We start from the raw sequence: 54412 nt of genomic DNA on the forward strand, positions 1-54412 counted from the left end.
CAGCGCTTCTTCGGCGTCACCGCGCCTTCCGTCCATCAGATGGTGCTCACCCTCGAGCGCGCCGGATTGATCCGCAAGCAACCGGGCCTCGCGCGCAGCATCGAACTGCTCATCGAACCCGACAGCCTACCCAGGCTACAACCCATCGAAACCGTCAAATCCTCTGTGCAGAGGTACCAGGGCGGAGCAAGGAGCGAAGCGACGCGCGCAGACCCTAGGATCCATGCCGTGACTTGTGAGCGTTGCGACGGTGCAGAATTCTGACAAGCCGCATTCCTCGGCCAGCGTCACGGCATGGATCCTCGGGTCAAGCCGGTCAACCCCGAGGATTGACGCGTTGGCGGAACTGGAGAACCAAGTCCTGAGAACCGTGATCCTTCGCGATCTCTCACCAAAGGAGACAGAAACATGAGCGCAACAATCAAGCTGGGCATCGTCGGCGGCGCGGGCTGGCTGGGCGGGGCCATTGCGGGCGCGGCTGTTTCGACTGGCGTGGTGCGGGCGGAAGACCTTACGCTGTCCTACAGGAGCGCCAAGCCCGACCGCTTCCCGGGAGCCTTCTGGACAGACGACAACCAGGCGCTCGCCGACCGCTCCGATGTCATCATCCTTTCGGTGCGGCCGCAGGACTGGCCGTCGCTCGAGCTCGACGCCAAGGGCAAGCTGGTCGTCTCGGTGATGGCCGGCATCCGGCTTGGCGAGATCGGCGAGAAGCACGACACGCGCCGTGTCGTGCGCACGCTGCCCAACGCGGCGGCCGAGGTCGCGAAATCCTACACGCCGTGGATCGCGAGCGGCGACGCCACCGCGGACGACCGGACCATCGTCCGCGCGATCTTCGATGCCTGCGGCGTCGAAGACGAGGTGGCGACCGAGCGCGACATCGACTATCTCACCGGCCTGACCGGATCGGGCCCCGCCTTCCCTGCCCTCCTGGCTAACGCAATGATGCGCGACGCGATTGCCTTCGGCCTGGCGCCGGATGTCGCGCGCCGCGCCGTCAACACGGTGCTGACCGGAACCGGCCGGCTACTGGAGCTCAAGGACACGTCGCCGGCCGACACGGTGGAAGCCTTCCTCGGCTATCGCGGCACCACCGCCGCCGCGATCGAGACGATGCGCGAGTCCGGCTTCGACGAGACCGTCGCCGAGGGGTTGGCCGCGGCGTTCCTGAAGTCGATCGCGATGGGCAAGGCGTGAGCGGCGCCGGGAAGCGCCGCCAAGTCACTGACTTGGCTTGTTACTGGGGTCGTCCGCCTTGTTGACGTAGGTGATCGCGAAGGGACCCTCACCGTGGACCTGGACGATGGTGCGGCTCGTCGTCCATGCGTAATGATTCATCTGCGCAGGCGCGACACCAAATCCGCCCCGAGTAAGGTGGATGCCCTTGGCCTTGTCGAGCTTGTCGCCCATTCCGATGTGAAAGTCGCCGGAGATCACCGTCACATATTCCGAGGTAGGATGGTTATGCGCCGCGATCGCGTAGTTCTTGGGCATGTCCAACCGGAGAACAAACATGCCCTGCTTCGAAGGGTCTCCCGCGATGACAGCGATTTTGGCGCCGGCGGGAAGGAAGGACGGCGCCGGACCCCATTTGATGGCGCCGGCATTCACCGGCGCCGGCATGTCTTCGGCCAGCAGCGGGCTCGAACTGACCAGCAAGAGCAGCATTGCGGCAGTGGATTTCAACATCTTGTCCTCCTTGGTTGTGCCCTGACACGGCAAGCGTGAGGGAATGCTGAAATTACCACGAATCCTGCGGCGTGGCGTTGGAGACTGCGTGGGTGCATTCGTGGAATCTACGGCTAATCTTTGAGACCGGATCTGTGTGCCTGGCGGCAACGATCCGGGAACTCGCGTTAGCGGGCGGCGGCCATCCGTCCGCCGATTCGAACCGTCGCTCAGGTGGGAGCGCTGCATTGAACCAAATGCATTCATCCTCAACAGCCTGCCCAGAAATTCTTGCAATATTGAGTAAAATTTGCCAAGCCTCGCGCTTAAATTGTATTAGGACATCCTTATTCTCCTCACGTTAAAGAATTGATCGCTGAAATATGATTTTTCTCTGTACTCTATGGCGAATCCTTGGAACGATAACCTGAATTACAAGTTGATCCGGCAGCGATCGGTTGAACACGTATCGACCGATTCAAGCAAGGCTTGCACCAAGAGGAGGGTTTGGTCCGATGACCACCATCGTCAACGCAGTAGGCGTTCCTCTTCCCTATAGTGGATCTTCCACTCACTGGTACTCGGCGGCAGGGGCCGGATCGGACATGTACGGCACCTCCGGAAACGACACCTTCTACGGAGCATCCGGTGTCAATGTCACCATGCACGGCGGCTACGGCGACGACATCTATTACCTCTATGCGGCGGGCAACAAGGTGGCGGAGGCCGGCAGCCAAGGCATCGACACGATCAGCACGTGGATGAACTACACACTCCCTGACAATGTCGAGAATCTCTTCGTCACCCACGCCAACAACTATGCTTTCGGAAATGGGTTGGACAACATCATCACCGCCAAGGCCGACCACCAGACGCTGGACGGCGGCAAGGGCAATGATGTTCTGATCGACGGCGGCGGCGGCTACGACACTTTCATCATCGCGAACGGCAACGGAAGCGACCTGATCGCCAATTTTGTCGCGACCGACACCGTCCGTCTCGATGGCTATGGGTTCATGTCGTTCGACGCCATCCACGCGAACATGATCCAGGCGGGACCGAACGTGATCTTGAATCTCGGAACCGGCGAGATCCTCGAGTTCAAGGATACGACCATCGACAAATTCCAGCCCAGCCAGTTCGAGTTGCCGATCAACAAGGTCGGAATGACGCTGTCCTTCAACGACGATTTCAATACGCTGAGCCTGCACAATAGCCAGGGCGGCACGTGGGACACCAATTTCTGGTGGGGCGCGCCGAACGGCAGCACCTTGACCCAGAACAACGAGCTGCAGTGGTATATCGACGCCAATTACGTTCCGACGAGCTCGGTCCACCCATTCAGCGTCAACAACGGCGTGCTCACCATCACTGCCGCGCAGACGCCGGCGGACATCAAGCCGCTGATCAACAATTACGAATACACGTCAGGACTCCTGACGACGCACGATACCTTCTCGCAGACCTACGGCTATTTCGAGATGCGGGCCGACCTGCCCGAGCACGCCGGCGCCTGGCCGGCCTTCTGGCTGCTGCCGGAAGACGGCTCATGGCCGCCGGAGCTGGACACGGTGGAAATGTATGGCCAGAACCCGAACTCGCTTCTGATGACCGCGCACTCGAACGCGACGGGAACGCACACCACGGTCTCGTCTACGGTGAACGTCATGGATACTGCAGGTTTCCACACCTACGGCGTGCTGTGGACGCCGGACAAGCTTATCTGGACCTATGACGGCGTGCAGGTCGCGGAAGCGGCGACACCGTCAGACATGAACAAGCCCATGTACATGCTGGTCGATCTTGCGATCGGCGGTCAGGCCGGCGCGCCGCCCGATCATCTCGCCACGCCGGCCCAGATGAAGATCGACTACATCCACGCCTATACGCTGGACGCTGTGCAGGCGAACCCCCTGATCATGACCAGCAGCACCAGCCCCAGCACCAGCAGCAGCAGCACCACCACCACGCACAGCATTGCCACGCACAGCTTCGCCGACAGCATGCTGCACCACGGTTCCGAGTTTGGGGGTCACTCGTAAGATTCTGGCGACCGGTTCGATGTCTCGGGATCATGCAGCGGCAGCGGAGATGACCGGGCCGTCGGGCCTGCGCGCGGTCTTCCTGCGCGCCATCGCCGATGTCGGCATCTTTTCGCTGCTGATCAACATTCTGCTTCTGGTGATCCCGCTCTACCTGCTGCAGGTCTATGACCGCGTGCTGCCCTCCTCCAGCGTCGAGACGCTTGTCTATTTGTCGGCCATCGCGGTGCTCGCGCTCGCCTTCCTCGGCTTGCTCGACGCGGTGCGCGCCATCTACACGCAGCGCGTCGCGGCCACCCTCGACAGGAAGGTTGGCGCGAGGACATTCGCCCTTTCGCTGGCGCCCAAATATGCCGGCGGCCTGTCGCCGCTGCGCGACCTCGCCTCGGTCTGCGCCTTCGTCAGGTCGCGCGGCGTGGCGGTGCTGTTCGACCTGCCCTTCGCTCCGGTCTTCCTCGCGCTCCTCTATCTCATCCATCCGGTGCTGTTCTGGGTGACGCTCGCCGGCACGGTGCTGCTCGCTGCGCTGGTCGCGGCCAACCAGCTCGCCATCGGCAGGAACGATGCGCTGTCCTCGGAACGCTCGGCGCTCGCCAGCCACGCCGAGCAGGTCTTTGCCCGCAATGCCGAAACGCTGCGCGCCATGGGCATGGTGGAGAACGCCGCGCGGGTCTGGGGACGGCATGTCGGGGCGGCGCTCACCCTCTATGACCGCTCATCGAGCGCCAATGCGATCTTCAGCGGCGCCTCGCGGACGCTGCGCATGATGCTGCAGCTCGCGATCCTTGGCGCCGGCGCCTGGCTGGTGCTTGAAGGGCAGATGACGGCCGGCATGATCTTCGCCTCCTCGCTGGTGTCGTCGCGCGCGCTGCAGCCGCTCGACCAGCTGATCGTCTCCTGGCGGCAGATCGTCGATGCCAGGCGCGCCTGGAAGCGGCTGGACAAGGCGCTTGCGGCACATCCGGCGGAAGCGCGGAAGCTGGCGCTGCCCGATCCGTCGGGCGCGATTTCGGTGCAGGACGTTTTCTTCATGGCGCCGAATGCCCAGCCCGGCACCGAACCCATCCTCAAGCGGCTGAACTTCGCGGTCCGCGCCGGCGAAGCCATAGCGATCGTCGGCCCGAGCGGGGCCGGCAAATCGACGCTGGCACGATTGCTCGTCGGTGCCGTGCAGCCGACCGGCGGCTCCGTCAGGATCGATGGCGCCGACCTTAGGACCTGGGACGAAAAACAGCTCGGAAAACATATCGGCTATCTGTCGCAGGAGGTGGAGCTCTTTCCCGGATCGATCGGCGACAATGTCGCCCGCTTCGACGCGCAGGCAGAGGATGCCGCGATCGTCGAGGCCGCTCGCTGCGCTGAGGCTCATGAGCTGATCCTCACGCTGCGCGACGGCTACCAGACGATGATCGGCCCCTCGGACAGGACGCTGTCGGGCGGCGAGCGCCAGAGGATCGGGCTGGCGCGCGCCTTCTACGGCAACCCGCGCATCCTCGTGCTCGACGAGCCCAGCTCCCATCTCGACGGCAGCGGCGAAACGGCGCTCGAAGCGGTGCTTGTGGCGGCGCGGGCGGCCGGCGTCACGACGATCGTGATCACGCATCGCCCGTCCATCGCAACGGCCTGCGATCGCGTGATGCTTTTGCGCGGCGGCGTCATCGAGGCCTTCGGCCCGAGCGCCGAGGTGCTGCGGCAGCCTGTGGTCAGCAAGGGCACTCCCGCGCAGCAGGGCACGGTAGTGACCGGGTCGTTCGTCCCGACGATCCGCACGCACGGCATCCGCTTCGGGTCCTAGACGATGACGACCGCGAGCCTTGCCTGGAATGGCCATCCGCGCACCGACATAAGGCGTGTCGCCCTCACCGGCTACGCGGCCGTAGCGCTGCTGATGGGCGGCTTCGGCTATTGGGCGGCCAGCGCGCCGCTCTCCGGCGCGGTGATCGCGCAAGGCACGATCTCGGCGACAGGCGGGAACATTCTTATCCAGCAGCCCGAAGGCGGCATCATCCAGCAGTTGCTGGTCCATGAAGGCGACCGCGTGCAGCAGGGTCAGGACCTGGTCATCCTCGACAAGACAGCCGCGCAAGCCGAGCTCAACCGGCTGACCAGACAGTCGATCGCGCTCAAGGCGAGCATGGCGCGGCTGGAGGCCGAACGCGACGGGCTGGACAGGCTGGCGCCGATCACCGAGGCGGCACCGGCGCCGTTCCAGCAGGATTTCCAGAATCTCATCCGCGAGCAGCAGAAGGAGTTCGATGCCAGGCTCGCCCGGTTCCGGTCGGAGCAATCGATCATGGCGCAGCGGGTCGCCATGCATCGCGAGTCGGTCGTGGGGCTGAATGCCCAGAAGCAGGCGATCCAGCAGCAGTCCGATGTCGTGAAGAAGGAGCTCGGCATCAAGACCGGCCTGCTCGACAAGGGTCTGACCAACCGCACCGAATATTCGCAGCTTCTGCGCAGTGAGGCCGACCTCGTCGGCCAGGCCGGCGCGCTGGAGGCAAATCTTGCCGCAGCCAACACGCAGATCGTCGAAGCCCAGGTGCAGATCGAGCGCCTGACGACGCAGCGCGTCGAAGAAGCGCTGACCAAGCTCGACGAGGTCCGCACCAACCTCGCCGACATCGAGGAGCAAATCGGGGCGGCCGAAGCTGTGCTTCGACGCACCACGATCAAGGCGCCGGCGGCGGGCATCGTGGTGTCTTCGACCTACAATTCGAAGGGCAGCGTGATTGCGCCGGGCGAGAAGATCATGGAGATCCTGCCCACGGCATCGGGCCTCAACGTCGATGCAAGGCTGCGGCCGAAGGACATCGACCAAGTGCGCGTCGGCCAGAAGGCGAAACTCAGGCTGTCGGCGCTCAACACGCGCCTGACGCCCGAAGTGTCGGCCACCGTGACGCAGATCTCCGCCGACCGGCTGGTCGATCAAACCACGCACGAACCCTATTTCCGCGCCAAGCTGAAGATCGCCGACGCCCTGCCGCCCGGCGTCAAGCCCGAGCAGCTCTATCCCGGAACGCCGGTCGAGGCCTTCATCAACACTGGCAACCGGACATTCTTCCAGTATCTCGCCCGGCCGATGATGGATTCCTTCGCGCGGGCATTCGCGGAGAGGTAGCAGCCGGCTCGACAGCCGCTGGCTGTAGCCGTTCCTGCGGACGCGCAACTCCGAGCCCGCTCAACCGGCGCGATAAAGAAGTACGGTAAAAGGAGATAGTCCCTAAGCCTTATTCGGTGCTTGGCCTGCCGAGAGTGCTTTTCTATCCTTCGTCTTTGGTGCGGCATCAGGCCGCCCGCGCGGCGTGCAGCACGGATTTACGGAGAATACAGTCGCGGCGACGGTCGCGCGGCCGGTGGGGTTCAGTGATGAATCATGTGCAGGGCACCCAGACAACATGCCTCCACCGTGACTTCACCTTTATTGAACGATGGTTTTTGCGTCTGCTTCATGGAATGCGAGGCAGGGGACGCGCCCTGTTGTGCCTCATTTCGTTATCCGTCGTTTTGCTGCTGGGATTCCCGGCAAAAAGTCAGTCGACGGCTGACGATAAACTTGCCCCGAGAGACACGATCGAACTACGCGTTTGGCACTGGACTGCGCTGCGCAACGGCGTTGTGGAGGGGTTGCAACTCAACCGAACCTTCAGCATCGACTCGACCGGCAAGCTTGATCTTCCAAACATCGGGAGCATTGCCGCCGCGGGCCTGCGAACTGACGAGTTGGCAAAGCTGATTGCCGATCGGCTGCAAGCCAGGAGCGGCCTGCCTGAGCGGCCGGATACGATCGTCCAACGCATACAGCAGCCGACCGTGGAAACGACGGGTTCGGTAGAGCCCACAGGCAATCAAACAACACCCGAACCGTCGGCCCTTGTCGCAGCCAACGGCAGTTCGTCACCCGCGGCTCCGGAACGCGCCGATATCGAGAAGGAACCGGGCGCGGCACAACCGAGCGGGCCTGCGCCCCCCACATCCGGAGAGCAGAAAGTCAGGGTACCACAGGCACCCGACCAATCTGCGCAAACATTGCCAGGGGAGCATGAGGAGGCGCTGCGTCGAGAATTGGCGGCATCACGAGCGGCGCTAGACGTTATGCAGCGCAACGCGGGCGACGCGAGCGCGCGGGCACGCGCAGCAGCTGACAGCGCGGCTAAGCAGGGAGAAGCGCTAAAAGAGCAACAGCGAGTAGCCGAAGCGCTGGCGCGCGATTTGCAAGCAGCGCGGCGCGTTATCGAAGGCTTGAAGGCCAAAGCCATCCTCTGGGACGGCGAGAAAACCGCTCTGCTTGGAGCGCAGCACTCCATGGAAGCCTCTCAGGCTGGTGCCAAGCGAGCGCTTGATGCGGAGCGGCACAGGGTTGAACTTCTGGAACAAGAACTCACCAAATCCCATCAAACCATCGACGCTCTTAAGACAGGCGCAAATCTGGCTGCGGTCGGGCGGGCCGACGCCATCAAGGGCCGACAGGTCGCCGAGGCCGCGTTGACGCAAGCTGGCGACGCACTCACGCAGGAGCGCGAACGAGCAGATTCCGCCATACGTGACCTCGACAGCGTGCGCAAGGAACGCGACGCCTCAAAGCAGGTCTCGATAGAGTTGAGTGCGGCTTTGGAGCAAGAGCGTGAAAGGGCTACCGGTCTAGCCCGCAGCCTCAGTGCCGCGCGTGGAACAACGGACATCGTCAAGGCTCATGGCGGGCGCCGCACCGTGGGCCTGAAGCGCGCGCCAAAAGTACGTATCCCTGCAAGTCCACTTGCAAGTGCGGCAGGACGCTCGGGGGCCCAACATGCACGCAAACCGGGATCCCCGGACAAACAGAGATCCAAGATCCAAAATCCGCCGCAACCTGATCCGATGGCGACTGAGATTATAGTTCTTCCCGCCGAGTTGCTCCCAACGCAACCACCGGAGCTCGACCCGAGCGAGTGAAGGGGGTGAGCCAAAGCCATGCCGCAGGAGGAGTTTGGCAATGAAGACGTACGCCGCAGCCGCGTTGACGATCGGGATCGCAATCGGGCCTGCCTCGGCTCTTGACGTAAGCGTAGGCGGCCAGGTCGGCGGTCTCGGGGTCGATGCTGGATTGAGCGCCGGTCCGCAAGGCGCCTCTGTGGGGGTGGGCACGAGCGCCGACGGTGTAGGCGCCGCAGGTGTCAGTACCAGCGGCAACCTAGGCGACGTAAGCGGAGGCGTGTCATCGACAGGCATCGGCGTGGGCGACGATCCTTCCGCCGAGAGCAGATCGGCAACCGCCCCCGAGAGCCCGGCCGCAGTCACGACAGCCACTGCTTTGGCCAAGACCACGAGACAAGCCATTATTCTGCCACGCGCCCTTAGGCCTTCCAAAGCAGCTAGCGGCGAGTTCCGGAGGGTCACCAAGGGGTATCCGTTTGGGTTTCTGGCCCCATTGAAAGCAAGACCCGGCACGCCAGCGGCTGTGGTGCGCGCCTGCCGCGCGGCGATCATGAGCGCAGCGATGCCCCATGGCGCTGTGCGTGTTTACGCGGCAAGCGCGGGTCCCTTGCGTCAACGTCGAGGCGGACTTACGGCGCCGATCGAGGTGCGCATAGCCTACAAAAGACGAGGCGGAATTGAAGTCCGGCAGGCGCGCGTCGGCTGTCGACTCGATACGGCGGGGATGGTCACCGCAGTGGTGATATAGCACCAAGCAACCCTGCACTATCAGCGGCGAGGCCGCGCACGGACCCTATTTCCGCGCCAAGCTGAAGATCGCCGACCCCCTGCCGCCCGGCGTGAAGGCGGAGCAACTTTATCCGGGAACGCCGGTCGAGGCGTTCATCAACACCGGCGACCGGACGTTCTCCAATATCTCGCCCGGCCGATGATGGATTCCTTCGCGCGGGCGTTTGCGGAGAGGTAGCAGTTCACGCTTCGGGCGGCCGATGCACGGCTAATACGTCGCGAATATTCTCTTCAGTTCGCGGTGGTCGTGCGTTCTTGCAAGGCCGAGGCCGAGCAGAATTCGCGCTTTCTGTGGCGTCAGGTTGTCCGCTGCAAATATCCCGATGGAGCGATGCCTAGTGCTGTCCAGCGCGCACCCGCTTCCGACGCGGGATGACTGCAAGGCCACCACGCCTTTCGAGATCACCTCCTCGAGTGCCGCTACTTCTGCCGGGGTGCCCATACCCGGCGCAAAGCCGGCAAGCACGATGCCTCTGGCACCGGCAGCCGCGAATGCGCGTATCGCCGTTCCGTCCGAGCCCGCGTAGCTGTAGGCTACATCGACGCGCGGCATCGCCGCGATGTCCGCGACCGAAAACTCACTGTCTAGTGTATGCAATCGTTCCGTTCGGCGATAATAGCAAACCATCTCGCCGTCCGCTTGACCGAGCATGCCGAAATCCGGGGACTGGAAGGCATGCAGGCGGAAAGTCGACCGCTTGCTCACGTCACGCGCTGCATGGATCTCGTCGTTCAGCACGACCAGAACGCCGCGGCCGATTGAATTGGGCGACACCGCAACCCTGATCGCGCTGACGAGGTTCGCCTGCGCGTCCGACGAAATGCCATTGAGCGGCCGCTGCGACCCGACGACAACCAAGGGAATTTTCAGCTTGAGGGTCAGCGAGAGGCAATAGGCGGTTTCCTCCAGCGTGGCGGTGCCGTGGCCGATAACGATGCCCGCGAGCTCTGGATTGTCTTCGGCGAGCTTGGTGCAAAGCGTCGCCAGATCCCGCCAATCGTCCGCGGTCACTGCCGTGCTCTCGACAGTCTTGAAGCGAACCGGTGTAACTCGCGCCAACCCGCCCAATGGCGGCAGCGCTGCGATGATGTCGTCGGCGTGGAGCCTGTGGTCGTTGTTTCCGTAATCCAGGATGTCGAATGCATCCTTGCCAATTGAGGCGATCGTGCCGCCGGTTCCGATGAATGCGACTTCGGGTACTGATATCATGTGCTGCCGGTCGTTCCATCGGAAGAGCCGCCTAGGGCACCCTGCTGCGCCAGGAGGCGATATTTCTGGATCACTGTTTGATAGCGCAAAGGATCAGCGAAAAGCGAGACCTCGAAGAGTTCCTCGGCCTCTTGCCGCGACAGAAGCGACATTTCTACCGCCGCATCCTTGACCGGCAGGCCCCGCTCGGCGGCAAAGTGCGCCACCGATCCGGCGTTCGGATAGTCGAAGACCGCCGCGATTGCCGTGGATAGTGCCAGCGACCCCTCTGCCGCCTTCCGGCATATCGCTTCGTTGGCCGTGAGCCCGGCGATGCACTTCGAAACAAGCAAAGGAATCGTCCGATCGAGCAGAATGATCGACTCCGTCACGACGTTCAGGATGATCGATTCCCAGACATTGAGGTCGAGTTCGCCCTCGCAGGCCCGGGTCACGGTGGCATCGTTGCCAAGGACGCGGAAATAGACCTGGATGGCCATCTCCGGAATGACCGGGTTGATCTTGCCGGGCATGATCGACGAGCCCGGCTGCACCGCCGGCAGCGTGATTTCGGAAAGGCCGGCGCGCGGACCCGATGACATCAGTCGCAAGTCAGCGCACATCTTCGCCATCGAAAGCGCCAGCGATTTAAGCGCGCCGGAGATCGATATCCATTGGTCGGCGTTCTGCAGTCCGTCGAAGAAGTTTTCGTCCGGCTCCAACGCAAGCCCGGTGATGCGGCTGAGCTCCGCGTAGATGGCCGCCTTGTAGCCGGCGAGCGCGCCGAATTCGGTGCCGACCGCAGTCGCGCCGAGAGGGAGGTTGAGACACTTCCTCTTCATCGCCTCCATCTCGCGCAGGGCGCGCTGAAAGCCATGCCGGTAGCCCGACAATTGCTGGCCGAACGTGATCGGCAGCGCATCCTGAAAGCAGGTCCGCGAGAGTTTTATCACACCGGCGAACTCGGTCTCCTTGGCGGCCAGCGCCTCAACAAGGATCGACACGGTGCCCTCGAGCTGCGCCAACAACCCATGCACGGCTAGCTTCATCGCCGACGGAATGACGTCGTTGGTTGATTGGCCCATGTTCACATGCGTGTTGGGATGCACCCGGTCATAGCCCTTGCGGCCGGTCAGAGCTTCGTTGGCGCGGTTCGCGAGAACCTCGTTGACGTTCATGTTGGCGGCAGTGCCGCCGCCGCCGTGATAGATGTCGACCGAGAACTGCGACGGCTCGAAGTTGTGCAAGCAATGGTCGCCGGCCGCGACGATTGCCTCTGCGATCTCCCCTGGTAGCCCGCCGGCCGCCAGATTGGCGAGCCCGGCGGCCTGCTTGATGCGAATGACGCTCTCGATGAAACCCGGAATGTCGGCGATGGTCTTGCCGGAGACGGAAAAATTCTCTTGCGCGCGGACCGTCTGGATTCCGTAGTAGTGAGCGTCGTCGATGCGCCGGCTACCCAACGCGTCGGTCTCGATGCGCTCGCCGGCGCTGTCCGCCGGCCGGGGCATAGTCTCTTTCATGTCGAAATGTCCTTGGCTCGGAGGGCGCTGCGTCAGAGAACCTTGTCCAGGAACTCTTTGGTTCGCGGATCCTGGGGATTAGCAAAGAAGGCCTTTGGCTCGCCTTGTTCGACGATCACGCCCTTGTCGGTAAAATAGATTCGGTTGGCCGCCTCGCGCGCAAACCGCATCTCGTGGGTCACCAGGATGCAGGTCATGCCGTCCTCGGCGACTTTCCTGACGGCACCTAGCACTTCCTTGACCATTTCGGGATCGAGCGCCGCCGTCACCTCGTCGAACAGGATCACTTGCGGCTGCATGCACAGCGCGCGGGCAATCGCTACGCGCTGCTGCTGTCCGCCCGACAGTTCGCCCGGATAGGAGAGCGCCTTTTCCGGAAGCCGCATCCCCACAAGAAGCTCGCGCGCTCGTTCCTCGACCTCCTTGCGCGGTTCTTTGAGTACCTGGATCGGCGCCATTGAGACGTTTTCCAGCACCGTCTTGTGAGGAAACAGATTGTACTGTTGGAACACCATGCCGACGCGATGCCGCAGTGCCACCTTGTCGACCTTGGGATCCGTCACCGCGATATCGCCGACCTGGATGACGCCTTGATCGACCGGTGTTAGTCCGTTGATAGTCCTGAGGATCGTCGACTTGCCTGAGCCGGACGGGCCAATGATGGCCGCCACCTCGCCCTTGGCGACGGTGAGATCGACGCCGCGCAATACCTCGAAGCTTCCGAACGCTTTGCGCACGCCCCTCAACGAGACCAGTGCGCGATCTTCTATCGCGGTTCGCATGAGAACTCCTCAGACGGTTCGGAAGCGCCGCTCGAGCGCGTTGCTGACGCGGGAAATCGGATAGGTGTAGAGGAAGAACATCATGAGCAAGGTGACGTACATCGGGATCAGGAAGCTGGCCTGCGCCTCGGACTGAACGGCCGCCTGCGTGCGGGCCAGCGCTTCCTCCACGCCGACGATCGAGGCCAGCGGCGTCGCCGTGATGAGCAGCGCGTAAAGGTTCATCCACGGCGGTAGCATGCGCGTGGTGCACTGCGGCAGGATTATGCGGAGTAGCGTGACGGACCTGGAATAGCCGAGTGCCTCGGCCGCCTCCCATTGTCCCTTCGGAACGGAGCCGATCGCACCGCGTACGATCTCGGAAAAGTTCGCCGCTACCGGCACGCTGAAACCAAGTGTGGCGCGCAGCCAGCTCGGCACGTTGTAGGTCGCGCTGGAAATCGTGATCGAATAGGGCATCAGGAAGATGCAGTAGAACAAGAGCACCAGCCAGGGTGCGTTGCGGAAGAGCTGCGTGGCGAGGCGCGAAACGCCGCCGACCACGCGGGTGTGCGAAACCTGGCCAAGCCCCAGAAACACCCCCGCCGTCGTGCCGAGCAGGATCGCGAGCACGCTCATCAGCACATTGAGCCCAAAGCCCCAGAGCACGAAGGGCAGCCAACGAAGAACATCGGTGAAGATCGAAGTCTCGGACATAGCGCGCTCTCGTCAGTTCGCGCCGAAGCCGGGCAGGCGCATCGCCGCCTGCACGCGGCCGATGATCCACACCACGATCCCCGTCAGCAGCAGGTAGATGGCCAGCATGACGTTCATCATCTCGAAGGTGTTGAGGGAGTCCGACCAGATCTGGTTGGACACGTAGAGCAGTTCCGCCACGCCGATCGCGTAAGCGACCGTGGTTGCCTTGGTGAGATCGACCAGATTGTTGGCGAGCGAGGCGAAGGAGAAGCGGAGTCCCAGCGGCGCCACGACATAGCGGAACGCCTTGAACCGCGAATAGCCGAGCGCCAGCGCCGCTTCCTCGTAAGACGCGTGTACGGCGCCGATGCCGGAGCGGAACGTCTCGACGTTGAAGGCGCCGGCGTAGAGCGACAGCGCGATTACGGCCCAGGTGAAGTTTCCAATCATCGGCACGGGTAGGCCGATGGCGTTATGTCCGACCGGCATCAGGCTGCCGACCGCGAAATAGAAGAAGTACATCTGCACCAGGAGCGGCGTGTTGCGGATGAGCGCCACGTAAGCGCGCACCAGCATCGCGGCTGGTCCCCTGGACAGGCCAAGCACCGCCGCGCCGATGGCGCCGATCAGGATGCTGAAGAAGGTGCAGAGGACGACCAGCGCGCAGGTGGTGGCCAGCCCCGACAGGAAACGCTCGAAATCGAAGGCGTCGTAGAGGATCGTCAGGTTGATGCCGGACGCTTTCAGGTCGAGCGCGAATTGACGGAACAGCTCGAGCATTGCTCGCTCCCGTGGGCATGGGCCCGGTTCCCGTCGAAGGAACCGGCGCGATCAGAACATGGCCGGACGCGGCTTCCGGCACGTCATTCGTGGCCTGGAGGACCTTTCGCTCACTGCGTAGCGAGGTGATCTTTCAGCGCCTCGTGCATCTTGCGCAGATAGGCGGACTCAGCGATGCCGTTGGCCTTTTCCAGTTCGAGAAGCTTTCCGGACCGGTGCCAGTTGGCGATAGCGCCGGCAACCAGCACGCCCCAAGGCTTGTCGAGATCGGCCTTGCGGACGGCAATGCCCCAGGGCGCGTCGTCCTGGGTCGGCAGCGGCATGTGATAGTCTGCCCATTTCGGATCGGCGAGCTGCACGTTGATCATATTGTCATCTGAGAGCACGCCGATGCAGCGGCCCTGCTGCAGGGCGCTCTCGACCTCCGCAGTGCCGGCAAAGGCCAGCAACTCGAGCTTGAACTTCTCCTGCGCGGGCTTGTTGTACCAGGCGCCCTGGATAGCGCAGATGGTCTGGCCGGCCATTTCATCCCACTTCGTCGCCTTCACTTTCTTCGGCAGCAGGATGTTGTAACCCGACGAATAGTAGTTCGGATGAACGAAGCCGACGACCTGGCGGCGTTCGGCCGTGTCGGTCGCCGACGCAATCATCAGGTCGATCTGCCCCTGGGCGAGGAATTCGAAGCGGTTGGCCGAGTTGACCTTGACGATCTCAACCTTGGCACCGAGGAGCTGGCCCAGCGCGTTGGCGAGATCCACTTCCATGCCGGCGAAGCTGCCATCCGCCGCCCGGTAGGACCATGGCTTGTAGTCGTCCTTCGTGCCGACCTTCAGCACCTTTGTCGCCTCGATCTTGCACAAGGTATCGTCGCCACAGTCGAGCGTCTCGGCGTGCGCGACGGCGGCGCCAAGCCCGAGGGCCAGCCCGAATGCGAAAGTCTTCAAAGCGTTCATCATCATCTCCGTCATTGAGTGTTCAATATCCCTCGCCTCCACGAAGCGACGGCTTCGCAGGCGCTTTTCTTTTTTGTCTGTTGTTTCTCGAAGGCCTCTTCCGGTTGCTGCCTTGGTCGTAGCCTTCACAGACATGAATGACGCCGCGGGCCGTTGGCCGCAATTGCTTTTCAGCGTAAGTAATCAGATTGATGAAAAGTATGATCTCGATTAATGATGGGAGGATTTCTGATGAAGGGCGGCATCGACCTCAGGATGCTTGAAATTGCCGCTGCGGCCATCGAAAGCGGCAGCATGAGCGCGGCCGGATCACGCCTCGGCCTGACCCAATCCGCAGTGTCGCAAGCCGTGCACCGCCTTGAGAAGGAGATCGGCGCCAAGCTTTTGCACCGCGAGCGTCGGCCGCTGGCTCCGACCCACGCGGGGAGCGTGCTGGCTGTCCAGGTCCAGGAGGTTGTTCAACGAGTTGGCCGGGCGGTCGACGCGGTGCGCTCGGCTGCGGCAATGCCTGAACGGCTGGACCTGCGGCTCGGTATGGTCGATTCCTTTGCCGGGACTATCGGCGCCTACCTCGTCAAGGAATTGGTCGACGGCGCGCTGGCGCTGCGGCTGACGGCATGGTCGGGGCTTGCCTATTCCCATACCGAGGCGCTGATGCGACACGCGATCGACGCGGCCGTCACGTCGGACCCGATGGAGGGCCTCGACGACATCGTGCGCTATCCGCTGTTTCGCGAACCCTATCTGCTGTTGGTTCCGAAGGAGCTCGGTTCCAAATGCCGGGACCACGACCTGCGCGAAATCCTTTCCCGCCATCATCTGATACGACTTAGTGCGCGCTCGCATAGCGGCTCGCATATCGAGCGGCATCTGCGCCGGCTTGGCCTGGAGCCGCCGCGCATGCTCGAGTTCGACACCTCCGACTCGCTGGTGGCCATGGTGGCGACCGGCGTCGGCGTTGCCATCACGACGCCGCTCTGCCTGCTCCAGGGCACTGCCTTTGTCGACGGCGTCGAGGTAATGCCGCTGCCGGGACCGGGATTTTCGCGCCAATTGACCTTCGTCACCCGCCGCGAAGAGTTTGTGACGCTCGGACCGCGCGTTGCGGAACTCGCCCGCAATATCGTCAGAGCTAGGGCATTGCCACGGTTTCTCAAGCTGGCTCCCTGGCTTGAACCCAAGATGGAATGGATGATGTTAAGCCCCGACAACATTGGCTGAATAGATCCGTTGCGGGTTGGTCGAAAGCCGCCCAGCACCGCCATGACCCAAAGAATCTTCGAGTCTGCCATCGAGGAGGGAATTCTTCGCCCAGCCGATGCTCGTTTCCTTCGCCCGGGCATTCACGGAAGCTCGGTGCGCAGGGACGGCGAAATCCTCCCCCGCGCCATGCGCGGCGAGCGCGGTATAGAAACTTGCCTAGGGCTAGGGTTCGTCCCTTGTGCACGCATCGGGGCGGTCGGCGTGACGGCCGGCGCCGGCCAGTCCCGCAGGCCAGGCAGGAGTCGATGGCGTAGCGGCGGAACTGGAGATGGTTGTGGCTCACCGCATTTGAAGCGAGGATCGCATAGTGGCGTTCGCGCCGCTCACGGAAGCATTATTTCGCCGCTTGATCAGCCAAGCGGCTGGGATGCCTGAGGTGGGTCGGCGTGATGCCGGTATGCTGACGGAAAACCCGGCTGAAATGCCCGGCATTGCCGAAGCCGCATCTGTAGGCGATTTCGCCGACTGCCAAGTCGCTGCCTTCCAGCAGCGACTTCGCGTAGTGCACCCTGAGCGCCAGATATGCCGCCATCGGGCTGATGCCGAGCTCGGTTCCGAAAAGACGCTCGAGCTGGCGCCGGGAGCAATTCAGGCGGCTTGCGATCTCGGTGACCGATATCTTTTCCTGGAGATTGCTTTCCATCAGCAGCAAGGCCCGCTTCACCGCGCGGCTCGACGCTTCGGGAAACAGGTCGCCGACGGGCTGCACGTCCCGGATGTTGCGGATGCGATCGAGCACGAGGATCTTGGCGGCCTTTTCCGCCGCCTTCTGGCCGATGAATTGCGACACGAAATAGCCGGCAAGGTCGGCCGCGCCCGTTCCTCCGGCGCATGTCGCGCGGCCACGGTCGACGGAAAACAGGCTGTCCGCATGCGCGTTCACGTCGGGAAACTCAGCGTGAAAATCCTTGATGTGGAACCAGCTCACGGCGGCGCTGTAGCCGTCCAGCAAGCCGTAGCGCGCCAGCACGAAGCTTCCCGTGCAAAGCGCGGTTATCGGCACGCCCTTCTCGGCGGCCCGCAAAAGGAAGGCCTCCTTTTCCGAACTCAAGCTGCGGTTGGTGTCGAGCAGGCCGCCGACCACGACGACGTTGTCGAAATCTTCCGGATTGCCGATCGCCTTCGTCGGCAGCAATTCGACGCCGCAGCTCGCCCTGATCGGCAGGCCGCGCTCGCCGACGATCTGCCAGTCGAATTCCACCCTGCGACTGCGGTCGCCCTCATCGCCCGCCAGACGCAGCGTGTCGATGAATAGCGACAGCGGCGACAGGGTGAAATCGCGCACCAGGAGAAACGCAAACTTCTTGGCCATTCTTTTCGGGACCGCCGTATCTCAAGCTCATTCAGCAAGGACACTATCCTGGACCACCGGTCGAGGCGTTTTTCAAAAGCGGCGCCGGATTTTCTTTGAATGCCGTGTATTGCCGCACCTCTGAGCGATAGGCTCGTCAAAGGCGCTCCGCCGGCGCCTCAGACACAATTCAGAAACACTTCAGAAAAACTCCAGAAATCGTTCGAGCGTAGAATTGACGGGAGAGGGTCGATCATCGGCTGCAGCACTGCGGCACCTTGTTCGGATTGGCGACAAGCGATGCAAAGGTTCTCGATCACCCTGATAAGCGCGTTGCTCGGTATTTCGCTCGTCACCGGCCCGGTTGAGGCCGGCGGGGCAAAGGTTGCGACGACCCGCGCCGAGCGCTGCGCCAATCTCAGCCGCCAAGTTGACGAAGCCCTCGAAACCCATGCTGCGGCAACGCAGGTCACCGCGGCGAAAGCACTGCAAAGAAAGGGAAACCGGTTCTGCGCCAACAAGAAGGAGGCGCAGGGAATCCGGACGCTCGCAAAAGCCCTGAAGCTGCTTGGCGTGACACCGATCGATCCCGATGCAGTGACACCCAAAACCGACCTGCACAGCAAGGAGAAAAAACCATGAAAAAGTCCCTCCTCTCCGCCCTCGGCCTCGCCGTTGCTCTCGCCTTCTCCATGCCGGTCCTCGGCAACGCAGCCGCCACGACAACCGCCGCTCCGGCTGCCACCGCTCCGGCGAAGGCTGCTCCGAAAAAGGTTGCCAAGAAGAAGGTTTGCAAGCCGACCAAGAAGCACAAGTGCCCGGTGAAGCACCACAAGAAGCACACTGCGAAGGCGGCTGCGTCCAAAACAGCGGCACCCGCAACGGCGGCGCCCAAAACATCCTATTGAGCTGCGCCGTGTTGTGAAAAGGCCGTTCCATCTGCACTCACCTGGGACGGCCTTTTTTCTGTCGTGACTGAGGCAGCTGGCCCAGTGGTCCGGTAGCCTCTCTCGAGCATGGTCGGTCCAGCGATCCTGGCGCTCGGCCAGACGCTTGCATGTCGCCCAAAGTGAGCAGCGGTTTTTGGGGGAGCGACATGCATAAAGACAAAGACCTAAAGCGAAACGCCTCAATCCGTTTCGTCGCGATGCGCTTTCGGTACGCGGGCCTACATCCGGCTTCGTCCTTATGGATGTCTACGAGTATGTTAGAACGAGCGTATATTTCTCTCAGCCGGTGCCCTCTTAGCGAAAGTCCCCCGTACTAAGTCCCCGCCGGTCAGGCCCGGTGGCTCTTGCCCCACACGCCACAAAACCGAACAAGGCTACCGGGCCGCTCCCGTGTCAAGCGGTTCACCGTTTCACGGAAACGCGGAACCGCTCGTACGGCGACGGTTTTCGCGCGTTGACCTGCCGCAGATCAAGGTCGCCGGATCGCTGGCCCCCTCAGTTGCTGCCAGTTGCGACATGCCAATCCAGCGCCACGTGCTATGGAGAATTTCAGCACGAAACGGAGTCGGACATCGTGGCCCTGACCAATCGAGACATCGTCGAGTTGACGGCGTGGCGCCGCAAGCTGCACCGGCAGCCGGAAATCTCCAACGAAGAGGAGAAGACGGCCAAAGAGGTCGTAGCCTTCCTCGCCGATACCGGGCCGGACAAGGTGCTGACCGAATTGGGCGGACATGGCGTGGCGGCGGTCTATGACAGCGGGCAAGCCGGGCCGACGGTGCTGTTTCGCTCGGAACTCGACGCGCTGCCGATCGAGGAGCTTTCGGGCGTCGCCCATGCCTCGCTGGTGCCGGGCAAGTCGCATATGTGCGGCCATGATGGACATACCGCGATCCTGGCGGCGCTCGGCCGCCAGTTCGGGCGCCAGCGGCCGGCGCGCGGCCGCGTGGTTTTGATGTTCCAGCCAGCAGAGGAAACCGGCAATGGCGCGGCCGGCGTCGTCGCCGAGCCGCGCTTTGGCGAGATCGCGCCGGACTTCGCCTTCTCGCTGCACAATCTGCCGGGCGTGCCGTTCGGCGAGGTGCGGCTCAAGGCCGGCGTGGTCAACTGCGCCTCGCGCGGCATGCGCATCGTGTTGGAAGGCAAGACCGCGCATTCCTCAACGCCCGAGACCGGCACCTCGCCGATGCCGGCGGTGAGCCGGCTGATGCCGCTTCTTCCGGCGCTCGGGCGCGGCACCTTCGCCGACGACGATTTCGGCATGGTTACCGTTACCCACTGCTCGATGGGCGAAGCCGTGTTCGGCATCGCGCCCGGCCATGCGGAGGTATGGGCGACGCTGCGCACCCGGCGCGACGAGCGCATGGCGGAGCTTGTCGCCGCCGCGGAGGCGCTGGCCGCCAAGATCGCCGCCGAGCATGGCCTTGCCGTGCGCTTCGACTATCGCGAGATTTTCGTCGCCAGCGTCAATGCGCCGGACGCGGTGGAGCATCTCAACCGCGCTCTCGACGAGGAAGGTGTATCGCGCGGCGAGGAAGCCCTGCCGATGCGCGCCTCGGAAGACTTCGGCATCTTCGGCCACAATGCCAAATCGGCGATGTTCTTCCTCGGCGCGGGCGAGCGGCACCCAGCGCTCCACAATCCCGACTACGACTTCCCGGACGACCTGATCCCGATCGGCTCCAAAATCTTCATGCGCACGGCGCGCAACCTGCTGGGCTGAGCGCCTCTTCAAGTCCCAATGTCGACGACACGGTTCACGAGAGGGGATCGATCACCGGCAAAGCGTGCGCCGTGGAAAGCCCCGCACCGCCCCGCCGATCACATCTTTGTGTCGACGTAACGGATCGCAATGCCCTGCGAAAACTCAAGTGGGGCGACTGTGCCCTTACAAAATGGGAGTATTCCGCATGCATCCGATCAAGCTTGTCGTCATTGCCGGCGCCGCCGCCCTTTTCGCCTCGCAGGCATTTGCCGAGGACACGATGGGCACGATGACCATGATGAAGGGCGGCCAAGTGACGGCGATCATGCCCGACGGGCATATGGGCACCATGATGCCCGATGCCAAAACCAGCGCCGAGATGATGAAAACGGCCAAGCCCCTCAAGCATTGCATGATGATGATGACCGATGCCAAGGGCAAAACCTATATGATCGATACGTCGACCAAGAAGGCCCAGGCCGAATGTGAAAAAATGGCGATGTGAGACATCCGGGTACTTCGCCAATTCACGCTAGTCCCGCCGGCGGTCGCTGGCGGGATTTCAAACCCGCCGATCCCGATCCCGATGGCTTGATCCGCCCTCGTCATCGACCGCCGCGTGCTGCCGGATTGACCCTCATGGCTTGATCAGCCCCGCCAGTATGCTACGGGCCATCAATCACCACGAAGGCAGGCATGGCCGGCATATCGCGCAAACACCCGATGCTGCGGCGCTCGCAGGCGATGTGGTTTTCGCGGCACCGTCGAGGCAGCGCCGACTGCGACCGGCGCCGCGGGATGATCATGGTCTATCCGACAAACGCGTATCGCAATGCCGCCTAGCGCCGGCTCAGGTTCGCTGCACGATTTCTTCGCGCGGGACGCCTCGGCGGTCGCACGCGAGATGATCGGCGCGCGGCTCGGCCTCGCAGGCGCCGGCGGCATCATCGTCGAGACCGAGGCTTATCGCCCCGACGATCCCGCCTCGCACAGCTATCGCGGCCGCACGCCGCGCAACGCGCCGATGTACGGCCCGCCGGGCACCGCCTATGTCTACCGCTCCTATGGCCTGCACTGGTGCCTGAACGCGGTCTGCCTGCCAGGCAGCGCGGTGCTGATCCGGGCGATCCAGCCGCAATCCGGCATCGCCGCCATGCGGGCCAACCGGGCAATCGATGACGACAGGCTGCTCTGCTCGGGCCCGGGGCTGCTTTGCCAGGCACTCGGCATCGACGGCTCGCACAACGGGCACTCGCTGACCGCGCCACCCTTCGAATTTGCCCGTTCCGAAACCGATCCGGCCGCGATCCTCACCGGACGCAGGATCGGCCTCACCAAAGGCGTGGAGGCCCAGTGGCGGTTCGGCTTCGGCGGGTCGCCCTATCTCAGCCGCAGGTTCTGATTTTATGCTGGCGACCATGGGCGCCTGAAGCCGGCCGCTCGACCTTCCAGTCGAGGCGATCGTCGAAGAGCCTGGCTGAACAGCCTGCGGAGTGCTGGCTCTCTCAGCCGCTGAGCAAGGTGCGCAAGCCGTGCTTCGAGATGGCACATTTAGACATCGATGTTGCGCCGTTATTGACAGACCAGCGGCAAGAAATTCCGGCGGAAGCGAAAATTAAACCGGGCCGAAGCCTTGTTTAACCGGCAAATCGGGTCTAGATATAAAATTCGTCGATTTGGCCGATTTGGCTTTAGCGGTGTCAGAGACCCGCCATTTTACTCCGAATTTTCGATGAGAGCGTGTTGCCGGGCCGGCACAACCGCTCGCACGTCTCGACCTCGGAACAATCGCTGCTGACCACGGATGTACTGGCAGCAGATATGTCGCTCCGAAGGTCGGGGCGGAACAATTTGGCGCACTTTCCGGCTTTCGGGAGGATCATGCGCACGAATACCCGCACCCGCACAAAGCTGGCCCGCAACGCCAGAGACGCCGCTATTTCGGGCGCTGCTACCTCGGCAAAACGCCTCGTCGATTGCGACCGGCCGAGCGAAATTGGCTCAAGGCTGATTGACCGATCGATCCGCCTTCTCGAAGGCCCAGTGGAACAGGAGGAGCAAACAATCATGATCTCGATACGCTCTGAGAGGCTCAACAGCCGCCCGACCCGCCGCGAGGCCGCAACCCATCGCTATGCCTTGGGACAAAGTGTGCGGCTGAAGCGCAGCTTCAACACGGTTCAGGAATCCCGCGAAATCTATCAGATCACCGCAAGGCTGCCGCCTCGGGGCGATTCCCTCCAGTATCGCATCCGAAGCGAGGCCGAGCGCCACGAGCGCATGGCGACAGAGGACAGCCTCGAACCCGTGCGCGCATCGCGGGACGATGAAGATGCAGCTCTTCTCGAAAGGACATTCGGCAATGGCCAAGGGACAAAAGCATAACAATCGCGAGATCCGAAAGCCGAAACAGGCCAAGGCGGCTCCGAAGGCCGACAGCCCGCTTGGCAACGCGATCAAGCTTCCTGCCAACGCCAACCGCCCGCGCGGCAAGGGCCAGAACTGAGGAGCCGCAGGCGGTGAAGATCGTGATCGAGTTCTACCGCACCCGCGCGGGGCCGATCGCCGAAGCCGACGGGGAGTGACCATGCCGCTCGAATTTCCCAATCCATGCCGAAGTTTCGACGAAGCGCGCAATGCGGTCCGTTTCATCGGCCACGACGGCATGTTCGAGGTGCCGTTCTTCATCGAGGCCGACGCATTGGCCGCAACCAGCCGCAAGGGGCTGGAAACGGCGGAAGCCGAGTGCCTGGCGGCCTTCGACGCGGCACGGCACTCCGTCCACGCCAGTGCACGAAAGCTCTACTCGGCCGGGAGGCGGACCACCTACACCATAACCGCCGCCGACATGCGGGGACGATGAACTCACACATCTGCAACATGGGGGTTGGGCGGATGCCGCCCACCCGGTCGCATTTGTTGGAACTGACGGGGCCGGATGGGCCAGCCCCGTATAACAGCCGTAGCCTGGGGCTGACGGCAGCTGAGGAGATGAATTGCGAGTTGACGTGCGGAACAATGACGTCGATCAGGCCCTCCGGGCGCTGAAAAGGAAACTGCAGCGCGAGGGTCTTCTTCGCGAATTGAAGCGGCGCCGGGCATATGAGAAACCCTCGGAACGACGTATCCGGGAAAGGGACGATGCCATCCGAAGGGCGCATAAGCTCGCGCGCAAGCGGGCGCAACGTGAAGGACTGCTCCCTGCTCCGAAGAAAAGGCTCCCGCCCGCCGCCCGCCATGGACGGAACGGTCCTGCCCGATCCGGCTGAATCTTCCGCTCTATGGATTAGTTACCGCTAATATGATTAACTCAAATCAGAGGGTTTTCTGTAGAGCAGCCAAAGAGCCGTACTGATATGACGCGCGACCGGATGATCTCTCACCTGCTCGCGGCCGATGCAGTTGCACGCGACGCGGTAGCGCATGGCCATCATCCGTTCGGGGCGGTGCTGGTCGGCCCAGACGACGCGATCCTCATGCGCCAAGGCAATATCGACACCGTGCATCACGCCGAAATCGAACTTGCGCGGCGCGCGGTGGCAGCCTATTCGCCGGAGTTTCTCTGGACCTGCACGCTGGTCTCAACCGGTGAGCCCTGCGCGATGTGCACCGGAACGCTCTATTGGGCCAATATCGGCCGGCTGGTCTACGGCTTCGAGGAGACCAAGCTTCTCGCGCTGACTGGCGATCATCCCGAAAACCCGACGATGAGCCTGTCCTCTCGCGTTGTGCTCGGCTCCGGGCAGAAGAAGATCGAGGTTCACGGCCCCTTCCCCGAAATTGAGGACGAGCTCCTCTCCGCGCACCGTGACTTCTGGCGGCGGTAGCTTTGCGGCCAAGGCGGCGGGTAGCCCAATGCGTGCCCATCCTGATAGGGCCGACCGTCGCATCGATGGAAATGGGTGATCATCGCTTCTTCCAATTTCCCTCAAAGTGAAGCGCTAATCCCCAGCCTCCGAGGCCCGTTCTCTGCCGGCGGCGATCTTGCGGAAGTTTCTGCTTTCGACATCGATAATGGCTCCGCAGCCCAGGCATTCCACCTGCGTATGCGCGCGCAGCCAGCGGACGCTCTTGCGCGTCTCATAGGCGCAGTCCGGGCAAACGACGCCTATTTCGTCGTCTTCGAGCGATCTGTCGGTTTCCACGGATTTGTTCGCTTAGATCAACCGATGACGCGCCGCCGTCTCGCGGTCGCGTCGTCGCATTCCACTTGTGTCGTTGTCGATCCAGCGCCGCGCTTCGGTTCGCGGTTCTGTTCCGACGGCGCCGCCCTCACTTTTCCATTGAGCGAGGGCGGCCTGATGCGAGTCCAGGCGTTTCACGTATGCGCTCAGGATCGCGCGCAAATGCGTTTGCGATTCGCCATCGTGACGTTCGACAAGAAAGCGTTCGGCAGCCGTTCGACGGCGGCTGCCATGGATCAAAGCCGGGCGAACTTCGGCTAGAATTTTCTCGATCGCCGTCGTCTGCTCGGATGTCAGGGAGGTGGAAGACACAGCGCCCTCCTTCTTGTTGGGGCCAGTGCACTCTGGCCGCCCTCGGTCGGCATCGCCCGTTGCAGAAGCTGCCGCCGAACGACGATACGCTTGTTGCGGATGAATGGCGATGATCAATCGGGAAATAGTTGGCGGCGCGCCATGCACGTCCAGCCGTCTCCTTGCCCGAAGAAGCGTTCTGTGTTTTCTCCCCCGCGCATTAGGAAAGGCTTGTGGATGAGATTCGCAATGGTCGTGGCGTTGAGCGCGGCGCTGGCTGGATGTGTCACGTCTCCGGTCGACTACGAAGCGAGGCTTTCGCAGCAGGACCCGAAATGGGCGTCGCCTGAATGCCAGCAGGCCCGCAACGCGGCCTCGGACTACGACGCCCGCGAAAAGGAGCACCCCGGCTGGGGTTTTGGCGTCCTGCTCGGCCCGTACAGCATGGGGCTCGTAGCGTCCATCAAGGAGCACGAGCAGCAGCAGCGCAAGCTGTTCGCCCGCCAGGTGCACTTGCAGTGCTCGAGCCTGCCGCTGCCAAAGGAGCTGGAGGGCGCCCCCGAGCCTGTCAAGCAGACGAAATATCCATAGGCATCGCAACCCTCCTCCGTGGACGACGTGCTATCGTGTGGCCGTAGGCTCGTCGGCTGCGCGTGAATAGATGAGGATTGCGACGCCGGTATCGGTCGCAGCCTGGTCCGCCAGTTTCAGCCTTGCCAAAGCCGGCGCGGCATCGAAGAAGCGGAGGCCTTTGCCCAGGACCAACGGGTGGATCATCAGCACCAGCTCATCGATCAGCCGTCCCTGCATCAGCGAGCCGACCAGCCGGCCGCTGCCGAAAATGATCACCGGCCTGTCGTGAGTTGCCTTGAGCTCGAGGACCGTTTGCCGCGCCTCGCCGGCGAGCAGCATCGAGTTCTCCCAGCGCGGTTCGTAGCCGGGGTCGTAGGAAGCGACGAACTTACGCACGCCGGTGAGTGCCTGCGTCATCGCGCTGGACGGCTGCCTGACGACCCAGCCTTCATAGAGGTCCTCATAGGTCGTCCTGCCGGCAAGCAGCGACCATCCGGCCGTCATGTACCGGCCGATGATGTCCTTCATCTTCGGGTCGTTGCCGAGAATCGACCAGCCGCCATGCTCGAAGCCATTCCTGGTGTCCTCGTCGGGGCGTGCGGGCGCCTGATAAACACCGTCGAGGGCAGATGCTCGATGGCGACAATCTGCGCCAATCCTGTCAGCCTTCCTTCCACGCGGCAAGCAGCGGACCCTCGCTGCCATAGACCGGGTCCTTCTCCGGCCGGCCGACCTTGGGGATGGTGAGCAATGCTTCTTCGTGCTGCTCCGGGCGCGTGCACAGATCATAGGTGCCGAAGGGCGGATAGGCGCCGACGACCAGGAGATCGGCTGACGAGGACAGGCGGTGGTGGCCGGTGCCGGCTGGCAGGATCGCCACGTCGCCGGCCTTGACGGTGAGCACCTTGCCATTGTCGCCGCCGAAGCGCACCTCGGCCGTGCCGCGCGCGATGCCGAGCACTTCGTGGATGCGCGAATGGTAGTGGACGTAATCGTAGATGCCGTTGCGCCAGCCGTCGCCCCAGCCATTCGTGCTGAAGAGATCCTCGAAGACGGCCGCCGGATTGATATCGTCCGGCAGCGTCACGGCCCCGGGATAGATAATCATCGGCCAGCGCGGATGGTTGGGCACCAGGCCGTCATCCGCGAAGCGGAAGGTGAGCGGCTCCTGCCGCTCGACAAGTTCCGCAAGTTTCGCCGCTCCTGGCATGCCGTGACCCTTCCGCCGTTTTGCAACCGGTGCTTTCGGAAGTATCGATAAGGCACGGTCGCTCAATTGCCGACTGTTCTCAACCAGCGGCGGCGCGCTTTGTTCCCGGGCCCGTTACGCGCGCCTTGCGGCGGAGCAAGAGCGCGATGGCCAAAGCCGGAACTGCCGCCGCGGCGGCGGCGAGGAAGACGAAGCGCAGCCCGGCCGACGCGGCGATCAGGCCGAGCGCCGGGCTGCCGAAGCCGAGCGCCACATCGAGGAAGACGGTATAGAGCCCCATCGCAAGGCCGCGGCTGCTTGCGGGAAGATGCGCGACCGCCTCGACGCCGAGACCGGGATAGACCAGCGAGTAGCCGAGCCCCGTCAGGCCGGCTCCGATGGCCGCGACGAGCGGCCCGGGCGCCAGCCAGATCGACAGAAGGCCCGCCGCCTCGACCGCCACGAAGATCGCGGCCACGCGGGCGCCGCCGAGCCTGTCCGGCAGGTGGCCGAAGCACAGCCTTGCCGCGATCAGCGATGCCGCATAGGCGGTGAAGGGGAGCCAGACCGGGTGCCAGCCGCGTTCGGCAAAGAGCAGTGCTGCGAAGGACAGGATCGCGCCATAGCCGAGGCTGCTGAGAGCCGCTCCGACGCCCGGAAGCCAGACCGCTTGCGCCACGCGTGCCCATGACTGCCGCGCGGCGGAACCGGCAGCCCTGACGCCGCGCATCGGCAGAATGGCGAGCAGCGTCGCAATGGGCAGGACCATGGTGGCGAGAGCGATCGCGGCGAAGCCGCCGGCTTCGTAAAGCGCTGACCCGATCGGCGCGCCGAGCGCCAGCGCCGCGAACATCGCCATGCCGATCCAGGCGATGACCTTTCCGGAGTTCCGTCCACCGGAAAGGGCGAGGCCCCAGGCCACGCCGCCGGTGATGATGAAACTCTCGGCTGCGCCCAACACGGCCCTGCCGACGAAGAGCGCAGTCGCAGAGACAGTCGGCCGATCGAGCAAGGCGAGCGATCCAAGATAGACGAGCCCCGCCAGCACGGCGGCGACAAGGCCGACGATGACGGCCCGCTTGCCGCCGCGCCCATCGGCATAGTTTCCGGCGCCGATGCGCGAGAGCAGCGAGGCGACGAACTGGCTGCCCGTCACCAGCCCGACCGCGAAGGGGCCGAAACCGAGCCTGTCATGCAGATGCAGCGGCAGGACGGGCAGCGCCAGGCCGATGAGCAGGAAGGCGGCGAACACCGCCGCCATGATCGGCGCCAACGCCGCCGTCGTCCCGCTTCGATCGGGCGCAGTGTCCGTCGCGGCCATCATCAACACCTTAGACCTCAAGCATGACCTTGATGGCGCGGCGTTCGTCCATGGCGCGGTAGCCTTCCGCCACTTCGGCCAACGGCAGTTGCAGGTCGAAGACCTTGCCGGGCTTGATCCTGCCCTTCAGCACGCGCTCCATCAGGTCGGGCAGGAAGCGGCGCACTGGCGCCGGGCCGCCCAGCATGCGCTTCTGGCCGAAGAACAGGCGCTGGCCGTCGAAGCTCACGCCATGCGGCACGCCGACATAGCCGATGGTGCCGCCGGGCCGCGAGCAGGCCAGCGCCTGGTCGAAGGATTCGGCCGTGCCGACGCATTCCAGCACCGAATCCGCGCCGACGCCCTTGGTGAGCTCCTTGATGCGGGCAATGCCTTCTTCGCCGCGCTCGGCGACGATGTCGGTGGCGCCGAACTCGCGGGCGAGTTTCTGGCGGCTCTCGTGCCGGCTCATGGCGATGATGCGCTCGGCACCCATCTCCTTGGCCGCGAGCACGCCCATCAATCCGACCGCGCCGTCGCCGACGACCACCACCGTCGATCCTTCGCGGACCTCGGCCGCGTCGGCGGCATACCAGCCGGTGCCGAGCACGTCCGAGACGGCCAGAAGGTCAGGCACCAGGTCTGCCGGCGGAACCTCGGAGGTGGCCACCAGCGTGCCATCGGCCAGCGGCACGCGAGCGTAAGGCGCCTGCGCGCCCGACATGAACTCGCGCTGCACGCAGGAGGACTGGAAGCCGAAGCGGCAATGCGGGCAGGTGTTGTCGGAGATGCAGAAAGAGCCGACGACGAACTGGCCGGGGCGTACGTTACGCACCTCTGCGCCCACCTCGACGACGACACCGCAATATTCGTGGCCCATGTGCATCGGACCCTCGACCGGCTGCAGCCCGCGATAGGGCCACAAATCCGAGCCGCAGATGCAGCTCGCCGACAGCTTGATGATGGCGTCGGTCGGGCGGAGGATCTTCGGGTCTTCGATTTCCTCGCAGCGGATATCGCCGGGCTTGTGAAGGACGGTTGCGAGCATTTTATGTCCTTTCGTTCGATCTGGATCAGGCGCCGTAATCGGCGTCGCTGACATGTTCCAGCCAGTCCACGACCTTGCCATCCTTGACCTCCTGGATGGCAATGTGGGTCATGGCAGTTGCGGGCGACGCACCGTGCCAATGCTTCTCGCCGGGCGCGAACCAGACGACGTCGCCCGGCCTGATCTCCGCGACCGGCCGGCCCTCGCGCTGGACGCGGCCGAGGCCGGAGACGACGATCAGCGTCTGGCCGAGCGGGTGCGTGTGCCAGGCGGTGCGGGCGCCCGGCTCGAAGGTGACCTGCGCGCCCTGCACCCGCGCGGCGTCGAAGGGGTTGAAGAGCGGGTCGATGCGGACGGTCCCGGTGAACCAGTCAGCCGGACCTTTGCCGGACGGCCTCGTGCCTGCGCGAAGAATGTCCATGGTGATCTCCTGTCAGATGCGTTCGATGCGAAGTGGGAACTTGCCGCGCTGCCGAGGGCGTCTTGCCCCCTTATCGAGGCGGCCGAGCCTGACCGGGGCGCGGGCTGGCCGCCTCGACTTGTCGGAAAGATATTGCAACGGGCCTCGTTCGAATAGACGAGATAATCCGCATGGACTTATCGGTCTGTGATATAAATCCGGATCAGGAGGCGCCCCAATGCAGCGCGACGACATGAAGGATCTGCTGTGGTTCCTGGCGGTCGCCCGAGAGCGCAGCTTCACCAAGGCGGCGGCGGAGCTCGGCACCTCGCAGTCGACGCTCAGCCACACCATCAAGGAGCTCGAAGCCCGGCTCGGCGTGCGGCTCCTGACCCGCACGACGCGCAGCGTGGCGCCGACGGAAGCTGGCGAGCGGCTCTACCAGTCGCTTGCGCCGCGCTTCGAGGAGATCGAAGCCGACCTTGCAAGCCTGGTCGCCTTTCGCGACAAGCCGTCGGGAACGGTGCGCATCACACTCTCCGACCACGCGCTGCAATCGACAGTCTGGCCGAAGCTTGAGCCGGTGCTTCGCGACTATCCGGATGTACGCCTCGAGCTCTACAGCGATAACGGCATGCGCAACATCGTGGAGGAGCGCTTCGACGCCGGCGTGCGGCTGGGCGAGAGCGTCGATCGCGACATGATCGCTGTGCGGATCGGCCCGGACTGGCGGCTCGTGGCCGTCGCCTCGCCCGACTATTTTTCCCGTCGCCCCGCGCCGAGGACGCCGCAGGATCTGGTCGGGCATAACTGCATCAACCTGCGCCAGACCACGTTCGGCGGGCTTTATGCCTGGGAATTCGCCAAGAGCGGCCGCGATTTGCGCGTGCGGGTGGACGGCCAGCTCACCTTCAATTCGACCATTCCGATGATCGACGCCGCGCTGGCTGGCTCAGGTATCGCCTATGTGCCTGAAAACCTCGTCCGCCGCCACATCGCCGAGGGACGGCTGACGCTTGTGCTCGGCGACTGGAGCCCGCCCTTCGCCGGCTACCACCTCTACTATCCGAGCCGGCGGCAGCTCTCCCCGGCCATGGCAGTGATCGTCGAGGCGCTGCGGCATCGGAGCTGAGGCCGCAATCGGAACAACGGCCGTTGGGTCATCGCAACAAGGCCGCGCCTCGGGCCTGAAAACAGCGTGGACGATCTCGCTCCGATGCGGTCGAGCGGACTAAGCTGGCCGAATGGATGAAGACCGGCGCGAGAAGCCGGTCTTACCTGTCGCGACGAGCGGACGTGATGCTGACCTCCGCTCTTGGATTGCCTCAGCAATCAATCAGCAATCAAGCGGCCTTGAGTTCGTTCAACGCCTTCTCGAAGGCATCCTTGATCGGCTTGGACGCGTCCTCGGTGGCTTTCAACATCATGGCCCGCAGGGTCTTGGCCTGCTCGATGGAATTTTCCATCTGCTTGTTCACGAAAGCGGCCTGCAGCTCGAAGAACTCGGACGGCGACTTCACGGCAACCAGCGCTTCGAGGTGCGTGAAACCCGCTTCGGCACTGGCTCGCAGAGCGGCAATCGTCTTCAGCGACAGTTCGTTGCGGGTGGTCTTGGCTATTTCGAAGCTCGACTCAACGGCTTTTTGAGTGGTTTCGGCGTCCGCTTGCAATTTGGAAAATGCTTCCTTCGCCTGCTCAGCGCCCTGTTCGGCGACGGCGCGAACCTGCTCGGTAGCCTGGGACGGGTCGAAGGTAGCGGATTCCACGTTTTCGATCGTTTCGGTCTTGCCGGGGATCTTGGCCATTTTTCCATCCTTTTCCAGAGAGTGCATCAAAACAGAGCCCCCTCCTCCATGTACGAAACCGTCGCAACGGATTTGTGAAGCCGACATGAATTTGCGCAACTGCCGGTCGCGCAGCACGTCTGAGCTTCACAAGTCGCACCCAATGGTCGGTTGCCGGTCGGTGCCGGACGGGTTAGGACTGTAACCAAACCGGCACAAATCAGTCACATGAGCGAAGTCGAGCTGAAATTCATCCTCGACGACTCGTCACCCAGCGAGTTCTGGGCGCGCGTCAAGGCGTCGAAACTGGCCAAAGGCGGCCCAACGACGAAAACGCTGAGAAGCATCTATCTGGACACTCCCGAACACGCGCTGAAAAAGGCAGGGATAGCGTTGAGACTGAGGCGCGACGGGCGGCGCTGGGTCCAGACCGTCAAGACCAGGGCAGAACTGCATGGTGGCCTTTCGCAGGTCGGTGAGGTGGAGAACCCGGCACCGGGGGGCCGGGCTTGCCCCGAAGCGATTCCCGATGCCTCGGTACGGGACGAGGTCCTTCAATGCGTCAACGGCGCTCCGCTTCAGCCCGTCTGTGAGACGGTGATGAAGCGTTCCGCCAGCGAACTGTCCCTCGAGGACGGCACCCGCGCGGAGCTGGCCGTCGATGTCGGCCAGATTCTGGCCGGGGGACGCTCGGCCGATCTGCGCGAAGTGGAGATCGAGCTCCTTGAAGGCAGTCCGGCAGGATTGTTCGAGATCGCGCATGTGCTGTTTTCCGATGGCGGGCTGAGGTTCTCGCGACTTTCCAAGGCGGCGCGCGGCTATCTTCTTGCGGAAGAGGGACGGATCGACCCGCCCCTGGCGCCTCGAAATGCCGAGGATATTGCGATCGATACCGATGAGATCGCCGAGCATGCGGCGCGCGACATTCTGCGCGAGTGCCTGGATCAGATCGCCACGAATGTCGTGGTGGTCCGAAAGCTGGATGATTCCGAGGGGCCGCATCAGTTGCGGATTGGCCTGCGCCGCCTACGCAGCGTGTTCTCCGTCTACGCTCCGGTGCTGGAGAGCCCGGAAATGGGACGGCTCAACGACGAAGCACGCTGGCTTGGCCAGGAGGTCGGCAAGCTCAGGGATCTCGATGTGGTGGCGAACGACATCGTGCAGAGGGAGGCCGGAACCCATCCGGACGAGCCCGGTCTTGCCGCGCTTTCCAACTCGCTCTCGCAGCAGGCAAAGGAAGTGCGCCGGCACCTTCGCGAGCTGCTTGTCGGGACGCGTGTGCAGGCGTTCCTCATCGATCTGACGCAGTTCGTGGAGACACGCGGCTGGCTCGTTCCACAGGATTTCGGCCAGACTGAACGGCTTGCGGAGCCGGTCGCCAAGTTGGCCGGCCAAGCGCTCGGTAAGCGGTGGAAGCGGGTCCGCAAGCGCGCACGCGGGATTGAGACGCTTGACACAGAGCAGCGCCACAAATTGCGCAAGCAGCTCAAAAAACTGCGCTATGCGGCCGAATTCTTCTCTTCGCTCTACCCGACAAAGCGGGTCGATCCGTTCCTGAAGCGGCTGAAGAAGCTTCAGACGGTCCTTGGCGACTTGAACGACGCCGCGACAGTCAAAGCGATGCTGGCAGGACCGGATGCCGGCGCCGGCGATGCGGCCGCGCAGCGCGCCATCGGCTGGGTGATCGGAGCGAGCCAGGCGCGCGCGGAACATGGCTGGACCGGCGCAAAGGCCCGTCAGCGAAAACTCGAAGAGGCCCACCCGTTCTGGAAGTGAGGGGAAGAGTGTGGTCCGGCCGTATATGATAGTGCACTGTGACCCTCGCCATCACGCGATCGGCGGTCAGGCTGATGTCAGGGACAAAAGCTAGTTCTTGGCCGGCATCCGGAGTGCTTCCGTGCGACTGCTCATTATCGAAGACCACCCGGCGATGCGTGACATTATCGCCGGCTATTTCAGGGAACGCGGCTTTGCCGCTGACGCCTTTGCACGTGGTGAGGATGCGCTGGCTGCAACGGCAACGACGGCCTATGACGCGGTGGTCCTCGATCTCGGTCTGCCAGACATGGACGGAATGGATGTCCTACGCCGGCTGCGGGCCGAAACAGCGAACCGCCCGCCAGCCTTGATCGTAACCGCGCGCGACCGGATCGAGGACCGCATCGGCGGTCTTAATGGCGGCGCGGATGATTACATCGTAAAGCCGTTCAACCTGGCGGAACTCGAAGCGCGCATCCGCGCGGTGCTGCGGCGACCGGGCGTGCGCCGCGAGGCGGCCTATCGATATGGCGATGTCAGTTTTGATCCCGCCTCGCGCACCGCTCAGGTAGCCGACAAGCCCCTGGAGCTCTCACGCCGTGAGGCCTCCGTTCTTGAAGAACTGATCCGCGCCCGCGGTCGCATCGTCGTCAAGGACATGCTGGAAGATCGTCTTTACGGCTTCGAGCAGCAGGTGAGCGGCAATGCGCTCGAAGCTGCCATCTCCCGATTGCGGCGCAAGCTTGCCGACGCCGGATCGGTTGTCGGCGTCGACGTCAACCGCGGGGTCGGTTATCGGCTCAAAATCGGAGGTCCTGCATGAAGCTGTCACGCGAGAGTCTGCGCGGGCGGCTGGTCCTGTCCATGCTCATTGTCTTCGGGCTCGGTCTTGCCACATCGCGGATGCTGCGCCACGAGGGTCCGATCCGGGAACCCTACCAGGATATTCTGGTCCTCATTTCCTCCACCCTGTGCGCTGCGGCCCTGAGCTGGATCATCATTGCCTGGAGCCTGCGCCATCTCGCGTCGGCATCGCGTGAGGCGGCGATTGTCGGCCCGGCCAACCCCAGTGTGCGCATCTCGATGAAGCGTTTGCCGGAGGAGATCAGGCCGCTGGTCGTGGCGGTGAACGGCGCGCTCGACCGCCTGTCGGAAGCCTATGAAATGGAGCGGCGCTTTGTCGCCGATGCTGCACACGAATTGCGCACGCCGCTTGCCGTCTTGAGCCTGCGTCTACAGCGCGCCAAACTCGACCAGAATCCTGATTGGCCTGCGATCGACAGCGACGTCTCAAGCCTTCACAGGCTCGTGGAGCAATTGCTCGACCTCGCGCGCAAGGATCAGGCGCAGCTTGCTTTGCCTGATCTTTCTGTTGTCAACCTGTCGCGTATTGCGCGCGAGGCAGCGGCCTCCGTTATCCCGCTTGCTGAAGAAAGACACCGGGAGATCGAGGTCGACCTGCCGAATTCGCTCCCCGTGCAAGGCCGCGCCGACGATCTGCGCGACATGGTCAGAAACCTGCTCGATAATGCCCTTTTACATGGAAGCGGCAAGGTCAGGCTGATCAGCGAACTGGCCAACGAGCCGGGCGGGCCGGAGATCTGGATTACGGTGAGCGACGAAGGCAAAGGCGTGCCGGAGCATCTTCGCGACGAAGTCTTCGAACGCTTTCGAAAAGCCGACACGGAATCGCCTGGACACGGGTTGGGCCTCGCGATCGTTCGGGAAGTGGCTCGCACGCATGGAGGCTCTGTCGGCTTCCTTCCCGGATCGCCGGCGCGAATCCGCGTCAAATTGCCGGTCGTAAAAGTCGAAGACAGATCGCGAGTCTGAAGTAGCGGAAAGATTTGGGTTACACTTGGCCGCACCACACCGCTGCGGCCCGAATTTTCGCGCATCAGCTACCGCCGTCAGCCCCCCGTCAGCAACATTCGCTCAATTCATCGGCAAAGACGGGTCGGCGTCCGCACCCTGCAGGCCCAACGGATGAGCCGCGATTCGAGGCTCTGTCAGCATGCGTTATTGGAAGGTCACAATCTTCGCAGCCGCTGTCGTGCTTGGCGTCGTGCCAGCAACAGCTTACCTCGTCAGGACCACACCCGATCTCGATTGTTTACTGGCCACACCAGTTGGATCAAAGACATCAGCCCCACAGGGCATCCATCTGAGCGAGCTGCCGCCCTATGTAGTGGACGCCCTGATTTCCGCCGAGGATCGGAATTTCTATGGAAATTTCGGGGCCGAGCCGCTTTCCATGCTGCGAGCGCTCTACGCCGACATCAGGGCCGGACGGATCGTCCAGGGTGGCAGCACGATAAGCGAGCAATTGGCCAAGAATCTGCTGCCGCCGCAGCAATCGAGGATCCTCCAGAAAATCCGCGAAATCGTTGTCGTCATGATGCTCGAGCACCGCTTCAGCAAGAATCGGATTCTCGAACTGTATCTCGACCGCGTCTATTTCGGCAGCGGCGCCTACGGGATCGAGGCTGCCGCCCGCCGCTATTTCGGGAAATCCGCAAGCAAATTGACGCTCTACGAAGCGGCAATGCTGGTCGGAGCGCTGCCGGCGCCCTCCTACCTGAATCCGTTACACGATCCTGCCCGAGCAGAGCGCCGTGCCCAGACCGTCCTGCAGGACATGGTCGAAGCTGGCCATCTGACGCCCGAAGAGCGCCGGCGGGCGCTCGCAGGCCAGGGGGAGGCTGCCAACCAGTGATGCGGCTTTTCTATTGGCTCTACGAACAAAGGCTTCAACGTCAGGTGCGCGATGGTCCGGTGCCGGATCACGTCGGCATCATCCTTGATGGCAATCGCCGATTTGCCCGGCGACGCGGCTATAGCGAGCTCCGACTGGCCTACGAACTTGGCGCGGAAAAGCTCGACGATGTCCTTGCCTGGTGCATCGACCTTAAAGTTCGCGCCGTCACGCTGTGGGCTTTCTCGATCGACAACATGCGCCGCCCCCCGACGGAGGTGTCTGCGATATTGACGGCCGTGGAGAAAAAGATTGCCGCGCTGGCCGAGGATGCTTTGACCCGCCGGCAAGGTATTCGATTCAAAGCCGTCGGCCGGCTTGAGCTTCTGCCGACTTCGACGGTCGACGTGCTTCGCCAAGCCGTGGAGCGGACCACCGACAACGATGCGCTTACCGTGACCATTGCGATCGCCTATGGCGGCCGCGAGGAGATCATTGACGCGGTTCGCAACCTCATTCGAAGCCAATGTCGACGAGGGCGCGACCTCGACGCGATCCTCGACGAATTGAGCCCCGGAGCGATAGACGAATGGCTTTACACCGCCGGCCTGCCCGATCTCGATCTCATCATCCGCACGAGCGGCGAAATCCGCCTTTCGGGGTTTCTCCTTTGGCAGAGCGCCCGAAGCGAGCTTTATTTTTCCGACGTGAACTGGCCTGAGTTCCGCAAGCTCGACTTTCTTCGCGCCATTCGCGCCTTCCAGCGCCGGCGACGCCGGTTTGGCAAATAGGATTGTCTGCATCGAGTTGCCCTGCACTGCCCCTTCCAGGGCAGGCGATTGAACGAGACCTTCGATAAGCCGGGCCTCGGAAAGCTATCGATGCATTCCGGATCGCACGATCGTGACCCAAGGTTCTGGCAGAACGGATGAGCTCGTCAGACTCCCGTCAGGTTCGCCCGTCATCCAGTGGAAGAGGCGGCATGTGGATAAACCAATGTACGAACTTGATGCCAAGCTAACGCATGCACTCAACAGCGTCGCAGGAACGAGCCAATTGCTCAATTCCCTGATGATCTGGGTTTCGGCGATCGGCGTTCCGCTTCTGGTCCTGGCGGTCGCTGGACAATGGTGGCGGCGGGCCGATCGACAGCATAACCGGCATGTGCTCCTCGCCGCCGGCTTCTCCTTCCTGCTCGGTTTGGCCTTCAACCAGCTTATCCTGCTGTTCGTGCATCGGATGAGCCCTTATGACGCCGGCGTCACGCATCTCCTGATCGCCCGCAGTGCCAATCCCTCGTTTCCCTCCGATCATGCGACGGCGGCCGCCGCAATCGCGGCCGCCTTTCTGTTGCACGGAATGCGGAAGCCCGGGCTCTGGTTTCTGGCAGCCGCACTTCTGGTGATGGTTTCATGTGTCTATATCGGCACGCACTACGTGAGCGATGTTCTGGGCGGTGCCCTGACCGGAATCTTCGCGGCCATGCTGGTCCGCGCTCTCTTTCGGAAGGGAGCGCGAGCCGATCAATGGATCATCGGCCGCCTGGAGGCGCTTTTGGATTCGTGACGTCCTTCTCGCCACCATAACCGCGTTCATCGCAGCACACCCATTTTCGCCTATGCGGCGGCGCTGCGGCTCGCCTTGTCGGAATCCGTTCCGATCGTCGGCATCGTCGCTCCTGCTCCGCCGTCATCCTCGCGATCAGCGCCTCCGATCACCCACCCGCCGGACTACACGGTTTCGTGAACCATAGCGATCGGAACCGGCGTAACCTCCATCGGTGCCATGGCGAACTTCCAGAAGAACCTGCGGCTTCCGGCAGCACCGGGAGAGAAGGTTCTTGCGATAACGCCCATTGGAGGACCAGCATGTCAAACCGCCTGATTTCCGCTGCCGTTGCCAGTGCCTTTGCCGCAGCCATTGGCGCCGCTGCCATAGGCTCCGCATCGGCCGCTATGAGCGAGGCAGAAATGATGAAGATGCGGGAGATGACCAAAAAGGAGGTCGCTTCCGGCAAGATGGAGAAGTGCTTCGGCGTGGCGCTGAAGGGCCATAACGACTGCTATGCGGGCGCTGGAACCACCTGCGCGGGCACGTCCACCAAGGACTACCAGGGCAATGCCTTCAAGCTGGTGAAGAAGGGAACCTGCACCGCCATGACAACGCCCAAGGGCCACGGCTCGCTGAAGCCGATCACCTGATGTCCAAGGAACTGCGGCGGGTGGCGTCGCCATCCGCCTGCTGCCCGTTGCCCTTCCGGGAGCCCGACCATGAACATTCCTCCGCGCGCCGGCGTGGGACTTAAGCCGCAGCACTACCGCGAGATCCTGGAAACCGTGCCGGATATCGGTTTTTTCGAGGTCCACGCCGAAAACTACATGGGGGCTGGTGGACCGCCGCACCGCTACCTCCGCGCGATCCGCGAGCTCTATCCGCTATCGCTGCACGGCGTCGGCCTGTCGATCGGCGCGGCCGGGTCCCTCGACCAAGACCATTTGAGGCGCCTGAAGGACCTGATCGCCCGTTACCAGCCGGGGCTTTTCTCCGAGCACCTTGCATGGTCGAGCCATGGCGAGGCGTTTCTGAACGATCTCCTGCCGATGCCCTACACCAAGGAAACGCTCCGGCGCATCGCCTCCCACATCGACGAGGTGCAGGAAACACTCGGCCGTCAGATGCTGCTGGAAAATCCCTCCACCTACATCGCCTTTGCCGAAAGCACCTATGCCGAGCCTGATTTCATCGCCGAGGTGCAGCAGCGCACCGGCTGCGGACTGCTGCTCGATGTGAGCAACGTCCATGTCGCCTCGACCAATCAGCAGTGGGATCCTTTCGCCTATGTCGACGCCTACCCGCTCGGCGCCGTGCAGGAAATACATCTTGCCGGCTTCACGCCGGAAACCGACGAGAAACAGAGGCCGCTTCTTATCGACACCCACAACCGGCCGGTCGACCCGTTGGTTTGGCAGCTCTACGCCTACGTGATCGGCAAGCTCGGTCCCATGCCGACGCTGATCGAATGGGATGCCGACTTGCCATCGTGGGGCGAACTGCACGCGGAGGCCATGCGGGCCGAAGCGCATATGACATCTCACGCGACACCGCAGGAGGTGCGCCTTGCAGGGACTGGCTGAACGGCAGCAGGATTTCGCCATGGCCCTGCTCGATGCGGCGCGGGCCACGCCGCCGGGCCTTGTAGGCCCCGATGGCTTACCAAGTCCGCGCCGCTTTGCGGTCTATCGCAACAACGTCGTGGCCGGCCTCATCGAGACATTGAAGGAAAACTACCCGGCGGTTCATCGTATCGTCGGAGACGAATTCTTCCGCGCCATGGCGGGGCAATTTACAACAACCCATCCGCCGCGGTCCCCCATCATGCTGGGCTACGGCGCGGGCTTCCCGGAATTCATTGATGGATTCGAGCCTGCGGCGACTCTGCCCTATCTCGCCGATGTGGCGAGGATCGAGCGCGCCTGGATCGAGGCCTATCACGCAGCCGATGCGGAACCGCTTACCGCTGCCGATCTCCTCGCCATCGATCAGGACCGCCTCGCCCAGGTCAGGCTGGCGCTCCATCCTTCGCTGCGCGTTACGCAATCGCGCTTTCCCGCCCTCGCCATCTGGCGGATGAACATAGCGGGCGGCGAGCCCGCATATGTCGATCTCGATGCCGGCGGCGAGGATGCCCTCATCATCCGCCCAGGCGCAGAAGTTCGTGTGCACCAGATCCCGATGGGGGCAGCGGCCCTCGTCACGTGCCTGGGCGCCGGCAGGCCAGTGGTGGCCGCAGCTATCGCCGCGCTTGAGGTCACAATCGACTTCGATCTCAGCGCGACGCTGGCCGGACTGATCGAAGCCGGCGCTTTCATCGGTTGGAGCCTCGAACAAGAGGCCGGAGGGGAGCCATCATGACTTCAGCCCCCGAACTGGTCCGTACGCTGACAAGGCGGCTTTCCTCTGTCGCCATGGCTGTGGCGCCGCTGTTTCTGCGAGCCGCACTTGCGGTACCGTTTTTCCGCTCCGGCCTCACGCGCTGGGACGGCTTCCTGCAGATTTCGGATAGCACCACCTATCTGTTCGAAGAGGAGTTCAAGTTGCACATCTTCGGCGCCGAGTACGGGTTCCCCATGCCCGATGCCGTAGCCTATCTTGTGGCAACCGCCGAGCTCACTTTGCCGGTGCTGCTGGTCCTGGGCCTCGCCACCCGCTTCGCCGCGCTGGCGATGCTCGTCATGACCGGTGTCATCCAACTTGTGGTGCCCGACGGCTGGGCCAACTTCCATCTGCCCTGGGCCGCCATGGCAATCTCGATCATGGCTCTGGGCGCCGGGCCTATTTCCCTCGACCGGCTGATAGCCTTACGATTTGCTTCGGAGGCATCCCGGCAATGACCACCAAACCGGTGCTGAAGCTTGTGCGGGGGGCGGCTGCTCCCTCGCCGCAAGTGCGAGAGCTGGATTGGTCGATCCTCATGGCAAGGGCCCAGGACGGCGATGCCAATGCCTACCGGCGGCTCCTCGAGAGCATCACGCCTTACCTCCGCGCCCACGCGGCGCGCTGTCACCGCAATCCCAGCGATGTCGAGGATGCGGTGCAGGATATCCTGCTTACCTTGCACGCCGTGCGTCGGACCTATGATCCGGCGCGGCCCTTCGGTCCCTGGCTCACAGCCATTGCCAGACGCAGGCTGATCGACCGCCTGCGCCGCCAAGGTCGCCGTCGGGCCTTCGAAACGGAATTTGAACCTGCGCACGAAACTTTTGCCGACCAGCCCACGAACCTTGAGGACATGACGAATATCCATGAGATTGCCGCGGCGCTCGAGCGCCTTCCTCCGGGACAGCGTGAAGCCGTGCTGCTCACCAAGATCGAAGGGCTGTCGCTGAAGGAAGCCTCGGCGGCGAGCGGGACGAGCGTGGCGGCGCTGAAAGTCGCAACGCACCGCGCCGTCCAGCGCCTGCGGCGATTCTTCTCCGGCGGGAGTGAGCCATGACCCCCACGGATGAACTCATCTCCGCGCTTACCACCAATCTGAGGCCGGTCAGGCGGCTTCGTCCGCCGTTGGTGCGCGCCACCGGTTTCCTGCTGCTGGCTGCATTGATCCTCGCCATGATTGCTGCCGCGCATGGCTGGCGGCCGGGGCTGCTCGTTCGCCTGGCGGAAATCCGCTTCGCCTTGAGCCTTGCGGGGGCTCTCTTCACCGGCGTTCTTGCCGCAGTCGCGGCATTCCTAGTCAGCCTCCCCGGCCGCTCACGTCACTGGCTGTGGCTGCCTTTCCCGGCGCTTGCCCTGTGGCTTTTCTCGATCGGCTATCAGTGCCTGAGTTTCTGGATACCAATGGCTCCCGGCGGCGCGTCCCCCGGCGAGACTGTTTCGTGCATTGCCACTTTGGTGCTGACCAGCCTGCCGTTGTCACTCGCCTTGGGCCTCATGCTCCGCCATGCCGCCAGTTTCAACCCGGCGCCGGTGATATTCGCCGCAAGTCTTTCCGTGGCTGGAATTACCGCAACGGCGCTGACCCTGTTCCATCCGATCGACGCCAGCGTCGAGATTCTGATGTTCAATCTCGGCACCGGACTGTTGATCATGCTGTCGGGCGCCGCCATCAACCTGTTCCTGTCGAGCCGCGTGGAGATGTCGCAATGATCGGACCGTCGCCCATCGGCAGCAATTCAACGACATCGCGGGCTGCGCTGTCGCTCGCTCTTGGCGGCCTTTCGGCAGGTCTCCTCGCCTCCGCCTGCTGTATCCTCCCCCTCGCCTTCGCGCTCGCGGGAATCAGCGGCGCCTGGATTGCCCATCTCACTGCGCTGGCGCCCTATCAGCCATACTTCCTCACGGTGGCGGTCGTCTCCATCGGCCTCGGATTGTGGCGCTACCGACGCAACGAAGCTGCCTGCCTTGCGGGCTCGCTTTGCGCCAATCCCGCTTATCGCCGTTCCACCCGATGTATCCTGTTGGTCGCGAGCCTCATTGCAGCGTCGGCCGCCGCTGTCGACGTCTACGGACAGCTCAATCTGTAGGAGATCCCCATGCACATCGCGATCGCAATCGCTGTCCTGCTCCTCGCCACCGCGCCCGCCGCCGCGGGGCAGCGCACCGCCACTTTCTCAGTGCCCGACATGACGTGTCCGATCTGCCCCGTCACCGTTGCGACCGCAATCAAACGCCTTGACGGCATCGTCGCGGTTTCAACAGATATCGATGCCAAGACAGCAACGGTCGTCTTCGACGATGGCAAGACGAGCACCGCGGCGATCGCCGATGCCTCCACCAACGCCGGCTATGCGGCCGCACTGGTTAAAGAGCAATGATCGAGCTCACCAGCACCATCACCTGTCCGGCCTGCGGCCACCGCAAAACCGAGACGATGCCGGCCGATGCCTGCCAGCACTTCTACGAATGCGAAAGCTGCAAGGTTCTCCTCAAGCCCCTGGCGGGAGATTGCTGCGTCTTCTGCTCTTACGGCGACCATCCCTGTCCGCCGAAACAGAAGGAACAGCAGTCCGGGGCATCGGGCGGGCGTCATTGCTGTTGATGACAACGACACTCCCGCTGCTGCCAGTCGGCGTAGCACTTTCATGCGCGGCTCGCCACCGCTCGGCCGGCAATGTGACGTCGCCGGCGTGCGGCACGCCGAAGATAGGCACCGCAGCGTCGTCAAATTCATCCGCTGTAAGCCGGGGCTTCGCTCGCGCACTCCTCATTGACATCGGCGCAACACCGGCTATTTGTAGCGCCGGAAAGTGGACGGGGTTCCGTCCGCTTCGCGGATGGCGCCCATTCGTGCGTGACCCGCTAAACGTCCATCGGCACGTGAGCCGATCCGGTCGCAGCCTACCCGGTTAAAACAAGGAAGCCTGGTGAAGACTATCGTTATCTGTTCCGGCGGATTGGATTCCGTCACGCTCGCCTACAAGGTCGCAGCCGAAAGGGCCCTCACCCGCCTCGTGTCGTTTGACTACGGCCAGCGCCACAAGAAGGAGCTGGAATATGCGCGGAGGTGTGCCTTGCACCTCGGCGTGCCACACGACGTCGTCGATATCACCGCGGTCGGACGCCTCCTGACCGGCTCGGCGCTGACCAGCGGCGGCCCGGTCCCCGAGGGGCACTATGCGGAAGACAGCATGCGCGTCACTGTCGTACCCAATCGCAACGCGATTATGCTGGCGGTGGCCTTTGGTGTAGCCGCGGCGGAACAGGCCGATGCCGTGGCGGCAGCGGTCCACGGCGGGGATCATTTCATCTATCCGGACTGCCGCCCGGCTTTTGTCGAAGCCTTCGAGGCCATGCAGCGCCACGCGCTGGAGGGACTGGCGAGTATCGCCCTTTACGCGCCGTTCCTGCAACTGAGCAAAGCCGACATTGTCAGTGAAGGCGCGCGGCTCGGCGTGCCCTTCGCGGAAACCTGGTCGTGTTACCAGGGCGGGGCTCATCATTGCGGTCGCTGTGGCACCTGCGTCGAGCGGCGCGAGGCCTTTCACCTCGCTGCTCAAAACGATCCAACATCCTACGAAGACCCGGACTACTGGACCGAAGCTTGCCAGCAATACCAAGCAACGCAAGGGCAATAGGGCGCGCAGTCATGTACACCATCGCCAAGCGGTTTTCCTTTTCGGCATCACATGTGATCGGCGGCCTGCCGGCGGAGCACCCTTGCGCCCGGTTGCACGGCCACAACTACGAAGTCGAGGTCGTGTTGCAGTCGGCCGAGCTTGACCCGGTCGGCTTTGTCCGCGACTACCGCGAACTCTCGGAACTCAAGGCGCTCATCGACAACACCCTGGATCATCGCCACCTCAACGAGGTCCTCGGACATGATCGGACGACCAGCGAGGTCATTGCCAAGTGGATCTACGACTGGTGCAGTGAGCGGTGGCCGGAGGTCGCAGCTATCCGCATCAGCGAGACCCCGAAAACATGGGCGGAATACCGGCCATGAAGGGGAGCATCCGCATCAGCGAGATCTTCGGTCCGACGGTCCAGGGAGAAGGTCCGCTGATCGGGCGCCCGACCGTGTTCGTACGCACGGGCGGTTGCGATTACCGCTGCCGCTGGTGCGACACGCTGTATGCGGTGCTGCCCGAGTTCCGCGAAGACTGGACGCTGATGACGCCAACCGCGATCCTGACGGAGGTTGAGCGGCTGTCGAGCTCCGCGCCGGTGCTTGTGTCGCTGTCGGGCGGCAATCCCGCACTTCAGCCTTTGGCTCCGCTCATCGAACAGGGCCGCCAGAAAGGACACACCTTCGCCCTCGAGACCCAAGGTAGTGTGGCACAGTCCTGGTTTGCCGCGCTCGACTGGCTCATTCTCAGCCCGAAGCCTCCGTCTTCGGGGATGGCAACCGACTGGCAGGCTCTCGACGATTGCGTCGCGGCGGCAAAGAGCGGAACGCAGCGCGTCGTCAAGGTGACTGTGTTTGACGACAATGACTACGCCTATGCCCGGCTCGTGGCGAACCGCTATCCAGCTCTGCCGGTTTATCTGCAGGTCGGGAATTCTGCTCCGCTGATTACCCATGCTGGTCCTGGCCGCGAAGAGGCCGACATCGACGATCTGATGCAGCGCTTCCGCTGGCTTGTCGACAAGGTCGCGGCGGATGGGTGGTTCACGGCAACGGTCCTGCCGCAGTTGCATGTGCTGGCCTGGGGCAACAGACGTGGCGTCTAATGGATTCGCTTTAACGTGCCCGGCCGCTATTCCTCGTCCGGCACGTCGCCACAAAGAGCCGCGTTTGGCTCGTCGTGCCCAGCGGTGCTGCCGCAAGGCACCGAAAGATTCATAACGGCAGCGCCGTCCCCGGTTTGATCGCTCCAGTCTCGGCGGGCAGCACGGCAATGCCTTCACCGACTATGTCTGCTTTCGGATTGAGCGAACAGGTCGCTACACCCGAGATAGTCGGGCAAAGCAGCCTTTTTGAAATCGATGTCGTTTTCGCACACGACCGAGAAGGAGCGGGGCCGGAGCCCGCCCTCGGCGGCTCATCCGAAAGCCGCCATCTGGTGGCACGGCAGTTCCTCAAGGTGAAGTCGCCGAGATCGCTCAGGCGGCGCTGCCGCTTCGGCGCAGTGGGCGCCCTGCGGCACCAGATGTGGCTTTGGCGGCGCCAGGGTTGTCGAAACGCTTCGGCTCGAAGGCCAGCGCCTCATGCATGGGAAGTGCTGCCGAGAAGAGAAAGCCCTGCGCTATCGTGCAATCGAGCGAGCGCAGGATCAGGCGGTCGGCGTCGGTTTCGACACCCTCGGCCATCACCGCTATTCCCAGCGTTCGCCCGAGATCGATAACGGCCTTGACGAGCGCCTGATCTTCCACCGACTTGGCCAGGTTGCGAACGAAGTCCTTGTCGATCTTGATCTTGCGGATCCGGCTGTCCTTCAGCGAGGCGAGGGTCGAAAAGCCGGTGCCGAAATCATCGAGCACAATCGATATGCCCGCATCCGCCAGGCGCTCCACCTTTTCGTCGACCCTGTCGCGATCGACAGGCGCCTCTTCCGTGATCTCGATCTCGAGCATCGCGGCGGGAACGTTCTTCGCCTTGAGGCCGTCGAGTATCATATCGTCGACATTGCCTGCCTCGAGCTCGCGCGGCGACAGGTTCATCGCGACCCGGACATCCTGACGCCCGTTTCTCGCGAGCTCTTCGATCATGGAGCAGCAGTTGAGAAACACCGTCTCCGTCAACAGGGAAAGCAGCCCGGTTTCACGCGCCGCGGTGACGATCTCAGGCGGGGAAATTGCCCCATGAACCGGGTGTCGCCACCGCAAGAGCGCTTCGAAGCCAACGACCGCAGGCGTGTCGAGCCGCACGATGGGCTGGAACCATGAGCAAAGCGTGCCCGCTTCGATCGCTCCGCGCAGATCGCGCTCGATGCAGTGCTTGCGTTCGAGGCCGTGGTCGAGCGCGGCATCGAAGAGGCAGTATTCGTTCCGGCCGGAGCGCTTGGCCGCATAAAGCGCGAAGTCGGCCCGCAGCAGCATCTCGGTCAAGCGCGGCTTCTCCGACACATAGATGCCCATCGAAGCGCCGATGCGCACCGATTTCAGCGCCGGATCCGGACTGGCGATGGCCGCGATGATCAAGGACGCAAGCTCGCCGGTCGAATGCGGGGACTTCAAAGCGGGAAAGAGCAGCACGAACTCGTCGCCGCCGATGCGCGCAATCGTTGCCCCTGGCGGGGCATGGTTCTCTATCCTGCGCGCGACCCTGACCAGAAGGTCATCCCCGATATTGTGGCCATAGGTGTCGTTGACGGATTTGAAGCCGTCGAGGTCGATCAGCATGGCCACGAACGGACCGCCGGCAAGCCCGAGCCGCGTGATCGCCTGCTCGAGCCCGTTCCTGTTGAGCAAATTCGTCAACGGATCCCGTCTGGAGTTGCGTTCCAACTGGGCGGCGAACGCCCTCGCCTCGTATTTGAGGCGGCTCGTCTCCTTGAAGCGGGCCTGCCCGAGACGCGAGCTCCTGATCATGCCGCCGAGAAAGAGCAGGACCGTGAAGCCGAGGATGTAGTTCTCGATATCGCCTTTGGCCAGCACGCATCCGGCGGCGGTCAGCAGCGGCAGGATCATGAAATTGATCGAGGCCGGCGCGTATGACGCGCTGTAGGTGACCGAACCAGCCGACAGGCCTGCAAGAACGATCAGATAGAGCGGCGCCTGGGCGGTGGCGTACCCATGCGACAGCGCGGCCAGAAAAGACCATGCGAGGCCCGACGCCAGGGCCAGCATCCCGTAGAGAGAAAGTCGGGCCTCGACCGGCTTGCGCCCGCGATCGGGCCCACCATCGGGAATGTCCGGCTGGGCGAGCGCAAGTCCTATGCGTGCGCCATTTATGGCGCTGACCGCCACAAACCACAGCAAAGCCCAAAGGCCGCCGCCCGAGAGCATCTGCACGGCCAGGATCAGGGCGCAGAGGACCGTGCCGATGGGCATCGAAACGAAGAGCCCCATCCGGAGATCGGCGAGCTGATCCCGCAAGATTCCCGCTTCCACGGATTCGGTTTGCCCCTGAGGGGCAGAACCTGGGCCAGGCTGCTCGGAATCGCTCATATGCCAAGTGGCTAAACGAGCGGGATGAAAATCACGTTAAGGATTTCAGCGGCTTACGGCGCACCTGGAATACCGACATCGTCTTCCCCTTCCGGCGCGGACGCCCGCGCCCAGCTCGCGATAGGCAGGCACCGTTGATCCTCTGCTCAAGGGCCGTGATCGGCCTATATGGCGGCTCGATCAATGCCTCGCTTTCAGAAATCGGGCTTCTCGCAGAAGCGAAGGACGGTCGCGGCCGACTTCTTTTATCAGTTTGCTGGCTTGAGCCTCCGAGATCCCGGTTTTCTCTTTCAGCAAAGCGACCAGATGCCTGTCATCAGCCTGGCCCTTGGAACGATCTTCGACATGTTCCCTCATGTCACAATCCTCCTGAAAGCCAAACTCGCGAGGACCCTGATTGTTTCATGAAAAGTCCGAGCGCAATGCCCGCCTGCAAACGACGCCGATCCCTCACGGCATGCCACTGCCGGTTACTGCCATGCGGACCAATGACAAGTGGAACGATTTTCCACATTTGCGCTTTCTGGGTGCATGGCTCCGAAACCGCCAATCGAATCGCCCCTGCTTTCCGAAGGCAGCCCCGACCGACCGGTCAACTGCGAGGTTGCCCTCGAGCCCGCGTTTGAGGCTTTGGTCAAGGCCTGCCTTCTCAAAGGCTGGTCGGCGCAGGAAGTCGCGGAAACGCTGCTCAAGCTAGCAACAGAACATGCAGAGACGATTGTCGGGCGCCAAAGAGTGGCCGCGCTATTGGGCCGTTGGCGCGTCAGCAGCCTGGTAGATATGTACGTCAGCCAATTCCTCGCCAGATTCAGGTGAGTGGCCCGAGATCGCCGTTCACGTCACCTGGGGCAGTGGCAGCAGGCCGCGATGAAGGAGCGGCGCGTCTTTCATCCAGAGTGTTGCGCCGCCCCCGCGAACGGTCCCTCTGAATTCCGTGCCCGCGGGCAAACGAACCCATGTCTGGGATTCAAGTTCGTCACCCGCAAAGTCGATACCGCCGGCAATCACCAGCAACTCAAGCCCTCGGGGATTGTCGATCTCGATCGTGGCGCCGGCGACGAACCGCTCGAGCCGCACCTGCTCATAACCGTCGTCGAACAGAATCCTCGCCTCCGTCGCGCCGGTCCAAGGCGCGATGCTGGTTCCCTCTCCCGGCTTGCGAACCAGTTGTTCCCGATCCTCTTCCCGGTATTGCCAGAGACGGACGAAAATGGTGCATCCGTCCTTGGAGGCGGGCACATGCGAGGTGCCCGGCGGGTTGCGGAAGTAAGTGCCGGCAGGATAGTCGCCGTGCTCGTCCTGGAACGTGCCTTCGAGAACGAATATCTCCTCGCCGCCGCCATGGGTGTGGCGGGGGAAGGCACTGTCCGGCGCGTAACGGACGATCGAGGTTGCCCGTGCCACCTCTCCCCCAATACGGAACAGCATGCGCCGGTCCACACCGGGCGACGGACTCGCCAGCCAATCGAGCTGGGCTCCTTTTACAACGGTTGGCTTGCTCAGGTCGTCATTGATCCGCATCGTCGTCATCCTTGATCGTGAGCACCATGCGAAACTGCACGTTGCCGGACTTCATCCGCTGGTAGGCTTCGTTCGCCTTCTCAAGCGGCATGGTCTCGAATTTAGGGCGGATCTCGGCGAGGACACTAAAGGCAAGCGTGCGCTCATTGTCCAATGGCGAGCCTGTCAGCGAGCCTAGAACGCTCCGCTCGCCGACCACGGTCTGGCCCATCGGCACCGGCAGTGAATCCCTGCCGGCGCCCTCGTGGCCTTCAGGGACTGGCTTCTCGAAGAGGCTGCGCGCGCTCGGCCGTGAGACCCAACGGGGCGGCCCCTCGGTATGTCTGCATCCTGGAAGCCCGAATCCCGTAGAAGCCCTCTGGAGCTCGAGTCCGCTCAGTTTGTCGGCTGGGGTCGAAGCGCAGTATTCCCTAAGGTGCGCCGCGTCGAGCCGGATTCAGGCGACGCGCTTTAAGTCTTTGTTTTGATACATGTCGTTCTCCCAAAACCGCTGCGCACTTTTGGGCGACATACACTAACGCGAGGAGAGCAGAGATATCTTGAGCCGCGGTGCGAAAAAGCAACGCAAATAGGGCTGATTGGTTATGACGTAGGTGTTCTCGCAGATATGATATTGGTCATCCGGCGATTCCTGCACGCGGTCTCGCGGGATGTTGAAACCATCGGGCAAATACGTATAGCCGCCGTCAGCCCTGGATTGCACCGACGACTGAGGTATGGCGCGGCAATCATGACCGCCGCAACACTTGAATTTCGTTACCGGATCAACCTTGTATTCGTACCAATCATGGGCGTTGACACCTGTTGCGGCGGCAATGCACATGGCTGTGAAGACGACCCTTCGCACGGCATTCCTCGTATGCGGAGGCGCTGCTCATCAGGCGTCATGTATATTAGCGTTCCACCAAAAATGCCATTGGCCTGCGAACGCCCAGCAAAGCCCCAGCAAGCCTTCTGCCCTGCCAGTCACACCAACCTCTGTCCGCCATCGATGTGGATGGTCTCGCCGGTCATGAACGCGTTCTGCATCAGATAAAGATAGGCCGGCGCGACATCGGCCGGCGTCGCGATCCTCCCCGCTGGAATGCGGGCGCCCATCTGGTCGAAGTAGCTTGTCTTGGCCGCGCCGACGATCTCGTCCCACATCTCGGTGTCCACCCAGCCGGGCGAGACGATGTTGACGCGCGTCGGCGCAAGCTCCAGCGCCAGCGCGCGGGCGAAATAGGTGAAGGAGCCGGCGATCGCCGAGACGACCGAGCCGCCAGGGACCGGCGGCCGGTCCTTGTTGATGCCGGAGGTGAAGGTCATGGAGCCGCCTTTCTTCAGCGTGCGCACCGCGTGCTTGGCGAGCATCACGGCGCCGATCAGCTTGCCGTCGACGAACTGGCGCACGAAGGCCATATCGGTGCCGCCGATGGGATCGTTGGGCGGCGGCGTGCCGGCCGTCGCCACCAGATGATCGAAGGCGTCGACCTCCTCGAACAGGCGGGCGACATCCGCTTCATTCGCCATGTCGGCGGCAATGCCCTTCACGCGCCCTGCCCCGGCAAGCTTTTGCTCGGCGGCTTTCAGCTTGTCGGCCGAGCGGCCGACGATCACCACCTCCGCGCCGCTTTCCAGCGCGGCCGCCGCCACGCCGAAACCGATGCCGGAGCTGCCTCCGACGACAATGATCTTCTTTCCATCGAGTGAAGTCATGGGGAGCGTAGCCATGGGATCCTCCGTCTTGCAGCGATGGGGTTGAAAGTTACACGCGGCCGGCGTGGGCCGCTTCGATATCGGCGAGGATGATCTTGCTCATCCTGTACATGGCCTGCCGCGCCCGGTCGGCCTTCTTGCGGTCCGGGTCGTTCATCAGGCGCAGCGCCGACTCCGGGATCACCTGCCAGTAGACGCCGAACTTGTCCTGCAGCCAGCCGCAGGGCTTTTCCGAGCCGCCGCCCACCGTCAGCGCGTTCCAATAGTAGTCGGTCTCGGCCTGGTCCTTGGTCTCGATGTAAAGCGAGATCCTTTCGTTGAAGGGCGGCACCCCGCCAGCGTTGAGCGCGGTAAAGCGCTGGCCTTCGAGCTCGAAGTCGAAGATCGCGTGCGGCACGGTCCTGTTCGTGCCGCCGATGAAGTCGGTGAACTCCATCGACCCGAGCGCCCGGCAGTTGCGGAAGACCGACAGGTAGAAGTCGCGCGCCTCTTCGGCATTGAGATTGAACCAGAGGAAGGGGTGAACGGTAGCCATGTTGTCCTCGTTGAGCTTTTATCACAAATCATGTGAGGATTTTTGGCTGGAAAATGCACGATAGACAAACCAAAATTTAGCAAGTATTTGTTACCAATACTCACAAATAGCTTTTTGCCATGACCCGCAGACTGCCGCCGCTCAACGCATTGCCGGCCTTCGAGGCCGCCGCCCGCCATCTGAATTTCTCCAGGGCGGCGGACGAGCTCAACCTCACGCATGGCGCGATCAGCCGCGCGATAAAACATCTCGAGGACCAGCTCGGCGTGCAGCTCTTCGAGCGCGCGACGCGCTCTGTGCGGCTGACCGCCGTCGGCGAGCCCTATGCGCGGGCGGTACGCGAAGCGCTCGACCAGCTCTCGGTCGCCACCCAGACGGCGACCTCCCGCCTCTCGGGGTCGACCTTGAATGTCAGCACGTCCGACGGCTTCGCCGGAAAATGGCTGGTGCCCAGACTCTACCGCTTCCACCGCGCGCATGGCGACATCGACGTGCGCGTCTCGACCACCGGCAAGCTCACCAACTTCCGCGGCGACGGCATCGATGTCGCCATCCGCTACGGCAGCGGCGAGTATCCGGGGTTGACGTCGGAATTCCTCACCGGCGAAGAGGTGTTTCCGGTCTGCAGCCCGAGGCTCCTGGAGGGGCCGCATCCTCTGAGGAAGCCAGAGGACCTCAAACATCACACGCTGATCCGCGACGGCTACCGCATCGACTGGGCAGCGTGGCTTGCCAGCGCCGGCGTCGAGGGTGTCGACCCGAGCAACGGGATCACTTTCGATTCCGCCACCTTCGCGGTGGAGTCCGCCGTGCAGGGCGAAGGCGTGGTGCTCGGCCGGACAATGCTCGTTTCAGCCGACCTCGCCAGCGGCAGGCTGGTCCGCCCCTTCGACCACGCGCTGAAAGCCGTCTCCAGCTTCTACCTGGTCTACCCGCCGGAAGCGATCCGCCAGCGCAAGGTCAAGGCCTTCCGCGATTGGATCCTCTCGGAGATCGAGCCGGGCTGAGTTCGGCGGCCGTCTACAGACCGCCGTACGCGCATGTGCTGCGAGGAAATGCACACCCGCGATGATCGTCACGCGATCATCGCGGCCCACGCTCGCTCTTCGTGCCTTCAGCCGCGCAACTCTTCAGTGTGCGCCTTCACGAGATCGGCCATGCTGTCGAAGCGGAAATCCACCTTCGGCATGTCGCCGGGGTGCATCGTGGCGCCGAAGCCCTGATCGGCGTGCCGACGATAGATCCAGCACGATGCCAGACCGAAGCGGTTGGCGGGAACATGGTCATGGAACATGCTTTCGGCCGTATGCAGGATCTGCCGCTTCTCGACGCCGATCGTCCCGAGCTTTTCAAGCATATAGTCGAAGTTCCGGTCGGAAGGCTTGTAGGAGCCGATATCTTCCGCCGTGTAAATCGCATCGAAATCGACGCCGAGCTTCTTGCTGCTGAACGAAAAGCTTTTGTTGTCGACGTTTGAGAGGATGACCAGCTTGTAGTGCTTCTTGAGATACTGCAAGGCTTTCGCGGAGTCGGCAAAGGCCGGCCAATCCTTCACGCTTTCGCCATAGGCCAGGCATTCCTCTCGCGTGACGGCAACATTCCATTCCTCCGCAAGTCGCCTGTAGACGATCGGCAGAAGGTCGCAGTAGTGTTTTTCCGGAGTCCATTTCTGCTGACTGGATTCGTGCCGGGCGTGCGCCTCGAGTATCTCGTTGCGGCTCAAGCTGCGGCCTGCCCGCCCGGTCAGCGGCTTAAGGCCGTCGATCATGCCGGATTCCCAATCTATGAGGGTGCCGTAGCAGTCGAAGGTAAGGGCTTTGAAATCTGTCAGCTTCATGGGGTTCACCTCCTTGATGTCCATGGTTGGATCGACGCTGGCGACAGGTCGCCGACCAAGCTCAAACCTGCGTCGGCCTTCGATGCTCCGGGCGACGACGTGAGCCAGACGCCGAACAGCGTCACCGCAAGGCCGAGGAACATCACCGTCGAAAGCGGTTCGCCGAACATCAGCCAGGCCCAGAGCATCGTCACCGGCGGGCTGAGATAGATCACGCTGCTAACCTGCGCGGCGCTGTAGAGGCGCAGGCTCGCATAGTAGACGCCGTAGCAGAAGAAGGTCGAAAGCAGCACCAGCCAGGCGATGCCGAACTCGAAGCGGCCATCGAGAGGCGGCATCAGTGCGCCATTCCGTCCGGCGCAGGCGGCAAAAAGAACCGCGGCGGTCAGGCACTGGATGCAGAGGCTTTGATAGATGGGCATGTCGACCGTTCCCATTCGCTTCTGCACCACCGTGGCCAGCGCCAAAACCATCATGGAAGCGACGGTCAGGACATACGCCCAGATCGGCGCCGTCCCGAGACTGAGGCTGTCCAGCGAGACGACGAGCACGCCCGTCACGCCGAGAGCCGTTCCGAGCCATTGCCTTCCGGTCAGCCGGTGACCCAGAACCGGCCGCGACAGCGCGGCGATGGCGAGAGGGACAAGATCGGATATGAGCGCGACGAGGCCGGTCGGCACGCGCTGGCCGATGGCGAGCGCGAAGCCGCCCAGATAGAGGAACATCATCGCCACGCCGAACAGCATCTCTCGGATCAGGGCCCGCGCACCGATGCGCGGCCCGATCAGAAGGGCAAATGGCAGAAGGATCAGCCCCGACATCAAGGTCCGCCAGAACAGGACCAGCATGACATCGGCATTCTCGCTGGCGTAACGGATGCCGACGAAACCGGAACTCCAGCTTGCGACCAGGACGGCCGCCATGACCGGCCATACGAGGCGATGGGATCTGGTCTCGAGAAGTGTCATGGGTTTTCTGTTTCAAGCCGGCCCATGGCGCCGGAAGCGGCCCCAAGGACGATGTTTGCCGGCTCCTAATGGCGACACGAACGCACATTTGCACATGACAAATTTCGATACGCTTATGAAATAGCCGCGAAACCTGGCATATAAGTTTGCGTGAAAACGAACCCTGCGCCAGAAGTTGGCGCGTCGCCTTCGTTGCCAACGAGGATTGTCATGGCTGGAGTGATGAGCCGCCGCCTGGATGTCGACTCCCTGCGGGCGCTGGTCGCGATCGAGAAGCATGGCGGCGTCACGCGCGCGGCCGAGGCACTCGGCCTGTCGCAATCGGCCGTCAGCCACAAGATCAAGAGACTGGAGGAAAGCCTCGACTGCGAAATCCTCAGCCGCAAGGCCAATGCGCCGATGTTCACCGCGGCCGGGCAGGATCTGCTGGGTTACGCGCGGCGCATCCTGGGCATCCACGACGAAGCGATCCTGAGCCTGTCGAAAAGCACTCTGCAAGGCAAGATCGCGCTGGGGATGACCGAGGACACGACCTTGACCGACCTTTCCCGCATCCTTGGCCGGTTTCGCCGGGTCTATCCCGAGGTGACGGTCCGCACGCAGGTGCGCATGAGCCTCGCCCTGCAGGAACTGCTTGCGCAGGGGGCGCTCGATGCCGCCATCATCCAGGTGTTCCAGCACGAGGTCCGCCCCGCCGACATCCTGTTGTTTCGCGAGACGCTGCATTGGGTGAAATCCCCCGACCTGATCCTGTCGAAAGGCGACCCGATCCCGTTTCTTTCCTTCGACGAGAACTGCTTCTACCGGCGTTGGGGCATCGATCTCGGCCAGGACGAGGGAGCCGTGTTCGAGATCGTGTTTGAATGCTCCAGCGCGGCGGGAATTATCGCGGGGGTGACTTCGGGGCTTGGCGTTGCGCTTCTCAACCAGCGGCACCTGCGGCTCGACATGGAGATCATCGACAAGGATTTCCCCAAGCCTCCGGACCTCGCCTATGTGGTCAGGCGCGCCCGCAAACCGCGAAATCCCGCGCTGGAGACACTGGTCAGGGAAAT

64 protein-coding genes and 1 pseudogene (1 of these 65 cut by a window edge) are annotated in these 54412 nt (G+C 63.0%); 42 read left to right on the forward strand and 23 right to left on the reverse strand.

The genetic code is table 11. The features are described 5' to 3' along the window. Together RFN28_RS19515 and RFN28_RS19520 are read left to right on the forward strand one after the other, a co-directional pair. A pseudogene (locus tag RFN28_RS19515) lies at positions 1-264 on the forward strand (hypothetical protein); the annotation flags it as partial. Between the two features lie 144 nt (positions 265-408). Further along, complete coding sequence (locus RFN28_RS19520; RefSeq protein ID WP_320288952.1) at positions 409-1200, forward strand: pyrroline-5-carboxylate reductase family protein; 792 nt, start codon at positions 409-411, stop codon at positions 1198-1200. A gap of 24 nt (positions 1201-1224) precedes the next feature. Here the strand turns inward: RFN28_RS19520 and RFN28_RS19525 are convergent, their stop codons facing one another. Then, positions 1225-1671 carry a cupin domain-containing protein gene (locus RFN28_RS19525; RefSeq protein WP_320288953.1) on the reverse strand — a complete coding sequence of 149 codons (447 nt, stop codon included), beginning with the start codon at positions 1669-1671 and terminating at the stop codon, positions 1225-1227. A 515-nt stretch (positions 1672-2186) separates the two neighbouring features. Here RFN28_RS19525 and eglC point away from each other — a divergent pair. From eglC to RFN28_RS19545, 4 genes are all read left to right on the forward strand, one after another. Continuing rightward, the gene (gene eglC, locus RFN28_RS19530; protein ID WP_320288954.1) at positions 2187-3713 is read left to right on the forward strand and encodes an endo-1,3-1,4-beta-glycanase EglC; all 1527 of its coding nucleotides are present in this window, start codon (positions 2187-2189) and stop codon (positions 3711-3713) included. Between the two features lie 49 nt (positions 3714-3762). After that, positions 3763-5508, forward strand: coding sequence for a type I secretion system permease/ATPase (locus RFN28_RS19535; protein WP_320288955.1), 1746 nt, complete (start codon positions 3763-3765; stop codon positions 5506-5508). Between the two features lie 3 nt (positions 5509-5511). Beyond that, a complete protein-coding gene (locus RFN28_RS19540; protein WP_320288956.1) occupies positions 5512-6831 on the forward strand; it encodes an HlyD family type I secretion periplasmic adaptor subunit in 1320 nt (439 codons plus the stop codon). 248 nt (positions 6832-7079) lie between these two features. Next, entirely contained in the window at positions 7080-8642 is a 1563-nt protein-coding gene (locus RFN28_RS19545; protein WP_320288957.1) for a polysaccharide biosynthesis/export family protein, read from the forward strand. A gap of 979 nt (positions 8643-9621) precedes the next feature. On the opposite strand, the gene RFN28_RS19550 is transcribed toward RFN28_RS19545, so the two are convergent. From RFN28_RS19550 to RFN28_RS19575, 6 genes are all read right to left on the reverse strand, one after another. Further along, positions 9622-10623: an asparaginase gene (locus RFN28_RS19550; protein ID WP_320288958.1), complete on the reverse strand. Its 1002-nt coding sequence runs from the start codon at positions 10621-10623 to the stop codon at positions 9622-9624. Continuing rightward, complete coding sequence (locus RFN28_RS19555) at positions 10620-12125, reverse strand: aspartate ammonia-lyase (protein WP_320288959.1); 1506 nt, start codon at positions 12123-12125, stop codon at positions 10620-10622. Before RFN28_RS19555 ends, RFN28_RS19550 begins: the two co-directional genes overlap by 4 nt. A 32-nt stretch (positions 12126-12157) precedes the next feature. Then, the gene (locus RFN28_RS19560; protein WP_320288960.1) at positions 12158-12907 is read right to left on the reverse strand and encodes an amino acid ABC transporter ATP-binding protein; all 750 of its coding nucleotides are present in this window, start codon (positions 12905-12907) and stop codon (positions 12158-12160) included. A gap of 9 nt (positions 12908-12916) precedes the next feature. Continuing rightward, a complete protein-coding gene (locus RFN28_RS19565; protein ID WP_320288961.1) occupies positions 12917-13603 on the reverse strand; it encodes an amino acid ABC transporter permease in 687 nt (228 codons plus the stop codon). 12 nt (positions 13604-13615) lie between these two features. Further along, entirely contained in the window at positions 13616-14365 is a 750-nt protein-coding gene (locus tag RFN28_RS19570; protein WP_320288962.1) for an amino acid ABC transporter permease, read from the reverse strand. A 110-nt stretch (positions 14366-14475) separates the two neighbouring features. Then, positions 14476-15318: a transporter substrate-binding domain-containing protein gene (locus tag RFN28_RS19575; protein ID WP_320288963.1), complete on the reverse strand. Its 843-nt coding sequence runs from the start codon at positions 15316-15318 to the stop codon at positions 14476-14478. 231 nt (positions 15319-15549) lie between these two features. Here RFN28_RS19575 and RFN28_RS19580 point away from each other — a divergent pair, with 231 nt between their 5' ends. Then, positions 15550-16539, forward strand: coding sequence for a LysR family transcriptional regulator (locus tag RFN28_RS19580; protein ID WP_320288964.1), 990 nt, complete (start codon positions 15550-15552; stop codon positions 16537-16539). A gap of 376 nt (positions 16540-16915) precedes the next feature. On the opposite strand, the gene RFN28_RS19585 is transcribed toward RFN28_RS19580, so the two are convergent. Next, a complete protein-coding gene (locus RFN28_RS19585; RefSeq protein ID WP_320288965.1) occupies positions 16916-17893 on the reverse strand; it encodes a GlxA family transcriptional regulator in 978 nt (325 codons plus the stop codon). A gap of 279 nt (positions 17894-18172) precedes the next feature. Between RFN28_RS19585 and RFN28_RS19590 the strand changes: the two genes are divergently transcribed. The 13 genes from RFN28_RS19590 (at position 18173) to RFN28_RS19650 (ending at position 25593) form a co-directional block, all read left to right on the forward strand. Then, a complete protein-coding gene (locus RFN28_RS19590; RefSeq protein WP_320288966.1) occupies positions 18173-18514 on the forward strand; it encodes a hypothetical protein in 342 nt (113 codons plus the stop codon). Further along, complete coding sequence (locus tag RFN28_RS19595) at positions 18511-18780, forward strand: hypothetical protein (RefSeq protein ID WP_320288967.1); 270 nt, start codon at positions 18511-18513, stop codon at positions 18778-18780. The genes RFN28_RS19590 and RFN28_RS19595 overlap by 4 nt, the downstream gene beginning before the upstream one ends. Before the next feature lie 616 nt (positions 18781-19396). After that, positions 19397-20545 carry an amidohydrolase gene (locus RFN28_RS19600; RefSeq protein WP_320288968.1) on the forward strand — a complete coding sequence of 383 codons (1149 nt, stop codon included), beginning with the start codon at positions 19397-19399 and terminating at the stop codon, positions 20543-20545. A gap of 187 nt (positions 20546-20732) precedes the next feature. Beyond that, on the forward strand, positions 20733-21032 hold the full coding sequence (locus tag RFN28_RS19605; protein ID WP_320288969.1) for a hypothetical protein: 300 nt from the start codon (positions 20733-20735) through the stop codon (positions 21030-21032). A gap of 191 nt (positions 21033-21223) precedes the next feature. Then, on the forward strand, positions 21224-21370 hold the full coding sequence (locus RFN28_RS19610; RefSeq protein WP_320288970.1) for a hypothetical protein: 147 nt from the start codon (positions 21224-21226) through the stop codon (positions 21368-21370). After that, a complete protein-coding gene (locus RFN28_RS19615) occupies positions 21360-21929 on the forward strand; it encodes a DNA-3-methyladenine glycosylase (protein ID WP_320288971.1) in 570 nt (189 codons plus the stop codon). The genes RFN28_RS19610 and RFN28_RS19615 overlap by 11 nt, the downstream gene beginning before the upstream one ends. Before the next feature lie 341 nt (positions 21930-22270). Next, positions 22271-22912 (forward strand): hypothetical protein, encoded by a 642-nt coding sequence (locus RFN28_RS34890; protein ID WP_430678425.1) that lies wholly within the window; start codon positions 22271-22273, stop codon positions 22910-22912. Next, positions 22890-23033 carry a hypothetical protein gene (locus RFN28_RS19625; protein ID WP_320288972.1) on the forward strand — a complete coding sequence of 48 codons (144 nt, stop codon included), beginning with the start codon at positions 22890-22892 and terminating at the stop codon, positions 23031-23033. The genes RFN28_RS34890 and RFN28_RS19625 overlap by 23 nt, the downstream gene beginning before the upstream one ends. A gap of 81 nt (positions 23034-23114) precedes the next feature. Then, a complete protein-coding gene (locus RFN28_RS19630; protein WP_320288973.1) occupies positions 23115-23390 on the forward strand; it encodes a DUF1488 family protein in 276 nt (91 codons plus the stop codon). 133 nt (positions 23391-23523) lie between these two features. Next, positions 23524-23796, forward strand: coding sequence for a 30S ribosomal protein S21 (gene rpsU / locus RFN28_RS19635; protein ID WP_320288974.1), 273 nt, complete (start codon positions 23524-23526; stop codon positions 23794-23796). An 87-nt stretch (positions 23797-23883) separates the two neighbouring features. Next, the gene (locus RFN28_RS19640; RefSeq protein WP_320288975.1) at positions 23884-24354 is read left to right on the forward strand and encodes a nucleoside deaminase; all 471 of its coding nucleotides are present in this window, start codon (positions 23884-23886) and stop codon (positions 24352-24354) included. Between the two features lie 75 nt (positions 24355-24429). After that, positions 24430-24972 (forward strand): hypothetical protein, encoded by a 543-nt coding sequence (locus RFN28_RS19645; protein WP_320288976.1) that lies wholly within the window; start codon positions 24430-24432, stop codon positions 24970-24972. Positions 24973-25239: 267 nt separating this feature from the next. Continuing rightward, on the forward strand, positions 25240-25593 hold the full coding sequence (locus tag RFN28_RS19650) for a hypothetical protein (protein ID WP_320288977.1): 354 nt from the start codon (positions 25240-25242) through the stop codon (positions 25591-25593). A 30-nt stretch (positions 25594-25623) separates the two neighbouring features. Here RFN28_RS19650 and RFN28_RS19655 read toward each other — a convergent pair whose 3' ends face one another. The 5 genes from RFN28_RS19655 to RFN28_RS19675 form a co-directional block, all read right to left on the reverse strand. After that, the gene (locus tag RFN28_RS19655; protein ID WP_320288978.1) at positions 25624-26103 is read right to left on the reverse strand and encodes a dihydrofolate reductase family protein; all 480 of its coding nucleotides are present in this window, start codon (positions 26101-26103) and stop codon (positions 25624-25626) included. Positions 26104-26236: 133 nt separating this feature from the next. After that, positions 26237-26785, reverse strand: coding sequence for a cupin (locus RFN28_RS19660; protein ID WP_320288979.1), 549 nt, complete (start codon positions 26783-26785; stop codon positions 26237-26239). Positions 26786-26864: 79 nt separating this feature from the next. Beyond that, positions 26865-28085, reverse strand: a complete 1221-nt coding sequence (locus RFN28_RS19665) for an arabinose transporter (RefSeq protein WP_320288980.1) — start codon at positions 28083-28085, stop codon at positions 26865-26867. A gap of 10 nt (positions 28086-28095) precedes the next feature. Beyond that, complete coding sequence (locus RFN28_RS19670) at positions 28096-29112, reverse strand: zinc-dependent alcohol dehydrogenase family protein (protein WP_320288981.1); 1017 nt, start codon at positions 29110-29112, stop codon at positions 28096-28098. 25 nt (positions 29113-29137) lie between these two features. Further along, positions 29138-29533, reverse strand: coding sequence for a (R)-mandelonitrile lyase (locus tag RFN28_RS19675; protein ID WP_320288982.1), 396 nt, complete (start codon positions 29531-29533; stop codon positions 29138-29140). A 217-nt stretch (positions 29534-29750) separates the two neighbouring features. On the opposite strand from RFN28_RS19675, the gene RFN28_RS19680 reads away from it, so the two are divergent. Beyond that, on the forward strand, positions 29751-30644 hold the full coding sequence (locus RFN28_RS19680) for a LysR family transcriptional regulator (RefSeq protein ID WP_320288983.1): 894 nt from the start codon (positions 29751-29753) through the stop codon (positions 30642-30644). A gap of 211 nt (positions 30645-30855) precedes the next feature. Here RFN28_RS19680 and RFN28_RS19685 read toward each other — a convergent pair whose 3' ends face one another. Then, a complete protein-coding gene (locus RFN28_RS19685; RefSeq protein ID WP_320288984.1) occupies positions 30856-31317 on the reverse strand; it encodes a phasin in 462 nt (153 codons plus the stop codon). A gap of 207 nt (positions 31318-31524) precedes the next feature. Between RFN28_RS19685 and RFN28_RS19690 the strand changes: the two genes are divergently transcribed. From RFN28_RS19690 to queE, 18 genes are all read left to right on the forward strand, one after another. Next, positions 31525-33072, forward strand: coding sequence for a CYTH and CHAD domain-containing protein (locus RFN28_RS19690; RefSeq protein ID WP_320288985.1), 1548 nt, complete (start codon positions 31525-31527; stop codon positions 33070-33072). A gap of 121 nt (positions 33073-33193) precedes the next feature. Continuing rightward, positions 33194-33877 carry a response regulator transcription factor gene (locus RFN28_RS19695; protein WP_320288986.1) on the forward strand — a complete coding sequence of 228 codons (684 nt, stop codon included), beginning with the start codon at positions 33194-33196 and terminating at the stop codon, positions 33875-33877. Beyond that, the gene (locus RFN28_RS19700) at positions 33874-34887 is read left to right on the forward strand and encodes a sensor histidine kinase (RefSeq protein WP_320288987.1); all 1014 of its coding nucleotides are present in this window, start codon (positions 33874-33876) and stop codon (positions 34885-34887) included. The genes RFN28_RS19695 and RFN28_RS19700 overlap by 4 nt, the downstream gene beginning before the upstream one ends. A 220-nt stretch (positions 34888-35107) precedes the next feature. Then, complete coding sequence (locus RFN28_RS19705) at positions 35108-35770, forward strand: transglycosylase domain-containing protein (RefSeq protein ID WP_320288988.1); 663 nt, start codon at positions 35108-35110, stop codon at positions 35768-35770. Continuing rightward, the gene (uppS, locus tag RFN28_RS19710; RefSeq protein WP_320288989.1) at positions 35770-36540 is read left to right on the forward strand and encodes a polyprenyl diphosphate synthase; all 771 of its coding nucleotides are present in this window, start codon (positions 35770-35772) and stop codon (positions 36538-36540) included. Before RFN28_RS19705 ends, uppS begins: the two co-directional genes overlap by 1 nt. Positions 36541-36745: 205 nt before the next feature. After that, positions 36746-37315: a phosphatase PAP2 family protein gene (locus tag RFN28_RS19715; protein WP_320288990.1), complete on the forward strand. Its 570-nt coding sequence runs from the start codon at positions 36746-36748 to the stop codon at positions 37313-37315. 302 nt (positions 37316-37617) lie between these two features. Continuing rightward, a complete protein-coding gene (locus tag RFN28_RS19720; RefSeq protein ID WP_320288991.1) occupies positions 37618-37950 on the forward strand; it encodes a BufA1 family periplasmic bufferin-type metallophore in 333 nt (110 codons plus the stop codon). 69 nt (positions 37951-38019) lie between these two features. After that, on the forward strand, positions 38020-38883 hold the full coding sequence (gene bufB / locus RFN28_RS19725) for an MNIO family bufferin maturase (protein WP_320288992.1): 864 nt from the start codon (positions 38020-38022) through the stop codon (positions 38881-38883). Further along, entirely contained in the window at positions 38867-39661 is a 795-nt protein-coding gene (locus RFN28_RS19730) for an HvfC/BufC N-terminal domain-containing protein (protein ID WP_320288993.1), read from the forward strand. Before bufB ends, RFN28_RS19730 begins: the two co-directional genes overlap by 17 nt. Continuing rightward, positions 39658-40140 (forward strand): DoxX family protein, encoded by a 483-nt coding sequence (locus tag RFN28_RS19735; protein ID WP_320288994.1) that lies wholly within the window; start codon positions 39658-39660, stop codon positions 40138-40140. Before RFN28_RS19730 ends, RFN28_RS19735 begins: the two co-directional genes overlap by 4 nt. Then, a complete protein-coding gene (locus tag RFN28_RS19740; RefSeq protein WP_320288995.1) occupies positions 40137-40742 on the forward strand; it encodes a sigma-70 family RNA polymerase sigma factor in 606 nt (201 codons plus the stop codon). The genes RFN28_RS19735 and RFN28_RS19740 overlap by 4 nt, the downstream gene beginning before the upstream one ends. Beyond that, positions 40739-41395, forward strand: a complete 657-nt coding sequence (locus RFN28_RS19745) for an NrsF family protein (RefSeq protein WP_320288996.1) — start codon at positions 40739-40741, stop codon at positions 41393-41395. Before RFN28_RS19740 ends, RFN28_RS19745 begins: the two co-directional genes overlap by 4 nt. Beyond that, entirely contained in the window at positions 41392-41772 is a 381-nt protein-coding gene (locus tag RFN28_RS19750) for a mercuric transporter MerT family protein (protein WP_320288997.1), read from the forward strand. Before RFN28_RS19745 ends, RFN28_RS19750 begins: the two co-directional genes overlap by 4 nt. A gap of 9 nt (positions 41773-41781) precedes the next feature. Further along, positions 41782-42063, forward strand: coding sequence for a heavy-metal-associated domain-containing protein (locus tag RFN28_RS19755; protein ID WP_320288998.1), 282 nt, complete (start codon positions 41782-41784; stop codon positions 42061-42063). Then, entirely contained in the window at positions 42060-42287 is a 228-nt protein-coding gene (locus tag RFN28_RS19760) for a GDCCVxC domain-containing (seleno)protein (protein WP_347349862.1), read from the forward strand. The genes RFN28_RS19755 and RFN28_RS19760 overlap by 4 nt, the downstream gene beginning before the upstream one ends. 325 nt (positions 42288-42612) lie before the next feature. Then, positions 42613-43323: a 7-cyano-7-deazaguanine synthase QueC gene (gene queC / locus RFN28_RS19765; RefSeq protein ID WP_320288999.1), complete on the forward strand. Its 711-nt coding sequence runs from the start codon at positions 42613-42615 to the stop codon at positions 43321-43323. Between the two features lie 11 nt (positions 43324-43334). Beyond that, entirely contained in the window at positions 43335-43691 is a 357-nt protein-coding gene (gene queD / locus RFN28_RS19770) for a 6-carboxytetrahydropterin synthase QueD (protein ID WP_320260870.1), read from the forward strand. Then, positions 43670-44419, forward strand: coding sequence for a 7-carboxy-7-deazaguanine synthase QueE (queE, locus tag RFN28_RS19775; protein WP_430678436.1), 750 nt, complete (start codon positions 43670-43672; stop codon positions 44417-44419). The genes queD and queE overlap by 22 nt, the downstream gene beginning before the upstream one ends. A 372-nt stretch (positions 44420-44791) precedes the next feature. Here the strand turns inward: queE and RFN28_RS19780 are convergent, their stop codons facing one another. Both RFN28_RS19780 and RFN28_RS19785 read right to left on the reverse strand, forming a co-directional pair. Further along, complete coding sequence (locus RFN28_RS19780; RefSeq protein ID WP_320289001.1) at positions 44792-46726, reverse strand: putative bifunctional diguanylate cyclase/phosphodiesterase; 1935 nt, start codon at positions 46724-46726, stop codon at positions 44792-44794. Between the two features lie 252 nt (positions 46727-46978). After that, positions 46979-47155 (reverse strand): hypothetical protein, encoded by a 177-nt coding sequence (locus RFN28_RS19785; RefSeq protein ID WP_320289002.1) that lies wholly within the window; start codon positions 47153-47155, stop codon positions 46979-46981. A gap of 138 nt (positions 47156-47293) precedes the next feature. Between RFN28_RS19785 and RFN28_RS19790 the strand changes: the two genes are divergently transcribed. Further along, positions 47294-47614 carry a hypothetical protein gene (locus RFN28_RS19790; protein ID WP_320289003.1) on the forward strand — a complete coding sequence of 107 codons (321 nt, stop codon included), beginning with the start codon at positions 47294-47296 and terminating at the stop codon, positions 47612-47614. 18 nt (positions 47615-47632) lie between these two features. Here the strand turns inward: RFN28_RS19790 and RFN28_RS19795 are convergent, their stop codons facing one another. From RFN28_RS19795 to RFN28_RS19815, 5 genes are all read right to left on the reverse strand, one after another. Then, positions 47633-48319, reverse strand: a complete 687-nt coding sequence (locus RFN28_RS19795) for a cupin domain-containing protein (RefSeq protein ID WP_320289004.1) — start codon at positions 48317-48319, stop codon at positions 47633-47635. Beyond that, positions 48306-48530 carry a hypothetical protein gene (locus tag RFN28_RS19800; protein ID WP_320289005.1) on the reverse strand — a complete coding sequence of 75 codons (225 nt, stop codon included), beginning with the start codon at positions 48528-48530 and terminating at the stop codon, positions 48306-48308. The genes RFN28_RS19795 and RFN28_RS19800 overlap by 14 nt, the downstream gene beginning before the upstream one ends. A gap of 303 nt (positions 48531-48833) precedes the next feature. After that, positions 48834-49166, reverse strand: coding sequence for a hypothetical protein (locus RFN28_RS19805; RefSeq protein ID WP_320289006.1), 333 nt, complete (start codon positions 49164-49166; stop codon positions 48834-48836). Between the two features lie 119 nt (positions 49167-49285). After that, a complete protein-coding gene (locus RFN28_RS19810; RefSeq protein ID WP_320289007.1) occupies positions 49286-50032 on the reverse strand; it encodes an SDR family oxidoreductase in 747 nt (248 codons plus the stop codon). A 34-nt stretch (positions 50033-50066) separates the two neighbouring features. After that, positions 50067-50552: a VOC family protein gene (locus RFN28_RS19815; RefSeq protein WP_320289008.1), complete on the reverse strand. Its 486-nt coding sequence runs from the start codon at positions 50550-50552 to the stop codon at positions 50067-50069. A gap of 119 nt (positions 50553-50671) precedes the next feature. Here RFN28_RS19815 and RFN28_RS19820 point away from each other — a divergent pair, with 119 nt between their 5' ends. Beyond that, positions 50672-51559 (forward strand): transcriptional regulator GcvA, encoded by an 888-nt coding sequence (locus RFN28_RS19820; RefSeq protein ID WP_320289009.1) that lies wholly within the window; start codon positions 50672-50674, stop codon positions 51557-51559. Between the two features lie 107 nt (positions 51560-51666). Here RFN28_RS19820 and RFN28_RS19825 read toward each other — a convergent pair whose 3' ends face one another. Together RFN28_RS19825 and RFN28_RS19830 are read right to left on the reverse strand one after the other, a co-directional pair. Continuing rightward, the gene (locus RFN28_RS19825; RefSeq protein ID WP_320289010.1) at positions 51667-52389 is read right to left on the reverse strand and encodes a haloacid dehalogenase type II; all 723 of its coding nucleotides are present in this window, start codon (positions 52387-52389) and stop codon (positions 51667-51669) included. 5 nt (positions 52390-52394) lie between these two features. Further along, positions 52395-53357, reverse strand: a complete 963-nt coding sequence (locus RFN28_RS19830) for a DMT family transporter (protein WP_320289011.1) — start codon at positions 53355-53357, stop codon at positions 52395-52397. Between the two features lie 210 nt (positions 53358-53567). Between RFN28_RS19830 and RFN28_RS19835 the strand changes: the two genes are divergently transcribed. Beyond that, positions 53568-54412: the 5' portion of a LysR family transcriptional regulator gene (locus RFN28_RS19835; RefSeq protein ID WP_320289012.1), read on the forward strand. Its footprint extends 46 nt past the window's final position; 845 of the gene's 891 nt are visible here — the first part of the coding sequence; the start codon lies at positions 53568-53570; the stop codon falls past the right edge of the window.

The sequence above is a fragment of the Mesorhizobium album genome, assembly GCF_033977205.1.
GTDB lineage: Bacteria > Pseudomonadota > Alphaproteobacteria > Rhizobiales > Rhizobiaceae > Mesorhizobium > Mesorhizobium album.

Excerpts from the sequence above, each read along its gene's own strand:
- RFN28_RS19520 (WP_320288952.1), top strand. The coding sequence starts at position 409 with ATGAGCGCAACAATCAAGCTGGGCATCGTCGGCGGCGCGGGCTGGCTG.
- RFN28_RS19525 (WP_320288953.1), bottom strand. The coding sequence starts at position 1,671 with ATGCTGCTCTTGCTGGTCAGTTCGAGCCCGCTGCTGGCCGAAGACATG.
- eglC (WP_320288954.1), top strand. The coding sequence starts at position 2,187 with ATGACCACCATCGTCAACGCAGTAGGCGTTCCTCTTCCCTATAGTGGA.
- RFN28_RS19535 (WP_320288955.1), top strand. The coding sequence starts at position 3,763 with ATGACCGGGCCGTCGGGCCTGCGCGCGGTCTTCCTGCGCGCCATCGCC.
- RFN28_RS19540 (WP_320288956.1), top strand. The coding sequence starts at position 5,512 with ATGACGACCGCGAGCCTTGCCTGGAATGGCCATCCGCGCACCGACATA.
- RFN28_RS19545 (WP_320288957.1), top strand. The coding sequence starts at position 7,080 with ATGAATCATGTGCAGGGCACCCAGACAACATGCCTCCACCGTGACTTC.
- RFN28_RS19550 (WP_320288958.1), bottom strand. The coding sequence starts at position 10,623 with ATGATATCAGTACCCGAAGTCGCATTCATCGGAACCGGCGGCACGATC.
- RFN28_RS19555 (WP_320288959.1), bottom strand. The coding sequence starts at position 12,125 with ATGAAAGAGACTATGCCCCGGCCGGCGGACAGCGCCGGCGAGCGCATC.
- RFN28_RS19560 (WP_320288960.1), bottom strand. The coding sequence starts at position 12,907 with ATGCGAACCGCGATAGAAGATCGCGCACTGGTCTCGTTGAGGGGCGTG.
- RFN28_RS19565 (WP_320288961.1), bottom strand. The coding sequence starts at position 13,603 with ATGTCCGAGACTTCGATCTTCACCGATGTTCTTCGTTGGCTGCCCTTC.
- RFN28_RS19570 (WP_320288962.1), bottom strand. The coding sequence starts at position 14,365 with ATGCTCGAGCTGTTCCGTCAATTCGCGCTCGACCTGAAAGCGTCCGGC.
- RFN28_RS19575 (WP_320288963.1), bottom strand. The coding sequence starts at position 15,318 with ATGAACGCTTTGAAGACTTTCGCATTCGGGCTGGCCCTCGGGCTTGGC.
- RFN28_RS19580 (WP_320288964.1), top strand. The coding sequence starts at position 15,550 with ATGAAGGGCGGCATCGACCTCAGGATGCTTGAAATTGCCGCTGCGGCC.
- RFN28_RS19585 (WP_320288965.1), bottom strand. The coding sequence starts at position 17,893 with ATGGCCAAGAAGTTTGCGTTTCTCCTGGTGCGCGATTTCACCCTGTCG.
- RFN28_RS19590 (WP_320288966.1), top strand. The coding sequence starts at position 18,173 with ATGCAAAGGTTCTCGATCACCCTGATAAGCGCGTTGCTCGGTATTTCG.
- RFN28_RS19595 (WP_320288967.1), top strand. The coding sequence starts at position 18,511 with ATGAAAAAGTCCCTCCTCTCCGCCCTCGGCCTCGCCGTTGCTCTCGCC.
- RFN28_RS19605 (WP_320288969.1), top strand. The coding sequence starts at position 20,733 with ATGCATCCGATCAAGCTTGTCGTCATTGCCGGCGCCGCCGCCCTTTTC.
- RFN28_RS19610 (WP_320288970.1), top strand. The coding sequence starts at position 21,224 with ATGGCCGGCATATCGCGCAAACACCCGATGCTGCGGCGCTCGCAGGCG.
- RFN28_RS19615 (WP_320288971.1), top strand. The coding sequence starts at position 21,360 with ATGCCGCCTAGCGCCGGCTCAGGTTCGCTGCACGATTTCTTCGCGCGG.
- RFN28_RS19625 (WP_320288972.1), top strand. The coding sequence starts at position 22,890 with ATGGCCAAGGGACAAAAGCATAACAATCGCGAGATCCGAAAGCCGAAA.
- RFN28_RS19630 (WP_320288973.1), top strand. The coding sequence starts at position 23,115 with ATGCCGCTCGAATTTCCCAATCCATGCCGAAGTTTCGACGAAGCGCGC.
- RFN28_RS19640 (WP_320288975.1), top strand. The coding sequence starts at position 23,884 with ATGACGCGCGACCGGATGATCTCTCACCTGCTCGCGGCCGATGCAGTT.
- RFN28_RS19650 (WP_320288977.1), top strand. The coding sequence starts at position 25,240 with ATGAGATTCGCAATGGTCGTGGCGTTGAGCGCGGCGCTGGCTGGATGT.
- RFN28_RS19655 (WP_320288978.1), bottom strand. The coding sequence starts at position 26,103 with ATGAAGGACATCATCGGCCGGTACATGACGGCCGGATGGTCGCTGCTT.
- RFN28_RS19660 (WP_320288979.1), bottom strand. The coding sequence starts at position 26,785 with ATGCCAGGAGCGGCGAAACTTGCGGAACTTGTCGAGCGGCAGGAGCCG.
- RFN28_RS19665 (WP_320288980.1), bottom strand. The coding sequence starts at position 28,085 with ATGGCCGCGACGGACACTGCGCCCGATCGAAGCGGGACGACGGCGGCG.
- RFN28_RS19670 (WP_320288981.1), bottom strand. The coding sequence starts at position 29,112 with ATGCTCGCAACCGTCCTTCACAAGCCCGGCGATATCCGCTGCGAGGAA.
- RFN28_RS19675 (WP_320288982.1), bottom strand. The coding sequence starts at position 29,533 with ATGGACATTCTTCGCGCAGGCACGAGGCCGTCCGGCAAAGGTCCGGCT.
- RFN28_RS19680 (WP_320288983.1), top strand. The coding sequence starts at position 29,751 with ATGCAGCGCGACGACATGAAGGATCTGCTGTGGTTCCTGGCGGTCGCC.
- RFN28_RS19685 (WP_320288984.1), bottom strand. The coding sequence starts at position 31,317 with ATGGCCAAGATCCCCGGCAAGACCGAAACGATCGAAAACGTGGAATCC.
- RFN28_RS19690 (WP_320288985.1), top strand. The coding sequence starts at position 31,525 with ATGAGCGAAGTCGAGCTGAAATTCATCCTCGACGACTCGTCACCCAGC.
- RFN28_RS19700 (WP_320288987.1), top strand. The coding sequence starts at position 33,874 with ATGAAGCTGTCACGCGAGAGTCTGCGCGGGCGGCTGGTCCTGTCCATG.
- uppS (WP_320288989.1), top strand. The coding sequence starts at position 35,770 with ATGCGGCTTTTCTATTGGCTCTACGAACAAAGGCTTCAACGTCAGGTG.
- RFN28_RS19715 (WP_320288990.1), top strand. The coding sequence starts at position 36,746 with ATGTACGAACTTGATGCCAAGCTAACGCATGCACTCAACAGCGTCGCA.
- RFN28_RS19720 (WP_320288991.1), top strand. The coding sequence starts at position 37,618 with ATGTCAAACCGCCTGATTTCCGCTGCCGTTGCCAGTGCCTTTGCCGCA.
- bufB (WP_320288992.1), top strand. The coding sequence starts at position 38,020 with ATGAACATTCCTCCGCGCGCCGGCGTGGGACTTAAGCCGCAGCACTAC.
- RFN28_RS19735 (WP_320288994.1), top strand. The coding sequence starts at position 39,658 with ATGACTTCAGCCCCCGAACTGGTCCGTACGCTGACAAGGCGGCTTTCC.
- RFN28_RS19740 (WP_320288995.1), top strand. The coding sequence starts at position 40,137 with ATGACCACCAAACCGGTGCTGAAGCTTGTGCGGGGGGCGGCTGCTCCC.
- RFN28_RS19745 (WP_320288996.1), top strand. The coding sequence starts at position 40,739 with ATGACCCCCACGGATGAACTCATCTCCGCGCTTACCACCAATCTGAGG.
- RFN28_RS19750 (WP_320288997.1), top strand. The coding sequence starts at position 41,392 with ATGATCGGACCGTCGCCCATCGGCAGCAATTCAACGACATCGCGGGCT.
- RFN28_RS19755 (WP_320288998.1), top strand. The coding sequence starts at position 41,782 with ATGCACATCGCGATCGCAATCGCTGTCCTGCTCCTCGCCACCGCGCCC.
- RFN28_RS19760 (WP_347349862.1), top strand. The coding sequence starts at position 42,060 with ATGATCGAGCTCACCAGCACCATCACCTGTCCGGCCTGCGGCCACCGC.
- queD (WP_320260870.1), top strand. The coding sequence starts at position 43,335 with ATGTACACCATCGCCAAGCGGTTTTCCTTTTCGGCATCACATGTGATC.
- queE (WP_430678436.1), top strand. The coding sequence starts at position 43,670 with ATGGGCGGAATACCGGCCATGAAGGGGAGCATCCGCATCAGCGAGATC.
- RFN28_RS19785 (WP_320289002.1), bottom strand. The coding sequence starts at position 47,155 with ATGAGGGAACATGTCGAAGATCGTTCCAAGGGCCAGGCTGATGACAGG.
- RFN28_RS19795 (WP_320289004.1), bottom strand. The coding sequence starts at position 48,319 with ATGCGGATCAATGACGACCTGAGCAAGCCAACCGTTGTAAAAGGAGCC.
- RFN28_RS19800 (WP_320289005.1), bottom strand. The coding sequence starts at position 48,530 with ATGGGCCAGACCGTGGTCGGCGAGCGGAGCGTTCTAGGCTCGCTGACA.
- RFN28_RS19810 (WP_320289007.1), bottom strand. The coding sequence starts at position 50,032 with ATGGCTACGCTCCCCATGACTTCACTCGATGGAAAGAAGATCATTGTC.
- RFN28_RS19815 (WP_320289008.1), bottom strand. The coding sequence starts at position 50,552 with ATGGCTACCGTTCACCCCTTCCTCTGGTTCAATCTCAATGCCGAAGAG.
- RFN28_RS19820 (WP_320289009.1), top strand. The coding sequence starts at position 50,672 with ATGACCCGCAGACTGCCGCCGCTCAACGCATTGCCGGCCTTCGAGGCC.
- RFN28_RS19825 (WP_320289010.1), bottom strand. The coding sequence starts at position 52,389 with ATGAAGCTGACAGATTTCAAAGCCCTTACCTTCGACTGCTACGGCACC.
- RFN28_RS19830 (WP_320289011.1), bottom strand. The coding sequence starts at position 53,357 with ATGACACTTCTCGAGACCAGATCCCATCGCCTCGTATGGCCGGTCATG.